Consider the following 57,671-nt stretch of genomic DNA (forward strand, 5'->3'; position numbering starts at 1 on the left):
TTACGCCACCCTACCAACAAGGTTCTGGGGCATTAAGTCAATGCACTGGGTTCTGGACGTTAAAATGAAAGAAGATGAGTACCAAATCTACAAAGATAACGGAGCGGAAAATCTATCTTGCCTACGTCATATCAGGCTTAATGTGCTGCGTTCAATGCCGGATTATGCTGTGTGGTAAAAAACAAACACTCATGTGGTCGCCCTGTGCATTTAATTTTTGAAAGTTAGTGCTAATTGTGTCGGAAAACGGATAGAAAAAAAATAACAACGTACTAACATTGAGTTAATTTATATCGCATTAATATTCAAGGAAATATGTTTTCTGGCTACAAATAAATTTGCACTTTTTCCAAAAGCTATCACTAATCTTCCTTTTTGAAATTTAATAAAGAGAACATTATGAACGATAAAAACAAATTCTCCCGCCGTGACTTTATAAAGTCAGCAGGCTTAACCACTGCTGCAATCGCAACATCAAGCCTCGGTAATTTCGCCTCTGCTACAGATCAGAAAAATGCCACAACTAATACAGTAAAAAAGAAGGCAAAAAGTAATAAATCCACACACCAAGGTCCTTATAATATTTTAATGATTGTAACAGACCAAGAGCGCTATTTAGAAAAATCTGAGTTGCCTAAAGGTTACAGTTTACCTGGGCATGATCGATTAGCTGAGCAGGGCATTACATTTGAAAACCATCAAATAGCGTCTTGCGTGTGTACCTCATCGCGCGCGGTACTCTATACCGGCCAACATATTCAACATAATGGTATGTTTGATAATACTGATTTCCCTTGGTCTGATAGTATGTCGAGAGATATTGATACCTTAGGCGATATCATGCGTAGGCAGGGGTATTACAGTGCTTATAAAGGCAAATGGCATCTAACAGGAGAGTTTGAAACCATCAATAGTTTGAACGACCCTGAGCGACTATTGACTGCTGAAATGGAAGAGTATGGGTTCTCAGATTATAGAGGAATTGGCGATATCATCGGTCACACCGAAGGTGGCTACTTATATGATAATGTGATTTCCTCTACTAGCAGAAGCTGGATGCGCAGCAAAGGGGAGAAGTTACGACAAGAAGGTAAACCATGGTTTCTGGCAGTAAACTTCGTTAACCCTCATGATGTTATGTTTTACAATACGGACCGCCCTGATGAAAAAATACAAGGCGAAAAGTCTTGGTTCAATATCAATAAAGACCCTGACTACGGCTTATATAAACAACAATGGAATGTGAGAATACCTGACTCTCGTAAACAGTCTTTCAACGAAAAAGGACGACCATCAACTCATCTTGAGTTTAAAAACTCCAATGCAGTAATGCTTGGAAAAATACCCAATGAAGATGATCGCTGGGAAAGACTCAATAACTACTATTTCAATTGTATACAAGACGTAGATCGTAATATTGTTAATTTACTTGATGAACTTGAAGCCTTAGGCATTGATGACAATACCATTGTTATCTACACCTCTGATCATGGTGAACTAGGTGGTGCACACGGATTAGTCGGAAAAGGTGCAACGGCTTACGCTGAACAAAACAATGTACCGTTTACGATTATCCACCCAGCGTACGAAGGCAATAAACGTTGTAGAGCAGTGACTTCTCATGTTGATATCGCAACAACTTTAATTAGTTTAGCAGGTGGTGATGCCACTTCAATTACCAACCTGCCAGGTAAAGATATCTCGACAATATTGGATGATCCAGAAAAAGCGGAATTTAATGCACTTCGCGAAGGTGCGTTGTATAACTTTAATATGTTTGGTTTTATCGACAGTGATTATATTAATGATATTGATAACTTCCTTCTTAGTGGAGGAACAATGGCAGGGATGGCTAAACAAGGCTTTAAGCCTAATCTGAAAAAAAGAGGCGCTATCCGTAGTATCTGCGATGGTCGTTATAAATTTAACCGTTATTACTCACCATTAGAGCACCACATTCCTACCACAACCGATGAGCTTTTTGCCCATAACGATGTTGAATTGTATGACTTGCAAGCTGATCCTAAGGAAATAAATAACTTAGCAACTAATCGTGGTGAATACGACAGCATCATTAGCATGATGAACGATAAATTAAATAAGCTGATTGCCGATGAAGTAGGTGAAGATGTCGGTCAGATGATGCCTGAAATCGAAGGGGTTCAATGGACACTTGTGTCATCAATTGAGGCTTTCCGCCCATAGATCATGATGGCATCTATTACCCATATTACTCTCGGTAAAGTAATTTATTACGTCTGCCAAAGGGGCCTATTTTTAGGCTCTTTTAAAGACATTTTGATAACTAAGGATAGTTATCAAATATCATTTCGTCGCCAATTCACTATTAGCTATCTGTTCTTCTGCCATATCAGCAGAGACAGAAGCGATGGTTGAACCTAAACTCGTTGAAAATGCTATTACAATTAATTTTGAAGCACAGTGCTTCATGTTGTTTAACAATGGCATTGGGTTATATGTCGATGGACATGTTGGTATTCGTAACGATCGATCTTATGATTGGCGGCTAGGTTTAGGTGTAAGGTTTAGTTAGTAAACAGTGACGCCATCACTGGTTTCGTTCTGAACAAAACGATAACGAACATTTAGTAAATCGTCAAAGTCACACTAGGAATAATATATGAAATATCTAATCTTGATTCCATCATTATTACTAATGCTTTCTGCTTGTAGTAGTGGTAATGAAACTAATGTAGAAAAACAAGCTTTCGAAGATCTTCGTACTGAAATACGTGTTGCGATCACTGATCCTGAGCGAGAAAAAGAAGTTCTTATGATAATCGATGAATTGTCTGAAGAGTTACAATTGCTTCGTGATAAAAAAGAACAAAGGCAAGTTCAAACTAGAAAACTAAATGCCAATTACGATACAACCCGGGAGGAGTTTGAGGTATTCATTAAGGCGAAACATGCCGATATTCGCCTTTCTCAACAGCGAATTTTAAATAAGCGCGATGCATTAATTGAAGCAACAACGCACGAAGAATGGGATCAAATCATCAACAAACGTAGTACTTCGATTGATAATGCAATTAAAGTTGTTCAACTAAACTAGGAGGCTCAAACATGGCTGTACTTATAACTTATTTATTTCTAACCTTTAGCGGTGGTTCACCTGCATTTCTTGATTTTATTTCCGATAGAATTGATGATGTTAAAGCAGTTGTGGTCAATAATGAACAGCAAAAAGAAGCAGTGAGTATACTTGAACTAATGGGTGAACATTCAAAAGAACATAACAAGCAGACCAATGAGATAAATAAAAAAATCAGTAAACTCATCGAAAGCCGTGATGCTAAACTTTCTGAAATTATAGCAATTGGTGATAGCAACTTTGAAAATATTGAATCTTACAGCAATGAAATGCTTGAACTGAGATTCAAACTTAAGGAACACGTAACGCGTGAAGAATGGGCTCAAATATTTATCGAATAGTTATAGACTCTTTATTAGCAAAGAATGACATTGTTGCTTAAATTATTTGAACCAACTATATGAACACAGATAAAAGTGATCACTAAATCGATCAGGCCTTAGCTCAAAAAGTGTTCGCGATCACGCTCTAGTTGAATGCATGTGCTAAAATGCACAACAAATAGTTACTGGAGAAAATATGCCATTTCATTCTGCTCACCAATATTTTCACGATCTGGATGAACTTTATGAAAAAATAAGTGGTTTAGATATACGTTTAATCCCTTTAAAAAAGGGAGGGATAATACATAGGATTAATCTATTTTCTTCTGAAAACGTTATTATTCAAAACCTTACAATAGGGCAAAGTGCGCACCACGTTGGCGCATCACCTAAAGATAGAGTGACCTTTGGATTGCCTTCCAAAGAAAAAATCAATATTGATCTAAATGGTAATTTGATTAACGACTCGCTCATTATTTTCTCTCAAGGAGGTGAGTTTAGTTCAGTGTCTCCTGAAGGGTACAGCCCAATTACAGTTTCTATTGAGAGAAGTTGGTTGCAACAATTTGCTATTTATCATGAAATCCCCCTTGATATAGATACTATTGATAGCAATATTGTCGTTATCCCAATTCCTTCTCAAATTAAAACGCAATTAAAGCGGGTATTTATGTGTATTGCATCTGAAAAATATGAACTCAAGGCGAGGGAGTATTTAATGCAATATGAGTTACCATTATTGCTATTACAGCTAACATATTTACAAGATAAAATAAACATTAAGAATGCCACAAAAAAAACGAATACCTTAGAGAAAGCCTTCAATTTCATTCAGCTAAACTCAAAATATTCCATCTCTATCAAGGAAATTTGCGAGGCTTCATGTATTCAAGAGCGTTCGCTTGAGCGAGGGTTTAAAGAGTACTTTGGCATTTCACCTAATAATTATTTGCGTCTATATCGTTTACAGCAAGCTAAAATACAAATTAGAAAAAGTCATGGCATGGTCAACGTTTCTGATATCGCTTTAAATTGTGGTTTCGCACACTTAGGACGTTTTTCTAATTATTATGGTGATTTTTTCAATGAATTACCAAGTGAGACAGTATATAAAAGCCGAGTTTCACAACCTACAGGTAAATTATCCTGAGAAAATCAGCAACAATCCCCTATTTCTCTTCGTGTCGGGTGGACGACACTTGTTACACTCGAGATTATTCGTTGTAGAATAAACTCCTTGATAGCAAACTTGGTTAGACGCTGTACTAATTAGAATAAGTAGGTCCAATATCCTACCTCAAAACGTGATGACTAAATACCTTAACTTAAAAAGGGGCAGAACCTTCTGAGCCCCTCTTCTGAACTGGCACATACTGGACAAAGATAAGTTTACTAGGTTCAGCTGAGGAATCCCCCTAAGTTAAATATGTAGCATTAGTCGCTCTGACTCATAGGGGCAGACAAGCCTTCGATTCCCTCAGCAACATTGATTCACTTTCGTTGATGGCTCCACTCGCAATTTTTCTGTGTAGCGTAACTGATTTGCTTAGCTACGTTCTTTAGTTGGATCCCAACCTTATCAAATCCCTTTTGGATAGTTGTTGAGACATAATGTTGACTTTCTCCCACTAAAAAATTTGTCCTATTTTGATTAGTATCGAATACGCAAACGATTTTTAAGCTCTGTGGAAAAGAAGAAAAATTGACAGTATGAGTTACCCAAAGAAAACCATCGTAGCCTTTTAAAGTATCTTCACAGACTTTGGTTAAGACATCTCTAATTTGATTTTCAATCTTCTTATCTGATTTACGCATGAAACCAACTTCCTTTAATGTAGTCGATTAACAAATTTGATAACACGGCTAGAGTTTTTCCATAAAGAAAAGTATGTCAGACGCCAAGCCCAATATGGCTAAGAAAAGCCAGTGTAAAACATAATAAGGCAGTTCTGAGTACGCAGTGCCTACTGTCGAACGTGAGCTAGAAGTTGCTCTACACTGGTAACTGAAGAATGACTTAGTATCGATACAATCTCTATCTCAGTGGGCACATTCACTTATCTACTACGGTTTTTAAAATTGGTTTACCGTACTTATCAATTAGCCCATCTAACTTTAAATTAATAATTTTTGGTTCGCTATTATCAATAGAAACCCACATGATATGATCCATGTGAAACCCTCGATTAGAAGGTGTAAATTCACCTCCCGTTGTCCCTAGTTGTATGTAGTCCCGATTTTTTTTCTCCTCATAGTAATAAGTATGCTCATGCCCGTTCATCACTGTGTATGAGAAATTTTGCAATGCTATCTCTAAAGTCGAGAATCCTGATGATGCATCACTCCACAATGGCTTATGCATTAAAACAAATACCCATTTCACATCTTGGTTATCTTCCAGTGCATCTAGAAAATATTTAAGCTGCTTATCACCCACTTGACCATATTTACGTTCCTTCAGTTGTGCATATTCAGTTTCAGAAAACGCTTCTTGACCCTCTGTTTTATAAATCTCTACGGCATCATTACGTAACGTTTTGATTGTACTAAAACGTTCAGCAGAGAAATCTTCTGAATCAAGCATTAAGAATAAAATATCTTGGTGACGGAAATAGTAGTAACGAGGGCCAATGGTTGTCTCCCACCACTCTCGCATTTTTATGTTGGAAATGTCATGGTTGCCCACTACCGGGTAGAAGGGTATCTCGCTGCGTTTAGTTATATCAGCAAAGATCTTCCACTCCGAGTTCATGGTCATTAATTCTTCCGTCCCTCCCTCAATAAGATCTCCGACCGAAAGAATAAAGTCTGGCTGCATAAGTGTGAGCGCATCTACCGCATCAGAATATACTCCAGCACGCTCACCACCGGTTAAATCACCAATAATGACAAATTGAACAATATCTTCGTTCACTTGGGGAGCGTTAAATTTGATATTTGATTCTGCTAATACATTTCCAATAAACAGACAGCCAAGTAGGTAAATTATTGATTTCAAAGATTAATCACCTTACCTTCATCATCTTGTTGATAACAAGCCCATAGTTTTTCCAGATTCTCTTTATTGAGTTCTATGCCTCTTTCTTTAAGAAACTCTTCGTTGTGTAACTTGGAGTAAGAACGTTCTGCAAGATCACAACTAAAAGTAACAATAGTTTTGCCCTTGCCCATTCTTGCAGCAGTGTATAATGCACCCGCTACATTTAAAGAAGAACTGCTTCCCAAAAGAATTCCGTCATGTTCCGCAACAAGACGGGAGATCGTCACTAAGTCCTGATCGGGCAACGTAATTGCATGATTGATTTTTGCTTGCCTGAAGTTTTCAACCGTTCTCATAATTCCTATCCCTTCTGTGAACGAGCTTCCTGTTGATTGGTAGCAACCGTCCTTTAAGAAAGAATAAATACCCGACCCTTCCGGATCCACTAGCCAAGTTTTAAAGCCAGCCTGTTTTGAAGAGAGGAAGTGCGAGTTTCCGGCAATGGTTCCTCCGGTCCCAACAACTGAAACCAAAGCATCAATATTCCCTTGAGTTTGCTGCCAGATCTCAGGTCCAGTGTGTAAATAATGCGCTCGGTAATTGCTCAAATTTTCAAACTGGTCAGCCCACCAATAACCCTCTTGGGCACCAATCCGCTTGGCTGTGTGATAAAAATGATCCTGATTTGCAAAAGGACAAGGATCGACCAGTACTAGTTCAGCACCGTGCAAAGCGATCATTCGTTCTTTTTCTTGCGCTTGTCCGCGCGGCATCACCACCAGCATTTTGTAACCGAGTGATTTAGCCACCAGCGCTAAGCCAATCCCTGTATTCCCAGCAGTTCCCTCGACAATGGTCATCCCAGGCTTTAATTTCCCAGACTCTATCGCATCAGTAATGAGCTGAAGCGCCGCTCTATCCTTTATAGAACCCCCTGGATTTTGATGTTCGCATTTAAGCAGAATACTACAGCCAGATATCTCTGAAAGACTATTGATTTTGACGAGGTCAGTATGACCAATGAGTTCACTGACATTACTAGCAATGGAGGCGGTTAACGACATAGTGGCTTCACTTATTTGATTGATTCATTGTCGACGAAATGATCGATAATGTAAGCGTAGCGTTTTAACATGCTTATTCAAGGTAAGTAAAAGCTGAAAGTATATTTAACTGTTACAACCGAATGGTCTTGATAGTTAAAGAAAATCTAATCAAAAAGCACCTCAGGCTTCCCTGTTTTTTTAATACATTGAATAGTACTCCAAAGCACACAGCGGCACATTGACAGAACGAATACAGAGATAAGGAATACGAAGTCGTGCCGGGATTTACGTGAGAAAGCGACTATCTGGTAGGAACAGCAAAATGAGGTAAATATGAATTGCACAACATTGTGCAAACACGCCTTTGAATGGATTGTTGTTACAAACCTCTTACTACAGAGTGAACTAAAATAGCCTCTCCTACTGCAGTAAGTTGAATTCAGAAGAAACTAAAGCGTTCTTATCAAAAACAAAAACCTTAACGTCTTTATTTTACTACCCCAAATTAGCGAACATTAGCGAACATTAGCGTTAGTTCATTTTGATTGTGCGTGCTGGTCTACCATGAATGCAATCACGTCATCGTTTAAGCATGATTTACTAATATATTGGCGCTGTTTACCCATATGAAGGATAAAACCTAACTCGCTTTGTTCAAGTTGATCAATTTCACTCCAAGTCATAATGCGAGTGTTTTTACCACTTTTATAACTCACACCGCTGGGATCAACTTGAAGCTCTACTGTGTTACCTGTACTCATGCTGAAGGTTTGTCGCCATAGCCACCATGTTCTCTTAAAATAGATACTGAATGCTTCAATAATACTTAACACGATAAAGAACCATCCCACGTAACCATTGGGTAGTAGTTCAAACTCTAATAGAACGACACCAAAAAGAAGGAACAGAATTCCTTTAAAGTACGCTTTGGGAAATTTAGCAGGACGACTCGTTTGATCATAACATTCTGCAAGAAAAGTCTTGTCGAGGGTGTATTCAGTAGTGAAAATAAAATCTTTAGACATATGTGGCTACTTTAAGGTTTTTTGTTAGTGAGAGTCCTGCGCTGCGATTTCGCAACCCCAGTATTGTATAGCTTCTTGGTGGTTTTCCTTAGCTATTTTGCCACTCTTTTGTTTTATGATACTGGTAGAGTTTGCGCTATGTTATGCATTTTTTGGTGCAAACATTATGATTGCCATACCGACTAGCGCGATAGAGCCACCAATAATATCCCACGTTGTCGGTTTCTCACCATCTACGAGCCAAAGCCATATCAATGCAACTGAAATGTATACACCACCATACGCGGCATAAACACGACCCGTTGCTGTCGGGTGAAGTGTGAGGAGCCATGCAAACGCTGCAAGGCTTATTGCCGCAGGGATTAAGAGCAAAATACTCTTATCTTCTCTAAGCCAAAGGTAAGGTAAATAGCAGCCTACAATTTCGGCTAAAGCAGTTAGAACAAAAAGAGTTACTGTTTTAAATTCCAACATCACAATACCTTATACTGATGAAAACCTAATCCTAGGTTAAGTAGTGAGTAACGTAAAAGCTCAGCTTAAACCATTGAAATAACGCCACAACTTGGATATCAACCAAACTCGATAGGCATCGATAGATCTGTCTTAACTACTTTGCTAAAGGATATTTCTACGACGGGCTTCTTTCTTATAGCTGGATTCACGATAAAGCCAAAGCAGACTATTCGCAAAAAACATTAGGGCTGTGAATAATGCGTAATTTAAAAGCTGGCTTTGAAAAAAGGCAAGAATGCCAAGCTCAGTAAAAGAGGAATACTGGAAAACAGTATTAAAAACTATATAGAATACAACAGCCCCCAAAGTACTCTTATAAAGCCAACGAAGGAAGCCTTGCTCTCGTTTGTTTTGCCATATTTGAAAAACTTTATCGTTCATAATTTACCTTTCCAGCTCATTCATACTTGTGCATTTTCAGTGATAGACATTCAATGCTCTGGTTTTTCTGTCGGGTTGCGCGTTAACTTTCATGCCAGTGTTAACGTCTATCAAGCTCACTGAATACTGTTAGTGATGGAAACGACTACCAAAATACTTAGTACATATTAAACACTAGGTAGCTATCATTCTCGTTAAACAAAAAAGGCAGATAATTCTGCCTTAGTTCACTTTACCACCTGATAGGTTACTGTAAATAACCTAAGGCTTGTGCGCCTGCATTGCGGTAAACAAAGTTGAATTTACGCTTTAGCGTTAAATACCACTTCGTACTCACCGATACCGTCGTACTTAATAGTAGTCGGTTGGTCAAATGCAACTTCTACGATGCCACAGTACGAACCAGTAATAATGGTTTCGCCCGCTTTAAACTCCACGCCACGACGAGTCATGAAGTTAATTAGCCAGTAGATTGGGCTTTGTGCTGATTGGTTCGGGTGCTCACCATCAAACGTTTGCACATTGTCACCTTGAGTAACGGTTACTGCTACTTTAGCTGCGTTAAATGCTTTTTCGCGTTCGATTTCTGGACCGACGAAAAGGCCTTGGTTAACCATGCAGTCTGCAAGTTTCTCGTAAAATTCAGCATCGCTATCTGCAGCAAAGCGAGCTTGCATAAGTTCTAGCGCCATGTGGCAAGAACCGATCGCATCGTTAATTTGCTCTTCGGTATAACCTTCTGGGTTAGCTGGCAAGTTTTTGCCTAGTGTGAAGCCGATTTCAGGTTCAATACGCGCTACACCATTGTCAGCGAATAGCTCACACGTCGCGCCTTTGTTTACGCTATCAGAAAAGATAGGTGCTACGATGTACTTGTCTTCAGATAGAGGGTTTAGACATTTCCAACCACCTACTTGACCGTTCTTAGCTTCAATCATTGCAGCTTGAACTTGCAGTGCATCTTCCAAAGACGTTGGGCGAATATTTTCCGCTAGACGAGGTGCTTTTGTACCCGCAATGCGACGACCTAGTAGCTCTGAGGCAGCGTCATTAAAAAAGTTAGTCATATTGTATTACCTGTTTATTATTTTCATTGATGATATAGGAAATCAAGTGCTCTGAATAGGTTACCCATACCCCGTTGTTATCTCAGAAACAAAAAAGGTGACTTGAAACAAGTCACCTCTCAAACACCACTCTCTAATTGCTGGCTCTTAAAACTAAAAGCCAGAGACTAAGTATTAAACATCGTACGTTGTAGAAGCCGTGTCGCCGCCGGTACCTGTCCAGTTAGTGTGGAAGAATTCGCCACGCTCACGGTCAATACGCTCATAGGTGTGAGCACCGAAGTAGTCACGTTGAGCTTGCAGAAGGTTCGCTGGCAGACGCGCTGTAGTGTAACCATCAAGGAAAGACAATGCCGAAGTCGTACAAGGCATAGGAATACCCACCTCCAAAGACTTAGCTGCAACTTTACGCCATGCACCAAAGCAATTCTCTAGGATAGCTTTGAAGTAAGGATCAGAACCTAAGAATGCAATCTCAGGGTCAGTATCAAATGCATCACGGATATTGCCAAGGAACGCAGAACGGATGATACAACCGCCACGCCACATTAGTGCTACATTGCCGTAGTTTAGATCCCAACCATTTTCATTTGAAGCTTCACGCATCAACATGAAACCTTGTGCGTAAGAAATAATCTTTGAAGCTAGAAGCGCTTGACGAAGTGCATCAATCCACTCTTGCTTATCACCTGCAACAGGCTCAACCGTTTTACCAAATAACTTCTCGGCTGCTACGCGTTGATCTTTCAGTGAAGACAGGCAACGAGAGAACACAGACTCAGAAATTAGCGTTAGCGGAATGCCCAAGTCCAGAGCATTGATACCCGTCCACTTACCAGTACCTTTTTGGCCAGCAGTATCTAGGATCTTATCAACTAATGGTGCACCATCTTCGTCGCGGTATTTTAAAATATCAGCGGTGATTTCAACTAGGTAGCTGTCTAACTCTGTAGTATTCCACTCAGCAAATACCTTCTGCATTTCGTCAGCAGACATACCAAGACCGTCTTGCATAAACTGGTATGCTTCACAGATAAGTTGCATGTCGCCGTACTCAATACCATTGTGTACCATTTTTACGAAGTGACCTGCGCCATCATTGCCGACCCAATCACAGCAAGGCTCACCTTTATCTGTTTTTGCAGAGATGCCTTGAAGGATAGGCTTAACAGCTTCCCAAGCTTCTGGAGAACCACCTGGCATGATAGAAGGACCGAAACGAGCGCCCTCTTCACCACCAGATACACCAGTACCGATAAAGTGAATGCCCTTCTCACGAAGGTAAGCAACACGACGGTTAGTATCAGGATAGTTAGTATTACCACCATCGATGATAATATCACCCTTGTCTAGTAGAGGAATAAGTTGCTCAATAAAGCTATCTACAACATCACCCGCACGAACCATAAGCATTACTTTGCGCGGTGTTTCTAGCTTATCTACCATCTCTTGCAGTGAATATGCACCAACGATGTTGGTGCCCTTTGCTGGGCCTTCAAGAAACTGATCTACCTTTGCGGCAGTACGGTTGTGTGCAACAACTTTAAAACCATGATCGTTCATGTTTAAGATAAGGTTTTGACCCATTACTGCGAGTCCAACTACACCAATATCACCTTTCATACTCTCTCTCCTAATATTCTTATCTTAAGCAATCTTGCTTGCTGCATCTGAATCTAAAAACCACTCTGTTTCACCCACTGCGGAACGAATTTTTGCCGCTGGATATGGCAACGCCTCAGCAGGAGTGTGGTAGATTTCATTTACGATGTCTGTTTTGCCTGCGCCAAGCACCAAGTAACTGATGCGTTTTGCCGCTTGCAGTACTTGAGCTGACTTAGAAATACGCAGCTGACCCGACTCTGGGTGTGCAGCAACGATAGCCAGTTTTTCTTCATTGTAATTCGTTTGGTCTGGGAATAAAGAAGCGGTATGTCCATCTGCTCCCACACCCAATAAAATCCAGTCAAACACCGGAACACCATTTTCAGAAGGAATAACTTCCAACATTTCACTAGCGAATCGAGCCGCTTCTTGTTCTGGTTCATTTTCACCAAGAATACGGTGAATGTTTTGAACAGGAACGCCTACTGGTTTAAACAACAAAGCGTTCGCTTCACCAAAATTGCTCTGCTCATCATCAGGTGCTACACAACGCTCATCTCCCCACCAGAAGTGAAGATTTTGCCATTGAATATCACTAGCATAAGGCTGTGTTGCCAGTAACTTAAATAACATTTTTGGGGTGCTACCGCCTGACAATGAAATATGCACTGCTCTGCCTAGTTCGCTAAACGCTTTTAGCTCCTGTGCAAGTTGCTCTACTACCTGTGCCGGCGTATCAAAAATCTTTGTATTCATCATAACTCGCAATAATCTGTATCGGTTAAGTTCTTGCACGGGAAGCGCCAAGCTTTATCATCACGCTCTAGCAAATCATGGGACTCTTTCGGTCCCCATGTACCACTTGCGTAACCAAACAATGCTTGTGGACGCTCTTTAAAATCCAGAATTGGCTGAACATATTCCCAACATGTTTCTACTGCATCAGAGCGAGCAAACAAGGTTGCGTCGCCATTTAATGCATCAAGCAACAAACGTTCATAAGCCGTTAGCATGTGGGCTTCATTCAGCGTCTTGTAGTGGAAGTTCATCTTCACTTCTTTGGCGTGAAAACCTGCGCCTGGCTCTTTCAAACCAAAACTGATTTGAATACCTTCATCCGGTTGAATCCGAATAATCAGCTTGTTCTCAGGCGCATCTTGACCAAAGACTGGATGAGGCGTGTCTTTAAAGTGTATAACTACTTCTGTTACGCGTGTTGGCAGTCGCTTGCCCGTACGCACATAAAAAGGCACACCATTCCAACGGCTATTGTTGATGTAAGCTTTAAGCCCTATGTAGGTTTCAGTGCGCGAATCATCAGCAACACCATTCTCATCACGATACCCAGGTAAGAATTCGCCTCGTACTTCAGATTCGGTGTATTGACCCAGTACCAGATTGTTGGTCAGGTCATTCTCATCAAGTGGTTTAAGGCTTCTTAGTACCTTAACCACCTCATCACGAATAGCGTCTGCGTTTATGCGAGGAGGTGACTCCATCCCCACCATAGCTAGGACTTGTAGCAGATGATTTTGGAACATATCACGCACAGCGCCAGAGCCATCGTAATATCCACCACGCTCTTCAACACCTAAGAACTCTGCACCGGTAATTTCGACATACTCGATAAAGTTTCGATTCCAAAGGGGCTCAAACATGATATTGGAGAAACGAAAAACCAATAGGTTTTGTACTGTTTCTTTTCCAAGATAGTGGTCAATTCGATACAGTTGCTTTTCTTCAAAGTGAGTATGAATCTTTTTACCCAACTCTTGTGCAGAAGCAAGATCATAACCAAAAGGCTTCTCTACTATCAAACGCTTCCAGCCATCGTCTTCGTTATTCAAACCATGTGCCGCAAGGCTAGCTGGGATAACTGAATATAGGCTCGGTGGCGTCGCCAAGTAGTAAAGAACATTGCGTTGTTCTAACTGGTAGTGAGCGGCAAGTTCATCTTGTCTCGCTACAAGCTTGGCGTAATCAGCAGTGTCTGAGGTATTGATCGCTTGATAATATAGATGGTCCATGAACACATCTAATACTGCTTGCTCGGTTTTCTCGAACTCTTGAAGAGATTTTTTAATCTTTTCTCGGTAAGTCTCATCACTGTATTCAGTACGGCTTACACCAAGAATATAAAATGATTGGGGAAGTTGACCGCTTTGGTACAGTCGATATAACGCTGGGATTAGCTTACGGTAAGTTAAATCTCCAGAAGCACCAAAAATGACTATGCTGCTTTTATCAGGTATTACCATCATGTGTCCTTAAGTACCTTTAAGGTTTGCATACATCCATCACGTCGTCGGGGGAACCGCGTCCGAATGGGTCAAAATGCACTATGAAAAGAATTCTACACCGAATGGGCTGAATTAAAATAACTTGTCACTTTCATAGGGCGACAAATTGTAAAAAATAGGCAAAAAAAATCCCCGATAACGTAACGGAGATTGCCTTCTGCTACAGTCTAGCTTTATATGAGCCTAATACAAACGTTTTTCATTCGTATATCTTCGCGACTGAATCTAATGGTTTAAAATCTAACCAAACATCAGTCCAACACTACAGACTCATTCAGAAAAAGAGCCAAAGTATCACGCACTGACTCTTTTATCGTTGGTTTACTGCAATCTGAACTATGGACGAAGTTTTAGCACTTTATCAATATCTTCTGCGCTATGGCGCTCTGGCACTTGTTCCCACTCTTCGCCAAACGAGCGGTTCACTACTCGCCCTCGTTGAAAGCCTTCACGTTGCTCAAGCTGTTTTGCCCAGCGCACCACGTTACTGTATGACTCTACGTGCAGAAATTCAGCTGCATCATACAACTTACCCAGTACTAGATTTCCGTACCAAGGCCAAATAGCAATATCAGCGATAGAAAACTCATCACCAGCAACAAACGTGTTTTCTGCCAGTTGCTTATCCAACACGTCTAATTGGCGTTTCGCTTCCATAGCAAAGCGATTGATCGGATATTCCTGCTTCTCATCCGCATACGCATAAAAGTGACCAAAACCACCACCTAGAAATGGCGCTGAACCTTGTGCCCAAAACAACCAGTTAAAGGTCTGCGTTCTTTCAGGCCCAGACTTTGATAAAAAGTGACCAAATTTTTCAGCAAGATGAACAAGAATGGAGGCAGACTCAAACACGTTCACAGAGGTCGCGTCCGAATTATCAATCAGTGCAGGGATCTTTGAATTTGGGTTCACTTCCACAAATCCAGAGGAGAACTGATCCAACTCGCCGATGTTAATTAAATAAGCATCATATTCCGCCTCTTTAACACCTGCCGCCAACAATTCTTCCAGCATGATAGTAACTTTCTGACCATTCGGCGTCCCAAGCGAGTACAACTGAAGCGCATGCTCTCCTGCTGGTAATTCTCGTTCAAATCTAGCGCCAGATTCAGGGCTGTTAATGTTCGCCCATTTATTGCCACCTTCGGTATCATTAATCCAGACTTTTGGTGGTACATACTGTTCACTCATAACATCTCCTTGAATTTGGCCTAATTACTTAAATGAACGATCGCTCAATTAAAATTATACTATTCCTTCACCATTAAGAAGGCAAGTGCTTTGAAATCTTAATACCGGTCCTGATTTTCTTTCAATGGTTTCACCACTGAGTCCAATCCTTCGACCTTTAATGCTAAACACAATTGCAATAGCTGACCTAGTTCACCGGACGGCCACTCTGACTTATTTTGAAACCACAATAAGTATTCTTCTGGTAGGTCAATGAGCACCCTACCCGCAAATTTCCCAAACGGCATCTTCATCCGAGCAAGCTTAATTATATTTTCTTTCTCTAACATTTTTAACACCAAATCAAACACTTTGTGACATTTATTCTGACATCTACGATAATAGGAGTCAGTGACTCAAACTAAAGGAAATAGTTTGCACAAAGCCATTTTCATCACATTTCTATTAACAGGACTATCGGCTCCCTCTTTGGCTGACAATACCGAAGAGAAGTGCTTAAGCAAACCAGAAGACGATAAAGTAATTTCTAGAGCTTATCACTATCTAAACACCAAATTTTGTCAGCCTGCGGTTTGGTTCGATGATTTCTTTGCTGATGAACGTGTGACTGAAGATGCAAGAGCTGGAACCTCCATACGCTGGAAAAATGATTTCACTCAGTTTGAAAATGATGGTTTTAAATACGACACAAGAATCGATGCCAAATTTAACCTGCCTAAAGTCACCAACCGCCTAAAACTGATCATCGAATCTGACGGAGAAGATGATTTATTTGACCTTTTTCCTCGCAACGCAGAAGAAATAGAGAACAGTATCGGCCTGAGATACGACATTTATGCCAAGGGATACAGCAGTTTCAATATTAAGGCTACATTTAAACCCAAGATTGAAGCCCGTTACCGCTTCACTTATCCTCTTGGAATTAACACGGTTAGTCGCATTACACAAAAACTCTATCAAGAATCAGAATTGACCGGAGAGTCTACTCAGTTTGATATTGACCAGGCGTTATCCAAAAATTTCTTATTGCGTTGGACCTCGTTTGCCGAATTTAATCGTGACCACGCCGACGACACAAGTATCTGGGAATTTGGAACAGGCTTTGTCTTGTACCAATACATTTCTAGAACTCAAGCCCTCAATTACACTATCAGCACTACAGGTACAGACTATCCTCGCTCATTTATCGACAACACATTAATTGGAATGACTTATCGCCAGAATGTATTCTTTGAATGGTTTTATTACGAGCTGACTCCTGAATACAATTGGTATAGAGAATACGACCAAGGCTTTGAAGAAGAAGCGAGTATTCGTTTAAGACTTGAGATCCGCTTTGAGAATTTTTAGACGTAATTAAGAAAAGCGTTTTCACTCACCATAGAAACCATTACTGTGCATGTTCCGTCTTTATCTAGAGGAGAGAGGCTAATCCCATTGATGGCAAAGTGAAGCTCTGCTGATATTTATTGCCTGTTTGTTTTGTTTCTAGATGGCTATGATGAAGCATTAAAATCGATTGCACTATCTTAATGCCAATACCCAGAGATCCCCCTTTTGTGTTGGGTTCAACACTGTTAGTAAATCTAAATCTAATGTCTGCATTATTTCGACTAAGTACTGCCTGACAACACACAATAGAGTGCTTTGGGCTATGCCTTAATGCATTTTCAAGTAAGTTAGCGACCAGACGCTCCAGCAGACCTTTATCCCCTATCGTTTGCAATTCCGCAGCGACATCTAATTCCAACGTCACTTGTTGGCGCCTAAATTGGCTATGCATGGATTCCGCACTCTCTGCAATCAAAGCCGCTATATCAACGGGGTGATATTCATAACTGAGTAAGGGCGTTTCTTGCTTTGCCAATTGCAACATAGAATGCAATTGATTCGAGAGTTTGTCGCAATTGCGGTAAGCAACGTCAATCAATGGATCTTGTTTATTTTGCAGGGTCCACGTTTCCAGATAGCCCAGAACGCTGGAAAGAGGCGTTTTGAGATCATGACTTAATTGCAGAAGAACCTGCCTATGATGCGATGATTGATATTCCAATTGTAAAAACTGTTGCTGAATATGCTTTGCCATCAAATGATAAGAATCAGCTATGGGTGTGAGCTCTTTCACCTGATGCTTAAAATCTGGCGTTAATTGGAAATCATGTTCCGCCTGATGTTGAAGTTGATTAGTCACTTTCTGAATTGGGCATAACAGACTTTTGTCAACCAAGAGATACACACCAAAGGCGAAGCCAATCACTGAAACAAGCACAAGACCGGCTAAAGCAAGATAAGGAGGGTCAACCTGCGCTGCCGCAATAGCGCTGTGTTGAGTGCTACCAATGACCACATATAGATACCCCATAATGGCATCCCCCTCCTTTAGCGCTGAGACTGAAAATACTTTGCTTTGCTCTGGATTTCGCGGGTCTTCGCCTAGAATGGGAAACGGTTCATCATTGAGAAATTGAGTAATTGGTTTTAGATCAACGGAGCTTAGTAACTGAGTACCTTCTGGAGAAGCATGGGTCGTGATATTCCCTTTATGGTCCAAGAAATATATCTCAAAGTCAGGGCCGAGCAGCATTAAGGTGTGAAAGATGGATTTTAAAGCAACTGGGTTGTAGTCGGAGCCAATCATAAGAGGATTGTCTTCGCGCATATGAGTTGCAAGTTGCTTATGTAAACTCTGTTTAGTTCGTAGTTCTATCGTTTGAGTCTGCCAATTATAAGTGAACACAATCAGGGCTACAGCCACACAAAACCAAACACTAGTAAATACCATCAAGCGTGACTTAAAACTTATCATTAGACTCCACCTAACCTTATCGGTACTGTTAGTTATTGGTATGGCTGAAACTTATACCCCACGCCCCAAACGGTTTGAATAAAGTGATGCTCATCGCTTGGCAACTTGAGCTTAGTGCGAAGGCGGTTGATAGTACTACACACGGTATGATGGTAACCCGAATGCTCAGTGTTCCACACATGACCTAGTAGCTCGTCCTTGCTATAAACTCTACCGGGTCTTGAGGCGAGAAACTTCAGTAAAGTGAACTCCGTGGCTGTCAATACAACGTCCTTATCGTCTAGTGAGACTTGATGTAGCTCTGGCGTTATCTTTAGTAAACCGAAGTTCATGGCAGTATTATTGAACTCCACGTCTACAGAGCTCACTGAAACTTGGCTTACACGACGTAAAATATTGCGCACTCTAGCTTGAAACTCTAGAACACTAAAAGGCTTAGTTATATAGGCATCGACGCCTGCTTCTAAGCCATCAACCTTATCCATCTCGCTGTCTCTAGCTGTGAGCATCAAAACTGGCGTCCAATTTTTCTGTTGTCTCAATTGATGACAGATGTCTAAACCATCTCCGTCTGGGAGTCCCCTATCTAGAACGAGTAAGTCAAAGACTTGCTGCTGATATAGCTTGAGCGCATCACCACAACGAGCAACCCTAGTTACCTTATGGCCCTGAAACTTCAAGTGCATTAGCACTAACTCCGCCAGATCTTCATCATCTTCAACCAACAAAATGTTGGCCATCGGGTTAATCGTTTGTGGTTCCATGAAACCTTCCTTACTCAACTCTACTGCCCCAGTGCACTAGACCGTCGCAAGGAAGGATTTATTTCACTCTACTCGAGTGATAGTGATCTTTGCTCCAGGATTTAAAAAACGATGAGTCGCTAAAAGGGCTGAACTTGCTAAACCATCATCGCTACTAACTACACCAGAATGGAATGTCACAGCATCATCATTACGTGCAGGATTAAACCCTTCACCTCCTCCAGCCGGTCCAGGAATCGTCGATGCTAATTCATCATTGAGTTCAGTGCCTGCATCCCAAACATTCATATTCATCTCAAAACTATCCCCTACCGCTAGGCTTTGTAGGGATAGTCCTGCTTCGCCCACAAAGGCGTCATTGGTGTTGACAAACATCGATGCCACCGACAGGTACCCCGAAACATCAGGATCAATAGTAATCGTCACCTCATCTGACATTCCCGGCATGACCAAGCCATTTCCCGATACCCCCTGTTCGACATTGTCGTTGCTGTCCATCAAGGCGATGAGTTCGGCATTACTTCCCGCCTCTGCTAGTTGCTCCAGAGGCACAGATGCACTTTGCCCTACTTCAAACATTGAGTAGTCGTTGTTATGTGTCAGTACCGCCAACGGTGACATGGGTTGGTTTGCCGTTAAATTGACTACAGATATCGTATAACGGTAGTCTTGAGCTGACGCATCCCCTGCGTTAATTGCAGCAGCATCGTTGTCATCATCTGAACATCCTGCCAGTACGCCAATAGAAAATGCAGCTAATAAGATTCGATTTTTCATTTTAGCCCCCTTACTTCACGACAATAGTGATGGTTGCCACTGGATTTAACCAACGGTGTGAACTGCTATCGAGATCGCTTTTCCCACCAGCCGAGTCTGCATCACCTAAATTGCCGGGATGAACATGAACAACAGAGTTTGTTACCGCAGTTTCAACACCAGTGCCGCCTGAACCGAAAGTAATAAAAGGCGGATTAGGCATACTGCCGGCTATCTCGTCATTAGCTTCAGTACCGGCATCATACCCGTTTAACGTCGCTTTATAAGTGCCTGATGTTGCTGGGATCTTCCAACTATCGAGCCCTACAAACCCGTCATTGGTAGGTAAGAGCATTGCAGATATCGATAAATACTCTAAATTGCCACTATCTAGTGTGAAAGTAGTGCCGACTCCCGGGTTTAAAATACCTGATGCTGGATTTTCAACGACCACTCCACCCGCATTTCCGATGACGGTGGACAAGCCAGAGATATCTCCGCCCTCAGCCATGCTTTCCAACTCCGCAGACGCAGATTGACCTGTCCTAAACATGAATAAGTCAGAGCTGTGTGCTGCCACAATAAGAGGGGTAAAATAAATGCCCTTGGTTGCGTTCGTTACTGTAATTTCAAGCTCAGCTGCATTTGCACAAGCAGAGCTAAATGCAAATATGACAGAAGAAATAGTTAATCCAAGTTGAGTACGTTTTTTCATTTTGAGTCCATCCTGTAATGACCATGCTTTGGTACTAATAAGGATGAACCGCAGATCTTTCAGTAAAGTCTCTGAAATCTCATAAAACTCTCACAAGTTTTTAAACAATTTCAATCAACTTAGATCGTTGACCTATAATCCGGAAGATAAAAACAAAAGGAGGCTAAATGCTTGAGATAAGACCCAACTGCGAATGTTGCAATAAAGATTTGCCGGCAGACTCTACTGAAGCCATGATTTGTAGCTATGAATGTACTTTTTGCCAGACCTGTGTGGAGAGGGTTTTGTTTAATGTCTGTCCCAATTGCGGCGGAGGTTTATGTTCAAGACCTATCCGGCCCAAGGAGGAAAAAAGAGTTAAACTGAGTACTTCCTTCCAACCACCTTCAACAAAAAGAGTGTTAAGCAGGTATTCTGAACAAGAAATGAATGATTTTGCTAATAGATACAAACATATTGCTTCGGAAAAACGCTAGACCGGCTTGTGGACACGCCATCTGTTCAATACTGAGACCTAAACAAGAGCAACAACTAAACCGATCAAAACTAATGAAACTCCAATCCCTCGTAGTAGATACCAGCGTTCATTTAAAATGGCGATCCCCAATGCCAACCCAAACACAATACTGACCTGTCGAAGTGCCACAATATAACTGACGTTATCAACCAATGTCATCGCGTACAAAACGATCCCGTAGGTTAAACCCATCATCACTCCCGCAATAGATGACCCCTTCCAATGGCGCTTTGCGTTAACTATCTCAGAGTGGTTATTGGTCAAAAGAAGCCAACACAACAACACAGTGGATATACCAAAGAACTGCATACCAAGATAAAAGATAGCAATATGCTGCGAGCTTAACCCTGACGTTTCTAGCACTAACCAGTTGAGTGCTTCTTTATCCAAAATAGAGTACAGAGTCGTACCCATCGCGGCAATCACAGCCCAAAGTACGCCAATATTTGCATACGCTGATAATTTTAAATCTCGAAGAGTTGTGAGTGGAACTAATAAACATCCCATCGTCAATATAACAAAGCCTACCCAAGCGTTGACAGATATCGCCTGCCCTATCATTAGCGTTCCGAGTCCCACCATAAGAACAGGTAAGGCGCGTACAATCGGATACATCATGCCAACATCACCATGCTCATAGGCTTTAATGACACTCACCAGATAGATAGCTTGACCTATACAACTGAAGACCAGTAACCCAATGAAATCACAATTAATATTGGTGATACCAATAACATGAATGCACCACACAAGATAAGGCGATAGCAAAATAAAGGGGGTCAATGATGCAACTAGAGCAAATGAATATCCCGAACCTGAACCAGACTTGCCAAGAACGTTCCAACCAGCATGAAGTAGCGCTGAAAAAACAACCAAAACAACCGCAATAATACTCAAAGCGCTTCCTAAATAAACAGATTGTTTATTTTACTCGTGGGCCCATTACTCTAGGTAATTCGGGAAAAGGCGAATTCTAACTCGCCTATATGACTCTTCAATGACGATATGTTTACATTAAGGCTAGAGATATTACTTGCGTGGAAACCAAGTTTAAAAAATAATACGAAAAAGCCCTAAGAGTGACTTAGGGCTTTAAATAAGGATCACTTGAAACACTGTTCTAGAGTGTTAGAACAGCCTACTCCCAGTCAAGGATAACCTTGCCAGACTGACCACTACGCATAACGTCGAAGCCTTCTTGGAAGTCGTCAACTTTGTAGTGGTGCGTGATGATTGGTGAAAGATCTAGGCCTGATTGAATCAGTGAAGCCATCTTATACCAAGTTTCAAACATTTCACGGCCGTAGATACCTTTGATAACCAATCCTTTAAAGATCACTTGGTTCCAATCGATACCCATGTCGGACGGTGGAATACCAAGTAGCGCTAGGCGACCACCGTGGTTCATCGTTTCTAACATAGTACTAAATGCAGCTTGAACACCTGACATTTCAAGACCTACATCAAAGCCTTCCGTCATACCTAGTTCGGCCATCACATCTTTAAGGTCTTCTTTTGCAACGTTAACTGCGCGAGTTACACCCATTTGACGAGCAAGATCCAGACGATATTCATTTACATCAGTAATGACAACGTGACGCGCACCTACATGCTTAGCAACCGCTGCTGCCATGATGCCGATTGGGCCAGCACCGGTGATCAGTACATCTTCGCCTACTAGGTCAAATGACAGCGCAGTGTGTACCGCGTTGCCAAACGGGTCAAAGATTGACGCTAGATCATCAGAGATTCCTTCAGGGATCTTAAATGCGTTAAACGCAGGAATTACAAGATACTCAGAGAAAGAACCTGTACGGTTAACACCCACACCGATAGTGTTACGACATAGGTGCGTGCGTCCGCCACGGCAGTTTCGGCAATGACCACACGTAATATGACCTTCGCCAGAAACGCGATCGCCTACTTCAAAACCTCGCACTTCTTGACCAATTGCAACCACTTCACCCACGTACTCGTGACCTACTACCATAGGAACAGGAATGGTGTTTTGTGACCATTCGTCCCAATTGTAAATATGAACATCAGTACCACAAATTGCGGTTTTCTTTATTTTAATGAGAAGGTCGTTATGCCCCATTTCAGGCATATCAACTTCATTCATCCAAATACCTTCTTCAGGCTTAAGTTTAGAAAGCGCTTTAATCTTCATTATTTGATCAGTCCCATGTCACGACCTACTTCGATAAATGCATCAATAGCATGGTCTAATTGTTCACGAGTATGCGCCGCAGACATTTGCGTACGAATACGAGCTTGGCCTTTCGGTACAACAGGGAAAGAGAAGCCAACAACGTAAATACCTTTTTCTAACGCACGCTCAGCAAATTCAGCTGCAACCTTTGCATCACCCAACATAATTGGAATGATCGCGTGGTCTGCACCACCCATAGTAAAGCCAGCACCTTCCATACGAGCACGGAAGTGTGCAGCGTTATCCCAAAGATGAGTACGAAGGTCGCCACTTTCTTGAAGAAGATCTAGCACACGTAGAGAAGCCGAAACAATTGCTGGCGCTACAGAATTAGAGAATAGGTATGGACGCGAACGCTGACGAAGCCAGTCAATCACTTCTTTCTTACCCGACGTGTAACCGCCTGATGCACCGCCCATAGCCTTACCTAAGGTACCGGTAATAATATCGATACGATCCATCACATTGTGGTAATCGTGTGTACCTGCGCCGGTTTCGCCCATGAAACCAACAGCGTGAGAATCATCCACCATCACTAATGCTTCATACTTGTCAGCAAGGTCACAGATCGCTGGCAGGTTAGCTACCACACCGTCCATAGAGAACACGCCATCGGTAACAATCAGAGTATTACGTGCACCCGCGTCTTTAGCTGCAATAAGTTGCTGCTCTAGCTCTTGCATGTTGTTGTTTGAGTAACGAAAGCGCATTGCTTTACACAGACGAACGCCATCAATAATAGAAGCATGGTTCAATGCATCTGAGATAATCGCATCTTCTTTACCTAGAATGGTTTCAAACAGACCTGTATTAGCGTCAAAACAAGAAGTGTAAAGAATAGTATCTTCCATACCCAAGAAGTTAGATAGCTTGTCTTCTAATTGTTTGTGAATGTCTTGAGTACCACAAATAAAGCGTACAGACGCCATACCAAAACCGTATTTATCCATACCTTGCTGAGCTGCTTTGATAAGCTCAGGGTGGTTTGCTAAACCTAAGTAATTGTTTGCACAGAAGTTAAGAACATCTTCACCAGTAGAGATCGACACTGACGCTTTTTGTTGAGACGTAATTACGCGTTCAGACTTGTACAAACCTTCAGTTTTTACTTCTTCGATTTGTTGTTGGATTTGGTTATAAAACGCAGAAGACATGATTCTTGGATCCTTTCATTAAGGGGGGAATGCCAAGCAAGCTATTTAGCTTACTCAGAACAAAATCTTTTCCTGATTTACAGTGTAAAGAGATTCTAGTGCAAAGATGTTGGGAGTATAATAGTATCTATGGAAAATCATTTGTGAATCCTAGGCACATATAATGAAAACCACTCAACTTGTTGCCCTTCTCCCCGACCTTGCTACCTATACCTTAGTGGTTCAGCAAGGTAACTTTACCAATGCAGCGAATAGCTTAGCCATGACCCCTTCCGCTGTATCCAAGACAATGACTCGTCTTGAAAATGCACTTGCGGTTAAACTTATTGAACGTACGACTCGTAGTTTTCGTATCACAGAAGAAGGTCAAAAGGTCTACAAGCAAGCCATGCAGATGCTCAATGCTGCCGAGCAAGCCGTAGAACTTTCCACCAATAGCCATTCGCAAGCACAAGGGAGTCTTTTGGTCTCTGCCCCAGAGGCTTTTCTCAGTGTTGTACTACAACCCTTAATCATAGATTTTTTAAAAAAATACCCAGATATTCAAATTAAAGCACGAGCGATTGACGGAGCGGTAGATATTCAAAAACAAGGCATTGATGTTGCCTTTAGATTGTCAGAGCAACCGGATGAACACTTAGTGCTTAAAGAGCTGGGTGAGACTCATTTGATCTTGTGCGCATCGAAACCCTATTTAATGAAACATGGTACGCCAATACAGCCTAATCACTTGTTAGATCACAATTGTTTATATTTGGCAGAAACCGAGCATGACAACGTTTGGACCTTTCATAAAGATGATAAATCTCAGTCAGTTACTGTGTCTGGTCGTTATGCAGTGAACCAAGCTAATCTTAGATTTGAAGGCGTGAAAAGCCACCTAGGTATTGGATTATTTCACGATTTTGTCGTCGCGAATGCAGTCGCAACGGGAGAAGTGGTACAAGTGTTAGAAGATTGGACGCTCACCAGTAACCATCATGGCAATGTGTTAATGCAGTACGCGCAAACTAAATACATGCCGGAGCGCCTTCGCTTGTTTATCGATTTTATCAGTCAGGCACTTTCCGATAAGTAACCCGTAGAGTTTTTGACGCGATCAAAAGATAAGAATCTTTTTATACGAATTAAGCGGAAAACGGCTATATTCGAATACGATTCACTGTCCCTCAACTGAAATTACAATAACAACACTCATTGGAGCACACTATGATTCAGTTTCCCGAACACTTTCTATGGGGCGGCGCGATTGCTGCCAACCAAGTAGAAGGGTCGTTTTTAAAAGATGGCAAAGGCCTATCCACTTCGGACATGCTACCTAGTGGTATCCTTAGTCCTCATCAAACAAGAAACGAGCGAGAATCTGGGATCAAAGATCTGGCGATCGACTTTTATAACCGCTACCCAGAAGACATCACTCTATTTAAAGAAATGGGCTTTACTTGCCTACGGTTATCAATCGCTTGGACGCGTATTTACCCAAATGGTGATGATATGGAACCAAATGAGCAAGGACTCGCCTACTACGACCGTCTATTTGATGAACTAGCCAAACACGACATCATACCATTCGTGACATTGTCACACTATGAAATGCCCTATCACCTAGTGGAAAAGTATAACGGCTGGGGCGATCGCCGTGTCATCACATTCTTTGAACGTTATGCTCGTACTGTTTTCACTCGTTTTGGTTCTAAAGTGAAGCTTTGGCTCACCTTTAATGAGATCAACATGTCTCTGCATGCTCCATTTACTGGCGTAGGTCTTCAAGAAGAAGCGTCAAAACAAGAGATTTATCAAGCAATTCACCATCAGCTGGTTGCAAACGCAAAAGCTGTAAATCTATGCCATGAGATTATTGAAGATGCGAAAATAGGCAATATGCTGTTAGGAGCAATCAATTATCCGTTTACCTGCAATCCAGATGATGTGATTGCTGCCATGCAGGAAAATAATCAATGGCTGTTCTTCGGGGATGTGCAAACTCGTGGTAAGTACCCAGGTTACATGCTTCGTTACTTTAGAGAAAACAGTATTGAAATAAAAATGCAGGCAGACGATCTCGATATTATCGCCTCTGCGAGCGTCGACTTTATCTCTTTTAGCTATTATGCCAGTGGTTGTGCCTCTGCTGACCCTATGCAAAAAGAAGTAGGTAATATCGTCGATAGTGTGCCTAACCCCCACCTTAAAAAGAGTGAATGGGGGTGGCTCATCGACCCTAAGGGGTTACGTATCCTTTTAAATTTACTCTACGATAGATATCAAAAGCCGTTATTTATTGTGGAAAATGGCCTTGGCGCGATTGATACTTTAACCTCAAGCGGTGAGGTCATTGATGACTACCGAATCTCTTATCTCAATGATCATTTGGTGCAAGCACATGAAGCGATACTAGATGGCGTAGAGCTTATGGGCTTTACCTCGTGGGGACCTATCGACTTAGTATCCAATTCAACAGCAGAGATGAGCAAGCGCTACGGTTATATTTATGTAGACAGAGACAATAATGGACAAGGGGCGTTAACACGCACTAAAAAGAAAAGCTTCTACTGGTATAAAGATGTCATTGCCAGTCGAGGTGCAACACTTAAATCATAGAGTCACTAAATGAAAATTGCCCTAACGTAGCCATTAATACATTGGGGTAAACTTAAAGTGATTATGTCTGTTGGTTGCTATTTAATTGAAGTTGTTGCGTAACAAAATTTATGAGAAAAATTGAAGCTCTACTACTGATTCTGCTCTTATCCTTGACCACCAGTTGCACTAGTCACGAAGTGCCCTATCATTATCAGAATGCAAAAACGTTGAGCCCTTACAGTCAAACGAGTTTTGAGCAATATGTGGCAGAGACTCAAAGCTGGATGGAAATAGAGCGAAATTTTCTCACCGACAACCGAGAACAAGAAATAGCGTTCAATTCACCTAGAGAATATCAGCCACAAGAGCCCAATGGAGAGGCTGTTCTTCTTGTGCATGGATTAGGAGACTCACCCTACTCATTCATAGATATCGCCACCCATTTACAGAATATAGGCTATCTAGTAAGAACCATGTTACTTCCCGGTCATGGGTCTAAAGTGGGCGACTTGAAATTAGTCTCAGCGGACATCTGGCAAGAAAGCGTTGAGCATCAGATAAAACTATTACAGCAACAATCTGATCAGGTTTGGCTTGGTGGCTATTCAACGGGAGCTAATCTAGTCACTAGTTATGCCCTCACAGACCCCAGCATTAAAGGACTTATTCTGTATTCCCCTGCCTTTAACGCCAGTTCTAAACTATTACCGATGGCTAAGTATGTTCAATATGTAATGGAATGGGCAGACCAAGATCCAGAAAACAATTACCTACGTTATGACTCGCTCCCTATGGCTGCGGCTGCCAGTTACTATGAAACCACTAAAAGAGTGCAAGAGAAGCTAAGCTCTATTAAAAACTACAACAAACCTGTATTTATGCTGATTAGCGAAGGGGATACTGTCGTTGACAAATCCTTTGCAGTGGATCAGTTTGCCAACCGTTTTAGTCATCCTAATTCTCAACTAGTCTGGTTAGGCAGTAATCCGCCACTTAAAGAGCGAACCGTAGCTTACGACATGCAGTTGCCTGCGCTAAGGATCAGTGAAGGATCCCATATGGGTGGTTTATTTTCTCCGGAAAACCCGGAATATGGCGTGAATGGTAAGAATCGTCTTTGCAACAATGGTCAAGAACAAAAGCTCGAAGCCAAATGCCTAGGAGGCGCCGAAGTTTGGTACTCTTCTTATGGATATGTAGAAGCGGGAAAGATACACGCTCGACTTACGTATAACCCCTACTTTGATGAAAGCCTAACCAAGATGGACGAAGTACTTTCTGTGCATTAGCTGCTCGCACCATTTGAGTGCTAGCAGCTCTGACCATTACTCACAAATTCTAAGATTTTAAAGGATCGACGTTTTCTATCCCGTATTTAATTCATAAGGGTAGCAGAAGAGTGCACACATATTGCTACACAGTAAATTACTCCTTACCCTGCTTCGAATGAACTTCAATCATCAATGAACTTACCCCCTGACTTAGAGCTAACACTAATGCATCATACCCTTCATCATCTAAGGGCTGCTTAATATCAAAGTCACCATTCTGGCTCCCAAGTTGCCAGTGCCCTTTTAGCTCTGCATTACCCGTGTATGAACCGTTAAAACGTTCAAAACGAACACTGAGCTTAGTACCACTGCTTGCTTCTGGCATTTGATACTGCTGCAATTGATCAACGAGCATATTTCGTAAATTTCCAGCCCAAACGTGATGACTGGCTACCTCTATCTCGGTTTCTGACAACCGATATACAATTCCTGGGCCTTCTAAATAGCTTGGCATTTGAACACTGACTTCATCAAACCCAAGCTTATGTTCAGGTTTAATATTCGGAAGTAAGTATGTTTTCGTTTCTATCGATTCGCTGCTAGTGCATCCAACAAAGAGAGCAACTATCAAAATCATCCACTTTTTCATTATTTGTCTCCTCGAACTGGAACAGGATCAGCTTTAGCATCTTCCCCAAACACCAAAGCATTCGGTTTTTCATTGACCTTTTCCAATACCGGTTTTAGTTGCTGCATAACTTGCTCAAGCTCAGATACTGCACTTTGTAATTGTTGATACATAGGAGAACTGGCATCAAAACTTTCTAATGTAGTTTGTAATTGTTCTAAGCTTTGGTTGAACTGACTAGGCAGTTGCTTTGTTTGCTCATCAGATAGAAGCAGATCAATATCACTGGCGACTTTGTCCGCTGAATTTAGTGTTGCTTGAGCCGAATCTAAAGTTTTGTTCAAGCTGTTTATCGTGTCTTCTAACGGCAGGTTATTCACCGTATGTAAAAATTCGACAGCTTGCTTTTGGATTTCAGAAAAACCGCCCGATATCACTGGAAACGTCTTATAACCAGCAAACTTGATTGGTTCAACTGCGCCCGGCTTTTCATAAAAATCAATATCTATATATAGCGCACCTGTGAGTAAATTCCCCACTTTGAGCGTTCCTCTCAATCCTTGTTGAATTTGAAATTCTAATCTTGTTTGGAATTCGTCTTTCGTAGTTTTCCGCAGAACCTCTGACACCCGTTCTATTTCAATCCGAATCAATACAGGAATACGATTACTCAATGTTCCATCATCTTCCAATGGAACAGCCAATGGAACCGTTTCGACAGTTCCCATCCTTATGCCTTTGTACTCTACTGGCGCACCCGCTTCTAAACCACGTACAGACTCACTAAATAACAATGCGTAGTGAAGGTATTCCGAATATTTATTTTCTACTACGCTGCTATAGTCCTTAAATAGTTCAAACTGTTGCAAGCTTGTCGTTACTTGAGCACCAGGCTCTATGTTTTTCGGTACATCAAAGCTAACGCCTCCAGTAAGAATCGTTTCCAGTGACCCCACTTTAAGATCAATACCACGGGTATCAAGCTTTACCTCAACCCCAGAGTCTAGCCAAAATTGTGAATGCTCAAACACTAGACTGTCGTAGGGAGCGAAGATAAAAAGTTGGTATTCCGCAATTTGTTTTTCATAGTTGTAAGACGTTTTTTCTACTCGCCCAACGGTAAAACCATGATGCAATACTGGCTCGCCAATACTCAGTTTATTTGCCTCACTATGAGTCAGTACAATGCGAATCCCCTTCGCATCGGGACCGGCAACTGGCGGTAATTCTAAAACTTTAAACTTTCGTTCTTGTTCATCAGAGTGCCCTGGTTTCAATTCAATATACGAACCTGACAGCAAGGTATCTAACCCCGAAATACCATCAGCACCGATATGAGGCTCTACCACCCAAAATAATGTGTCCTTACGCAACATACGAGAGGCTTGTTTATCCATCTGAGCCTTTGCAATGATGTAGTCGTAATTTTCGCTAAGTTCGATCTCTGTAATCATTCCTATCTTGACATTGCGTGCTTTAATCTCTGTTTTCCCCGCCTCGATTCCTTCAGCATCAGGTAGTAATAATGTCACCTCCGGCCCCTGACTATTCACGTATTGAAATAACATCCAAATCCCAAGGGAAAATGCAATGATAGGAATAATCCAAACCGGTGATATTCCTTTCTTTAGGCTAATGTTTGCGTGAGAAGCACTACTTTTTTCCATCTATTATAATTCCGTCATCATTGTTTAACGCCACATCATGCGCGAATCAAATGTCATTGCTGATAACATGGTAAATATCACCACAGCAGCAAAATAAAGCGCTGCTGGACCAGGATAAATAACCATGATCCCGTCGATCTGAACCAAAGCTACCAATATGGCAACAACAAAAATATCAATCATCGACCATCGACCAATGAACTCTGTTACACGGTACAACTTTAAATAGCGATATGACGCTTCAAAGGGCATATGTTGTACTCGCTTTGCATGCCAAAATAAAAACGACAAAGACATCATCTTGGCGATAGGTATGAGAATACTGGCAAATAGAATGATCAAAGCCACGGGATAATCCCCCATCTCCCACAACTCAATCACTCCTCCTAAAATAGTCGAACCTTGACTATTGCTCCCCAGTGCAGAGGTGTACATCATGGGATAAAGGTTCGCAGGTAGATAAAACACCATAGAGGTTAAAAGGAAGGCCCAGACAACTTGAAGATTTTGTTTAGGTTCAAAAGTATGTAAACGAGTTGCACATCGATTGCAGCGGATTTCATTCTCGGTATATTGATGTATCAATCCACACACATGGCATGACAGGTGATTTTTGTCTTGAACGCAATGCCCGCTTATCTGTTCTGCATCTGTGTCGTCGTACGGAAACAGTTGCTGCCATACCCAAAAAAGATCAGCGGTAGCAATAGTCTTTACCATCAAACATGTGAAGATAGCAAACGCCCAAAATGATATGCCCATGGACACATCTGCTAATGCAGATATTTTGACCAAACTGACCAAAACACCGATCAGAAATACATCGACCAACAGCCAAGGTTTGATCCTTGTTAAAAACTTCAACGTCTTGATTTGTAATCCAGTGGTAAACTGTTTTAGTTCCCGATTAGAAATGCAAAAGTAGAGATAAAGCAAACAAATCAGATAAATAGCAGGAAGTACAAGCACAGAAGAAATCAACAAGACACTCAATGTATCATTACCAAAATTGGCTAAGACTTTCGCAGCTTGGTATAAGCTGATCTGCTGAGTAATGCCTTGTATGCTAAAAGACATAAAGGGATAAGCAAGACTAGCTGCAAATGCAATTAAACTGGCAAGCGCATAACACACAGGCCCTTGTACTGGATCCCTATCTGAACTTAACAAATGACTATGACAACGCGGACAACGAGCCACTTCACCTGCTTTAAGGCGCTCAACATCACTTGCTATACCACACTCATGGCAAGATATAATCGACACGACTGTTGGAGACTCCTTTCTCTAAATCGTTTACTACAATACTAAATTGAGTTGTAAACTCATGCCCTATTCGATTAAACATAGTCTAATTCACTGATAATTAGAAACTTTTAATAGATTCATTACCATTCACTAAACATAAGTTAAATATACATTACAGACCCAATCGAATGACTGGCTACTCAATCATTTCAAAACTGAAACTATTAATTTAAGTTATTGATAATATTAATAAGTCATAGTAAAACAATGGAACCGACTTCACTGCTACACTCTGAGAGCCACAACACTTTTAAGGAATAAAAAATGCTAATGACCACAACACCATCCGTTGAAGGCAAGCGAGTCCTCCGTTATCACGGTGTGATTGCAGGCGAAGCTATCTTGGGCGCCAACTTATTCAAAGATATGTTCGCCGGTATTCGCGATATGGTCGGTGGACGTTCGGGTACTTATGAAAAAGAATTAGAACGAGCTCGTACTATTGCAATGCAAGAACTAGAAGAGAAAGCTCACGAGATAGGCGCAAATGCAGTCATTGGCATCGATATTGATTACGAAGTTCTTGGCAAAGACAACGGAATGTTAATGGTCAGTGCAAGTGGCACTGCAGTAACCATTGATTAATTAGTATGCCTAACCAAGATAGAGAGGATGCCAAGCACGAATTAGGGCCTCTGCAGTTTGTCACTCTGATACTGTCAGTATACGTGCTGATAGCGCTGTTCATTGAAAATGCCTTCACCCTTGATACAGATACCACAGAGCTACTGGCAATGATTGATACCATGGTTTGCATGGTATTTTTAGTGGACTTTTTTCAACGTTTCTATCGCGCTCCTGACAAGTTGCAGTACATGAAATGGGGCTGGATTGACCTTTTATCAAGCATTCCATTAGTCGATGCTCTTCGTTATGGGCGCTTTGTCCACTTAGTTCGATTCTTACGTATTCTAAAGGCCGTTCGCTCTACCAAACTCATTTTATACTACCTGTTTCGAAATCGACGTTCTGGCACATTCTCAATTGTGGCGAGTGTTTCTGTATTGGTGGTGATATTCGGGGCTATTGGGATTTTGCAATTCGAAAAAGGATTACCAGACTCTAATATCCACTCTGCCGGAGATGCACTTTGGTGGTCTTTTGTCACGATCACTACCGTTGGATACGGTGATTTTTACCCCGTAACCACACAAGGCAGAATGGTTGCAGCTGTTTTAATGACCGCAGGCGTAGGTCTATTTGGTACCTTCACCGGTTTAGTAGCCAACTGGTTTATGACCGAAACAGAACAAGCTGAAAATACTGAACGAGCGACAGTTAGAGCGGAAATCAAAGACCTTCACATGAAGATTGATGAGCTAAAAGAGCTCATCAAAAACCAAAAATCAAACTAGTTCTTTAGCAATAAGATGCAGTAGGAAGGTTTCACGCTCAATACTTAAGCCTTTCTTCGCACTATTCGCAATAGTATGTTCATTGTGAGCGATAGCCTCATGGATATTAACCCACTTTGCCTGCATACCATTTTTGATTTCATAATCTTCAAAGTTAGGAGTGCCTAACTCTGGGTCAACATGGCAGGTATAGCAGTAGGAATGCATGTGCATCACATCTGCATTCTCTTTATACCAAGGGCGAAATTCTTCGAAGATGCCAAATGGTTTGATATTTCGTATGTTTTGCGCGCCTGTTTCTTCTTCTAGTTCACGTACTAGACCTGCAATAACATCCTCCCCTTCATCAATACCGCCTCCCGGAAGCGAGAAGTCCTGATAACGTTCAGTATATAAAAGCAGTATTTTATCGCCCATAAGTGCAATCGCTCGGGTTGCTCGACGCTGTATGATGCTCTTTTGATCGAGCTCGCTTAAATCAGGGTGGATAGTGGTTTTTAAATGGCGCATGTAAATAACGACTAGATAGAATTTCCCGACATTTTAACATGTAACCAGAGGTTAACTATTGAATTAATTAAGATATCTCGTACACTGAAAAAGATAAGTCAAAACAAATAGTTCTTTGGAGCCAATAATGAAGAAAATCCTTCTTTTATCTGCAATGAGTGGCGCTGTGTTGCTAGCAGGTTGTGCAAGCGAACCAGACGAGTACACCGTAGAGGACTGGGATCCAATTACAAGTAAAGCGTCTATGTACTGCGTACAACAAGACAACGAGATCGTGCGAGCCTCAGAAGATGGTAAACGTGTCACTTACTGCGAGATTTCTGATGAAGAAAAGCATGAGATCTGGGAGTACTACTACATGAACCATGAAGATGAACGTCCCGAGAATCAAAAGAAAAGTGAAGACGAAATGAGAAAAGCCTCAAACTAATTTCTCTAACTTCGATTACAAAAACGCCCTGCTAATTTCCATTAACAGGGCGTTTTTTTATTCTAGGCGCTTATACAATTTCCCAAGAGTGGGTCATTTCAACACCCTTATCTAGCATCAAGCATACAGAGCAGTACTTTTCTAGAGAGTCCTTAGCCACTTTTGCCACTATCTCAGAGTCAAGTTTTTCACCAGACACTTCAAAGTGAATATTAATGCTAGTGAAATACTTAGGGGCTTCGTCACGACGCGTACTGCTGAGCTTTGCTACGCAACCCGTTACTTTTTGCTCTGCACTTTTTAGACCGTCTACCACGTCTACTGAGCTACAGCCTCCTGCAGCAATCAATACCATTTCCATTGGGCTTGGTGCAGTCTTTCCACCGCTGCCATCTAAAACGACTGAATGACCAGATTGAGACTCACCGATAAATTTAAAATTATCTACCCAAGATACAGTTGCTTGCATAATTAAATCCTCTTTTAATTTGGCCTCATTTTACACACTCATAGTGCGAACTCAACAATCGAAATGATGACGATGTCATGACATGTCCTGCAAGTTTAAGTTTCAGGATAGAAAAATTGAATACACCTAACAATTTTGAACAATGCGTCCACGACTATGCCATTGATATCATTGACTTATAAACTCCCCCCGATACACTGAATCAGGCAAGAGAAAGTATTGTTTTTGAAGTTGTGTAGTACATTTGGTGACTCGTCGTCGTTGTATTCACCATCGATCAATGCAATCTATTTTCAAGCACTTAGTATGGTCACATTTGACCAAGTTTAGTTATATCGCAAAGGAAAATTGGCAATGTCAAACTCAGTTACTGGTACCGTAAAATGGTTTAACGAAACTAAAGGTTTCGGTTTTATTCAACAAGAAAACGGTCCAGACGTATTCGCTCACTTCTCTGCTATTCAAGGCGATGGTTTCCGCACTCTTGCTGAAGGCCAAAAAGTAGAATTTGTTGTTACTACAGGCCAAAAGGGCCCGCAAGCAGAGCAAATTCGCGCAGTATAATTGCGCCAAGTAAGCCAGTGTTTCACTGGCTTACTTTTCCCCTCTCAACCCTATATAATCGAACGCCTAAATCCTATTTTCTGGAATCTCCACTTTGGCGCTCAAACCCACTATTTATAAGTTCCGTGTAAACCTAGCGGATACCAATCGCAATCAATTTGATGATATTAATCTCACTGTAGCCAAGCACCCTTCTGAAAATGAAGTTAGAATGTTGGTTCGGATCTTTGCGTTTTGCCTTAATAACACCGCAAATCTAACCTTCACCAAAGGGTTATCTGAGCAAGAAGAGCCCGATATTTGGGAGTTGTCTGATATTGGCGACATTGTCACCTGGATAGAGGTGGGTGAACCTTCTACTGACAGAGTTAAAAAAGCAGCCCGAAAATCAAAACAGACTCATTTTTATACCTTTAACGAAAATAAATCAGATGTTTGGTTTAACAAAAACCAATCCGTTCTTCGTGAATATGACGCCAGCATTACTCAATTTGATTTTGCCCCAATCGAAGAACTCGTTTCAGGGCTTGCAAGAACCAACGACTTAAGCCTTATGATTTCAGGCAACAGCATGTTTGCAACACTAGGTGATGTAAATACTGAAATCACTATTACAGAACTACAAGTCAAATAATAGTCACTCTCTTAAATAAGGTCAGCGATTGCTGGCCTTTTTACTATCAACGACATTGACATTGATGATGTTTTGAAGAGCAATAACACTTATGTATTCGATAAACAATTGCTTTGACTACATATTTATCATCATTTAATTATAAACCTAGATAGTTATTCAACTTACTATTGGAGTTCTGCTTAGTATGAGTAAATGCATTTATAAATGATAGTGTCATAATTAAGCTATTACTGTTACTGCGAATCCTAAACAGCTTTTTGATAGTATTAGCAAAGAAAATTGCTATAGAAAATTTCAATTCCTCATCAGGATCAGATATCAATAAGTGCATTATCGTACAAACAATCAAGCTTAATAACACCGCCGTAGATTGATTTATAAAATGAGAAAAATCATAACTTGGAATATTACTGGAATCTATAAATATTGACCAAAATAGTAAATAATACATACCAATTAATTTAAACCTATTACTGTTCATGTAAACCAAGGAATAAACGTATATTAGTAGCAAATTAACCGTGAAATACACAATAGGATTATCAATACTAGGCATTATGCTAAAATTAAAAAATAGTGCAAATAAAATACAGCCTAACTTAGTGATAAATTGATATTTTAGTGCTTTAAAGTTAGGGATTGGCACAAACATTAGCATACTTAAAGAGATAGCTGTGTTCATCATTGCTTGATAGCCAAAGTCCCATTGTGTGCTGACAGAGTACTCATTTATACACATCAAAGCGATAAAAACTCTAAGTGCATTGACGAATGCTAAAGCGACGGCTGGAACGTTAAGAAAGGCAAAATAACAACGTATTGCAAGTAAAATATTATTCGGTGATTTTTTGTGTGTTAATGTATCTGTGAAATCTCTTGCGACATCTGTAAAGCTTTTAACATCAGCACTAGTAGATTCTTCTAAATTATTAATAAACTCAACCACATCAGTGCTATCTTGGCTCTTAAATGTTTGAATAGACAAATCCCTAAACTCGCTTATTTTTCCATCATCTATATCAGATTTAACCGCAAACTGATTCAATGATATTAATTTGTATAGCAACAAGTAATAGTAATGTGGATTAATAATTAATTCTTTTATGTCATAGTAAGTTGGATCTGATTTTATGGTATTGACTGATTTTTTATAACCTCTTATAGAAGACATAAATTTTACAGCATTATTATATATATCATTAGTCATAAAACTTGATAGTAATATAGTTAATTCATCATCAAGCTTTGCTTTGGTTTTAACATAATTGCTAGTTGATTTTTCAGAAGGTATTACTGCTTGAACTAATATAGAGCAAATAACACTAATTAGAATCGCACCACCTCGATTAATTACTGAGTCAATAATAGTGTCCAAACTTAGACTATTGATAATTGGAAAACAAATAGAAGCTACAGTAAGATTGAATATTGGCCAAGAGTAACGAAAAGAACCTCGTGATAACGAAATTCCTATTGAGCCTACGATTATCACACCTATAACTACATAGACGAAATGATACGAATCCCCAGAGAAAGGCGCACAGATAAAGATTACTGCAACGAACCCCATTAAAGTACCAACGACACGCCCAAGTGCCTTAATAAAGAATTCACCTCTAGATGGTATTAGCGATATGGCTGCAGCCGACATAGCGGCGGTTGACGCTGGCAGGTCGAATTGCAGAGCCGCTATCCATGTGAGCATGATCGATAGCGCTATTCTTAAGGCTGATAAGTAGTGTAAGTTCATTTTAGTCAATGGTGTTAATTGTAATGCTTGCAGTTGTGCCATGTATTAATTTGACGTTCTGAGGGAGTTCATCGAATTCAACTCGCACCGGCACGCGCTGTGCTAGTCTAATCCAAGGTATCGTTTGAGAGACTTGGGGGATTAAACCAGTATCATCCGCACTATTATCGGTAATAGCACTTCCTATACTCTGTACCGTGCCACTTATACTCATCCCTGATGAAAACAAAACAACTGTAGCCTTACTTCCCACATGGATATCCGGTAACTTTGTCTCTTCGAAGTAACCAAGCACGTAAAACGAGTCCTTTTCGACTAATGCAACAATGCTATCTCCACTTTTCAAGTGGTTTCCAACTCGTTGAGTAAGATTGGTAATATAACCGTCAGTTGGCGCATAAATTTTAGTTCGCTCTAGATCCAAACGAGACTTACCTAAATCAGCCTTACTTTGCTGAAGAGCGGCCCTTTGCTTTTCAACATTCAAGTTTTCTTCTCTTACTTGCTCTTTCGAAATTAAGCCAGATGACAGCTTGTTATCTCTTGTTGCAATATTTGAAGCGATATCAAGTTCAGATTTCTGTTGTGCTACTTTGGCTTTTGCTGACAACACAGCTTGTAGGTAGTCTCTTTCGTCTATAGTGACAAGCAGATCACCCTTCTTTACAAATTGATTATCTTTTACATGAATAGCTACGATCTTACCGTCAACATCAGTAGATAATTTGGTGATTTCTGCCTTTAGTTTTCCATCTCGAGTCCAAGGTTGATAGTTATACTTATCCCAGGCGAATTTGGTAAGGACTATAGCAAGAGACAAAATGATAATGCTAACTAGGTATTTCTTCATGTTTTTATCTATCACTTTATTGAATGATGGTTAATGAGGAGACAATGATCAGTAGAATCGAAAAGTCGTATAAGTAAGGGTTATGACCAACTAACTGGTATATTTTTTTCAAGTACAACGGGCGTATGATCACCCATAGAAACAATCCAAATACGATTGGTGTAATAATAGGTGCAAAATAAACACTGTGTAAAAAAACAAAATCACTCATATGATGAACTTTACCCCTGGTTGACCAAAACTGTGATTATAACGGTCGTATCAATTTATTATACTCCTTATGCAGGAAATGACTTTTCCAAAAATTGGAGTCGATTTAAACCATCTAAAGCAGAGTTTAGCTCTCAATGTATAAGAACGAGGATTAATGTCGCTCACTAAGTAACGACACTCATAGTCATCAAAACAAAGTGTTATCAGAACTGAATATAGCGTTGAAACTTAACAGAATTCCTCTAATCTTATCGTATGAAAATGAAATCTACCGTCGTGTACTTATGAACAAAAATGTCGATATTATCGCTTTGATTGCTTTTAAAAAAACGATAGAACATCGTTCATTAAGTAGTGCAGCAAAAGAAATGAAAGTGAGCAATTCCACAATTACTCGGAAAATTAGCGAACTAGAGTCGTACTACGGAGTATCGTTAATCACACGAACAACCCGCTCGTTATCAGCAACTGAAGAAGGCGAAATACTATATAAGTACTGTAAACAAACTTTGGATGTCCTCTCCAATGCAGAAGCTGAAATTACTAATTTTCAAGATGAATATCAAGGTGAGATATCCATAGTTACCAACATTGGATTACACGGTTTGGTTAGCCATCGATTGGTTTCTGACTACTGTCAAAACCATCCCAATGTCAAAGTGAACTTTACAACGTATTCGGGTGATATGGATTTGTGGAGACAAAATATTGATGTTTGGATTAAGGCTGGACCTGTTAATGACGACAAACTCATTACCCGCTCTTTTGAAGCGCATCCTATCATTGTGGTAGCTACTCAGAAGTACCTTAATACTAAGAGTGACATCGTCAATATCAACAGCATTGGAAGCGATCATACTCAGGTCTTCCTGAGCTTGCACCATATGGGGATTGAGTCACCAATTAGTTCAGTTCCCTATCAGTTAAAAACTGACCAAGTGATTATCGCCAAGAATGCCCTCTTATGTGATATGGGACTATGTGCCATACCTAAAGCAGCAGTAATGAAAGAACTGGCTACAGGTGAAGTTATAGACGTTTTTCCACATGATTTTAAAAAAGACACAACCATAACCGTAGCGTATAAAGAACGGAAACATAGGCCTGCTAGGTTAGAAAGTTTTCTCGAAGTATTGTTCACTCATTTATCAAATGTAAAGACAACGAATTATGTCGATTAAAGTGGGGACAGGAAGACTTTCAAGCATGTGACGTTCGTTACCCTAGCATTGAAAATCTTTATCTTTAAGTTTTATCAAAAAAATAACTCAATTCATCGACTCAATTAAATTGTTAGTCTATCGTTGTTATTAGAGAGTTCCTGGAACACTCGATTGAACATTATTTAATTAAATACACTTTGATTATTTCAATAAATGGATTTGTGAGGTAATAATGAAAAAACTGTTAGTATTAAGTGCTATATTTTCTAGTTCATTAGTTTTCGCTGGTGATGATGTCTGCATGGAGATTGGCAAAGCGCAAGCAATAAATGATCATGACAGGGTTATTGAACTCGCCGCAACGATAAACGATGCCGATGTGGAACAGTGTAAAATGGTGGCAAAAAAAGCTCGTGAAGATGCCACAGATAGCTTTGAAACAATGAATGACGAATAAATTATAATTATTAATTCTAATTAATGAGCTGCTTTTATAAGCAGCTTTTTGCCTTTTACTATAAAATAAATAGTAAAAGGTATAAACATCAACCAAACAAACACGCTGTCATATATAAATACTCAGTATTATTAGCTTAACCACACTATCCTTAAACTATTTCTCTTCATAGCCGATAGTTACCCCATGCAGCTTAATAAATATTAATGGCGCATTTATAATACAAAAACACTATTACAGCAATTTAATTACAGCCTTTAATATCCCTTTAATTCAGCATCTAGATAACTGCTACATAGCTTGATTTTTTTGACAATACGAAGGATGCACTCCAGTAGATGAAGGGGAAATAGACATTTATAAATTATGAAAACATCCCCGCTATTTCTTACTATCATTAAAGCACTAAGGGCTAGACACCGTATAAAATCATTTCCTTTCATTCATTTGGGTTAGACCAGCACTCACTAAGCTCGAGACCAATATCGCTAAATAAAAGACGCCTGCTATTGCCTCAAAATAAGCAATAAAGCGCGTTAATGGCTCCGTCGGTGCAATACCCCCATAACCTACAGAGGTCATGGTAATAAAGCTGAAATAAATCATTCTTGATAGATTATCTAACCAAGGCCCGTGTTCGATGCCATTGAAGCCCCCTTGTAGGATTTCCAGCAGCAACAACTGAACGAACGCAAACCAAAGCCCCATCATTAAATAGATGCATATCGAGCCTACAATCTGGTTCTTATCAATCTTTGGTGCCGTCAAAATCAGCTGTGTCGCATGTTTAAGGTACTGTCCAATAAAAACAACTAGCGCAACTAAAGACACAATCGCCAAGTCTGCTGCTTCAAAAATTGATGCCATTGATGAGATAAAAACTAGGACGATTAAAAAACCGAACCAACTGCGCACTCCCTTTCGCTGCCTATCTATGCCTAAGGTAGAAGCAGACATGCAAAGTAAAAGACCTACCAGTACTAGGTCCTGCCCTCTATCGAAAAACTGCTCCAAAACGGCACAGCCGAAAAGGAGCAGAACCAAGGCAACGAATAAGAACAAAAAATTATCGCGCTCTGTTATTTTTTCCATTATTCGCCCGCCTTCTCCACTGCACCTTCTTCTATTTGCTCAATATCTACCTCAGATTGAGCTAACCAAGCTACAAACAATCTATGAGTAACTGCGAGTACAACCGCACCTACAAACAGTCCGACTATACCTGACATCGCCATACCACCGATTGCGCCCAAAAGAATAACGAGCATAGGGATATCAGTACCGCGTCCCATTAGCATAGGTTTAAGCACTGCATCACTGGCACTAACCAGCACACACCAAACGGTAAATACACCGGCCACTAACGTTGAATCAGTGGTCCAAGCGAAGATTAATGCTGGGATTAGCGCCAAAATTGGAGGGAGTTGAATAATGGCAACGACCAACACAGCTAACATCCAAAGACCTGCAAAAGGAATGTTCGCAAAATAAAGACCGATACCCGCCATTATCGACTGAGTTACGGCTACGCCAATAACACCTTGAACAACACTCCGCACAGTCGCCACAGAGAGCTTGGTAAACTGAGCGCCATACTCTCCAGCTAAACGTACTGAAATTTGCTGAAAAGACTTCTCACAGGCTTGTGCGTTACTCATAAAAATGCCAGCTATAAGAAGTGAAATAACAAACTGCAATACACTACCGCCTACACTACCAATCGCAGAAGCTACAGTGCCTAGAACACTCTTAACCTGTTCTGAATACTGGAGCAGTGCGTTGGTTAAGTTGGAGGAAAATCCGAGCAAGGCTGTGTAAAGCTTCTCGCCAACCAATGGCCACGACTTAATGCTTTCCGAAGGCGACTTAAGCTCTAGTGTCCCTCCTTGAATTTGCTGATAAACATCACCAGCAGTGCTAAATAAACTGTCACCAATTAGATAAGCAGGTACAACCAACACAACCACACCCGTAAGAGATAATAGCCAGCTTGACTTACCTTGAGACAAGCCCGTTTTACTCTGTATTCCCTTAACCACGGGGAACAAAGCGGTTGCAATAATGGCCCCCCAGATAACCAATAAAGCAAACGGCTTTAGAATTTGAAAACACCAGAAGAGCAGTACACCGATGATAATTATCTTGATAAAAGCATCTATTGCTTGTTTGGAAAAATCTTGCGAATACTTCATGAAAAATCCTTTTAATACAATCTACTATAGGTAGTTTAGATGATCTTACACGTTACACCGACATAACCCGTTATCTTTTTTGCATCAAACAGGTGAAACACCATCAATATATAACAAATAATTACTGAGTGAATGACAAGCCAGAAATATTAAAAATAACAATCTACGCATCCCAAAGACAAAACTAGACAAAAGCTCAAAGAATATTGCGCACTGCGGTAAGAGAGCGAGTGAACGTTGATAGCCATTTTTTACTAGGGGACTATGGCCCTTTGGTAGTGACGCAATTTCAAAATGCCAGCATACTTATGGTTTTTAACTTCGAACTCAAAGAACTGTATAAGACCTAATCATTTCTAGACCTTTTAAGGCGACTGACATTACCTGTCAGCCTTTCTTTATCTATGTCGTTGATAATCCCATAACACCGCTATCGGACTTCCAGTAAAGCAAAAATATAAATAACTATACCAATAGAGATAAATTAACCTAAATTTACAACAACAACACCTAAGAAAGCACAATATATACATTAAAAACAACAAGTTAAGTGTTTGTGCGTTAATGGTCACGATACGTTTATTTTGTAGTATTAAAACACCAATCTGAAGCGTAGCCTTTGCTATCGAACGTAACTGATACACAGAGGTGTTAATTGTGACTATTGATACAATCGTAGTTCTTGCTTATTTTTTGTTCTTAATAGCAATAGGGTGGATGTTCCGAAAATTCACGACTTCAACAAGTGATTACTTCCGCGGTGGCGGCAAGATGCTTTGGTGGATGGTGGGGGCGACAGCATTCATGACTCAGTTCTCCGCATGGACATTTACAGGTGCCGCAGGTCGGGCATTTGAAGATGGCTTTGTGGTGGTCATACTCTTCTTGGCCAATGCTTTTGGCTATTTCTGCAACTACCTTTACTTTGCCCCGAAGTTCAGACAGTTGCGTGTTGTTACTGCCATTGATGCCGTCCGTATCCGATTTGGCAAGACTTCCGAGCAGTTTTTCACCTGGGCAGGCTTGCCTGATAGCATGATTTCATCAGGAATTTGGCTAAATGGTCTGGCGATCTTTGTTGCTGCTGTGTTCAATATTCCAATGGAAGCAACCATTGTCGTAACCGGTATCGTACTGATGCTTATGGCAGTGACTGGTGGTTCTTGGGCTGTTGTCGCCTCAGACTTTATGCAAATGCTGGTCATTATGGCGGTAACAATTACCTGTGCGATTGCAGCTTACTTCTACGGTGGTGGGATCGGTAATATTGTCTCAAACTTTGAAGGTGAATTCTTTGTCGGCAATAACCTCAACTACATGAGTATTTTCTTACTTTGGGTTGTCTTTATCTTCATCAAGCAATTTGGAGTCATGAATAACAGCATAAACGCCTATCGATACTTATGTGCTAAAGATAGCCACAACGCCCGTAAGGCTGCTGGCTTGGCGTGTTCTTTGATGCTAATCGGTCCAGTAATTTGGTTCCTACCTCCTTGGTATGTCGCTGCATTTATGCCTGATTTTGCATCAAGTTACGACGTAGGAAGCGATGCTGCCTATCTAGCCTTTGTACAAAAGCTAATGCCTGCTGGAATGGTTGGTTTGCTTATGTCGGCAATGTTCGCGGCGACCATGTCTTCAATGGATTCTGGTTTAAACCGTAATGCAGGCATCTTCGTGATTAACTTCTACAATCCAATCCTTAGACCAAAGGCATCTGAAAAAGAGTTGATGTTGGTTAGTAAATTAACCACGGTACTAATGAGCTTTATCATTATTGGAATTGGCCTCTTTATTAATTCCCTTCGTGATCTAAGCCTATTCGACATCGTGCTTAATGTGGGCGCCCTGATTGGTTTCCCAATGCTTATCCCGATTTTGTTGGGAATGATGATTCGCAACACACCAGATTGGTCTGCATGGGCAACATTAATCGTTGGTGGCATAGTTTCGTTTATTTTTGGTATTTCACTAGAAGCACATCATATTGAGAATATGCTTAATATGGAGCAAGCATTGACGGTACGTGAATGGGCAGATTTGAAGGTGACATTGAGCCTGGCGGCACACGTCGTCTTTACCGGTGGTTTCTTCCTCACTATCGCTTACGCTTATCGAGGTAAGAAATGCCGCAGCGCGGAACGGGAAGAGCAAGTCGCTCAACTGTTCGAAAACTGGAACACTCCGGTGGTCGCAGAATCTGAAGAGCAACAAAACCTTGATACTAAACAACGCAGCATGCTTGGTAATTTAATCTGTGTCGCTGGTTTTGGTATCCTTGCAATGGCGTTGATTCCCAACGAACCTATAGGCCGTATGTTGTTCTTACTGTGTGGTTCACTAGTACTGATTGTCGGTGTGCTGTTGGTAACCGCTGCTAACAAAGGAAATCAAAAGTTAGTTTCTCAATCTTAATATTCTTCGTCTAAGACGCTCACAACCCTAGTCGCAAGGCTAGGGTTTTTCTTTAGTTGTCAGTGAAATATTTACTAACAATTCGCAGGGGAATGACCAACACACCAGACCACTATTCTTGTACACTCGCGAAGAAGTTTTTATTTATCTAACCAATCATGGGGCTTTGAGTGTTAAAGCGCTGCATTACATTTATTGTTGTCGCCTTTGTGACTGTGTGCCTGCACACCGTTATTGCTCACGCATATCCAGATCAAGATAAACTCACTACAGTTAGTCAAATACACTCCATCGAAGAAATACAAAGCCAGTCGCAAGTCTATAGTCATGAACAAAACAATGACAGTGGCACGACCTTTTTCAACGATGAGTATAGTGCCAATTACTGTACTACTCCTCGACGCGGCATATGCCATATCGATGGGGCTGAACGAGATTTCACTGCGTCATACCACCTTTTGGTCGCATTTGGTGCGCCACCTTTACTCCTGCTAGCAACCCTAGTATTTTCTCTTATTCCTGCCAACCTGCACTGGAGTGGGCAAGTTTCCTCATCCAAGTCTCGTATTTCGGGCTGGAAGGACGGGAATACTCTCTACTCGCAGAGATTACCTCTGTCTGCTTGAGTTTGATAACTCAGAGTTTTTCTGAGCGACGTTTCGCGTCTTCATTCTGATAAAGTCCCAAAACGATACAACTGTACTCTGATACGTCAGTACGTCAGTACGTCAGTACGTCAGTACGTCAGTACGTCAGTACGTCAGTACGTCAGTACGTCAGTACGTCAGTACGTCAGTACGTCAGTACGTCAGTATAAATTTGGGGTTGTTGGTCAGACATATCAAACTAGATAACAGGGTTTCTAATGAATCCACTACCCCACTCTATTTTACATTGTCACCTTAATCACGGTGGCAAAAGACTATCGATTTGTGTTGCTCCATTATTTAAACAAGGAGTGGCAATATGAGTAATTTCATAAAGCAAGAGTATGTCTTATTTATCGCCGCGCTTACGGTTGTATTTTTCAAAAGCGGTGGCGACTCAGTTTTGGCTACCGAACTATCTTCCTACGAAGGGATGAGCCTAACGGTAATTCTGTTTGTCGTAGCAATGGCAGCAATTTTTGCTGTTGTTCGCCACTCAGACGCACTCGCAATTAAATTAGGTGATCCTTACGGTACCTTAATCCTTACACTATCGGTCATTTCACTTGAAGTCGTGATGATTTCTTCGGTCATGTTAACAGGGGACGCAAACCCATTATTGGCCAGAGACACCATGTTTGCTGTTGTTATGGCGGTTCTAAATGGCCTAGTTGGAATCACGTTATTAATTGGAGGCATGAAGCACCACACTCAAGACTACAATCTAGATGGACTTAAATCATACCTTGTGGTGATCACTCCATTAGCAATATTGTGTTTAGTACTACCCAACTTCACCGCAGTCGATCACTCAGGGTCAATGTCATTAGCTTTGACTATTACCTTAGTGTTTGCGTCTGTTGTGGTGTACTCCGTATTTCTATACATTCAAACAAAAAGCCACACGCATTTCTTTATTGATGACCGTCATCATGATGAGCATGAATTTCATGGACCTATGCGTAGCAACCTCTACCACTCAATCATGCTAGTTGCGCACTTAGGTGTAGTGATCTTGATGGCGAAAAGCATCGCGATCCCTATCGATGGGGCAATTGCCAAATTAGGTGCACCGCAAGCCCTTGGGGGTCTAATTGTTGCCATATTAATACTGGCTCCTGAAGCCGTCGGTGCCGGAAAAGCAGCCTTAAATAACCAATTACAGCGCGCGATGAATCTGTATTTTGGTTCTGTACTGGCCACCATCGCACTCACCGTTCCTGCTGTTTTGCTGATCTCACAGGTCCTTTCAGAACCGATAGTGCTAGGCCTTGGCTCGGCAGAAGCAGTGTTACTGGTGACTACTTTAGTAATGACTGGCATTAGCTTCAGTAGCGGAAAGACTAACGCTCTCACGGGTACTGTTCATCTAATTTTATTCATCGCCTACATCATCTTAATGTTTGAGTAACGTCACAACCAAAATACCAAAGCTGTGCGCTCTGTAAGCTAAAAGAGCAAATTTGAAAGACATCTGTTGATTATTCAAGCCGAGGCTGACCTTTGAACTTTAGTCATGCGGCTACATCTTATATAGGATTTTAAAATGTTAATTCTTTTTATGTATCTCACCTTAGTGTTATTGATTAGTTTTATTTATTGCCAACACAAGATTCGTACGGCAAAAGCAATCTATTACATTTATCTCTTCAATCGCTACACAAAAAATGACGCCAAGCCAGAAGCTCAAGAGATCAATACATTGGTTAATCATGACTGGCGCTTGGATAGTCGTCAGTTATTAAAGTGTACCCACCTTCTCCAATCCGGTTCTAGCACTAGTCCTCGTTCAGCGCTAAGGCAGGCTAGACAACTTGGATTCGTCGACGATTAAGCATCGTAACTTAGAAAAATGATGACATTCCCACATTTTAAATTTGCACTCTGAGGTACGCTAAAGTGGAAAACTTAACCGTTGAATCGTTAATCATTCATAAGAGCACACGTCGTAAAGGCTCCAGGCCCGATCGCACTTATGTCGCCCGAATAGATCTAGAACTTGGAAAATTAAGAAGATATCGTGGACCAAAATTGAAGAAGGGAGAAATCCCATTGCAAACCTGGCTAGATTCATATAAATCCAAAACTAAGTTATAGGGCTATTTTCCCCTACAACTTAGTGTTGCAAAGTACGCTATAAAACACACCGTATAGGCGTCAGTTGGTTGTTATCGACCAACTGACCCTTGTGAAAAAGCGGTAATCTTCGTTAAATTACATCGTAAATCAAAATACCTATACTAAAGCGATTCACTCGATGATCGTAATCGATGAGACTCTCTCCATAACCATAGTAATACTGGGCATATAATTTAACAGTATCGAAGATTGGTACTGCGGCGTTAAGTTCTACTGCACCCTTGCTATCACTTCCCAAGTTATTTCGGAGCATCATGCTATAGAAGTTACCACCATCTTTATAGGCAAAGACTACCTCTCCGTAACCCAAAAAGTCATCTATATCCGGATTATCATCGTCTTCATCATCTTCTGGTAATCGGTACCAAGGCTTCAAAGAAATAAGAAAGTTATCTCTTACAAAGTCTAAGTTTGCATAAACTCGGTTCCAACTTCTCGAATAAGGTTCTGAACGCCCATTAGATTGGTGAATCAATGAATAATCGACCTGCACTAGATCGAAGCCCAATAGAGAGACGTTAGGATAGGTGCTAACAATAAACTCTGGGCTGTAATTGGTATCACGAAAAGGAGCTGACTCTTGTTGGTTGTACAGTTGCCACCATGAGGTTTGTGTATAACCAAACCATAGATCCCAATCACTGTAGAAGTCATTCCACAGTTTTAGTTTGCCACTAATTTGGAACTTAACTTCAATGTCATCAATGTTCGAACCCGGTCTCACTGCGTCCCAATAATCTTTGTTCGGCTTATCATTATATGAAAGGGGCAAGATGTAATTCGGTTGATGTGGTGTAAGTCGAAATATCTCTTGGTGGTTAATATAATCTGTAACTTCATGCAAACTCATTTTATCGAGAGTAAAGTCGTCCTTGTTTTCAGGTGAAGTAGCTGTCTGGTCGGTAGCGCTGTCATAACAAGCCAAACGCTCATTATCATCCTCTAGTTTCCAACAATTGCTTTCAGCCAAGCTCGCGAAAGGAAACAATGCGAGAAATAACCATTTGGTCTTCATTTAACATCCTTATCTGAATCAGTCAGATCCATTGAATTGTAAGAGTATGAGTTGAGAAAGTTTTGAAAAGTCTTATCTACATGCAACTGCTGATATCCCTCATCAATCAGTAAGTCGACATCTTCGTTGGCAAGATTAAAGTCAGTACGAATTTGGTTTAAAAGAAATTGCGTGTCGCTATCCATTGTTTTGCTGAAGCTAACCTCGACAAAATAAGGCGACACAACATCACCATTGCTTAGTGCTTCTGATGCCCAATCGTCCATTTCTTTAACGATTAAGTCTTTGGTTGAATCATTGTAGCGATGCAATTGAATATCAGTGATGGAATCTACCGTTTGCTTCAGCGACGGTGGATCTACACTCTCTGCGATTCCAAGTTCTGGGTTTGTGGCAGCATCAACAGATATGACGACAAGCGGCTTGAGTACCCCACGGTCATTACGAAGTTCTAGCTTCTTTGAATCATTGAGTCTCATGTGTGCAATCAGTTCATAGATGGCGATTAAGCCAAGGTTGTCGGTGATGCCACCATCGACTAAATGGATGTATTTAGTATGTTCCTTGTCTTTGTATTGCTCTATTGCAGCAACTGCATTTCTCTTGCGGTAATTTGAACGGTCATAAACAGACTCCAACTCAGTAAGGCACTCGTCATGATTTCTCAGCACGACCGGCGTGAATAAAAGAGGCACAGCTGATGATGCTGCTACGGCACTCGATACAGAGAATGAGTTTAAGTCAGAACACAGCATATCGAAGTAGTCTTGTGTGAATGAAAAGCGTGTACCTGTAGAGATATCGGTCGCGTTAATTACAATATAAGGAGCATTATCTCGAGGTAAATCTGCATACGTTGTTTCACCAAAAATGTGGCTTTTATAGTAGTCGGTAGCTTCACGGGTACGGGTTTTAGAAGAGAACCAACGAACGGGAGACAAAAATATAGAGGCTAAATCATCTGTCACTTCATGATAAAGAAAGGCTTCTTTATAATCTTCAAAGGTACGCTCTCCATATAAACCGTAATAGGCCGCGGTGAAACTGCCCCCTGAAACAGAGCTGATTACATCAACTTCATCCAGTAAATTAACGTATTTGCCATCAATAGTGATAGTGGTATCTCTTAATCCTTCTAGTACCCCATATGACAATGCAGCCGCTCGCGTTCCACCACCAGAAAAAGAAAGTATTACGGTCACTTCGTCTTGAGTATTGTCAAAGCTACTCGCCGAATAAGGTGTTTGATTGGTGTATATCTTCTGAGGCTGATTGTTCGTTTCATTCTTAGCACTACAACCTAAGAGTGACAACGATGCCATCATTGATATTGTGAGTGTGTAAGCGTTCATAGCGGCCTCTTGAGTCTTTATTCTTCAACGACTGGGGTCATAGCTTTAACGCTATGCCCCCACAAGTTAAACGCTTTGAACTACATCATTTTTAGGAAATAAGGGATGATGATTGCGTTCGCCAAATCAATAAAGAATGCACATACCAGTGGAACAATAATGAAGGCCTGTGCTGAATAGCCGTATTTAGCGGAAATTGAAGACATATTTGCCATTGCAGTAGGTGTTGAGCCCAAAGAGATGCCACCAAAACCTGCACATACTACCGCAGCATCGTATGTCTTACCCATTGCTCTGAATACGATGATTGACGCAGTAAATACCGCTAATACAAACTGCATAGTCAGAATAATCAAGATAGGTCCAGCCAACTCAACCAGTGTCCAAAGTTGCATACTCATCAGAGACATAGCAAGGAATGACCCCAAAGAAATATCCGCAATCAAGCTGATAGACTGAGTGCGCGTTGGCCACTTTGTACCGCTGATACGAGGGTAACTTTCCGGAATAAGGTTGGTAATTAATATGCCTGCAAACAAGCAAGATACAAACAATGGAAGCTGCAAGCCTGTTTGACTAATCAACTCATCAAGTAGCACACCCACAATAATACAAATATGGATGGCTAATACAGAATCTAAAAACGCAAATGAAGTAAGAGATTCAGATTCAGACTTTTCTTCATTTTGAGAATTATTATCGCTTTCATCCGCTTTTAGGTTGTAACGCTTAATAAGGAATTTTGCGATTGGGCCACCCATCATACTGGCTAGGATTAAGCCAAACGTTGCACTCGCGATACCAATTTCCATCGCGTTTTCAATACCGAGCATTTCTTCAATACGTGGAGCCCAAGCAATCGCAGTACCATGCCCACCGATAAGCGACACACTACCAGCCAATAAGCCAACCACAGGCTCCAAGCCTAATGCACTTGCTGTAGTTACACCCACGATGTTTTGCATGATCATAAACGTAATGGTCACACCTAGAAGAATAAGCAGTGGCTTGCCACCCTTAAGAAGGTCTTTGATATGAGCATTAATACCAATAGTGGTAAAAAAGTACACTAACAACACATCACGAGCCATTAGGTCAAATTGCACCTCGATTGAAGTAACTTGATAGATTATTGCGATAATGATTGAGACTAATATCCCACCAGATACTGGCTCAGGAATACTAAACTCACGTAAAAAAGGAACGATTTGGTTCATGCGTTTACCAAAGAACAATACGATGATACCCATTGTTACTGTAAAAAATGAACCTAGATTTAAGATATTTCCGTCAAATTCCATAATGTTCTTTCGCCTTGAAGTAGTACTTAAAGTTTACTTACTCACCGCAGATTGACGCCTCGAAAAATTACCAGTTCAACGGGTAATATTTCCCTGTAAAAATGAGAGCACTAGCAGAGATAGTCAGCATTTCCACTCGGTATCAGCCTGATTTTTACATGAAAGTGATACATAACCTTTTTAATAACATCGCGATACACCAAAACAGTAATAGAACCATGAAGAAGCTATAATGACTGGATACAACATTGCTATTAACATAGCTTAGTGACATTTGTGGCTTTATGTAATTTATTCATCCCGTATATGAAAAATAGTTGTATGCTTCATTATTTTTCTTCTCTATACGCCAATTCTCTCTTCAAATTACTAAGATTTATCCAATTGCCAACTTAGAATTATTCAATCGCCAATAAAACAGATATATTTTGCGGTATTGCACCAATGAATGAGACAAGTGAAGAGCTACTGTGGTAAAGGGGCTATTCACTGTAGACAACGGTAAGAGAGCTTCGTTTCCCTTTGCCTTTTAAGTAAGTTGATAGTTGAAATATATACGCGTTAAATACAAAAAATTCCGATAGGTTCGCAGAACCTATCGGAATTTTGGTAGTACTATTTTTTCAATTCAATTACAGCGAGTACACATAGTAGATCTGTGATTTCATTCGAAGAATAATGCCTCGAATTACATCTAAAAATGAAAGAAAATGATGTGGTTTTTCTCCCGATACCCACGCTAAGCCCACCGCGCCAACTGGAATGTCGTATCCCTCTGGTTCATTCAGCTTTAGGCGTACAAAGTGGAATTTATTTTTCACATTTTTCCCCGTTGTTTCTGAAACAGAAGCCTCTCGTCCCATGCTACTCGCTTGAGCTTCACCGGTAGCTTCCACAATACCTTGCACCTCAGCGGAGAACACTTTGCCCGGATAAACAGGAGAAGCAAACTCAGCCCTTTGACCTGGTTTCACATTACGAATCGCCTGATGATTAACTCGCATCAACACATATTTTTCATCCGTGTACATCTGCATACGGGAAAGAATGCCCACATACTGCCCTTCTCGAAGAATAAAGTTAGTCACAAAACCATCGGTTGGGGCGTGTACTCTAGTCTCTTTTAAGTTCCACTCGGCTTCAGCTAATTTCTCCTTGGCTCTTTGTAAATTTGCACCAGCACTTATTAAATTAAGCTTAGATTTCTCGACATTCACTTTGGCACGAGATACCTCAACTTCACTGCGTGATATTTGGCTTTGGATAGACGCTATCTTATTTTTAGCCAATACAACAATGGTGCCTTGCTCATCTAAGAGACTCTCAGTTACCGAATACTTTGCTTTGGCGTTCTGCCTTTCGTAACGGCTCAATGTTGTTCTTTCTAACTTGTATTGTTTCCTAGCAGAAGCCAGCTCAACCTTCACGATATCTAGATTAATCAAGCTAGTGTTATAGTCAGTTTCAGAAAGATGTATGTCTTCGTTCGCTAAGCTGTAGGCCGCTTCAGCTGCTTTCAATTCAGTCTCCGATTTATTGCGAGCAATTTCGTAAATTTCAGAATCCAATTCAAAAATAAGGTCACCCTTCTTCACTCTAGAATTGGGCTCAATATGAATCGTCTTCACTTTACCTTTAATTCCAGTATTACCCGGTCTTAATTGTATGTGTGGCGCTTGAACAACCGACCCGCCAGACAAGTCCATTGGCGTATAATTGATTAAACCAATCCACACAAAGCCCAACCACAAACCACCGCCTATATACGCAAATGCCTTAAAAGGTTTTGCCCATGGCACACCAAGGAGGCGAAGTATGTAGATGAATAACGCCCAAATCGCTAAACCTTCTAACATGACGATTCTCCTTTATCTGTTGATAAATCGTTGGCTTTGTCCAAAGACCCATGACGCCAAATATCGCGCACACGAACGATGGCTGTCTCTAAATCCAAGAAGGCTGCAATAATCGCAAGCACCCAAACCCAATGCCAAATAAAGCCAATCCAGGTAAGCACCGTGATTAGGCCTATCTGATGATGCCCACTGCTATGAGCTTTATGGATGGGTAATTCATGTAGCTTCCAAAAAGCCACACACACCGCAACTAAAGTGCCAACAAGAACGACAGCGGCAACGACATGCAAGGCTGTATCTGCATTACTTCCGACAAACGGGAGGCTGACTAAACTCATAATGACCCCTTAAATTTCCAAGACATATTCTGCTTATGGAGGCCTAAGATAAAAGCGCTAAACACCGGCTAAGTAGGATGTCCATAAAGGTATATCTAAACTATAAGATGGTGTGAGTTACTTAAGTACTCGAAGAATTACTAGCGGAATTTACGGAATTTACGAGGGAGTGCCCATGTATTTACGGGCAGTATTATGAGTGAAAACTGGGAAGGTTTTTTAACAATGATGAAGTGTGTATTTAACCGCTAAAAACCCGTCATCCCGGAATGCATTAACTGGCTTTAATACTTCCTAAAGTCCAAACGTTTATTAGAATAACGAAGAGACACAATGCGTAATGTGCCCCTTCGTGAATCTCTGTTACTGCGTTTGAGTTTGGGTAGCTTCCTGACCTTGCTCGCTTTCTGGCTCAGGGTCTATCTCCCAGTTACCACCTAGTGCTTTATGAAGACTCACTAACACCTGAGAAGTTTGTAGGTTTGCTGATACTTGGGCATCTCTAACCAACTTTTGTTGGCGTTGAGCATCCAGTACCGAGATGTAATCTACCAATCCTGCTCTGTACAAAGAGTCAGCCTTAGCTACTGCATTGTCGGCTTCAACCAAAGTATCTGCGACATAGGACTCAGCCTCTTGGCTACTACCGTAAGTATAAAGTAAAGTTTCGACCTCACTGATTGCGGTATTCACTGTTTGCTCATAGCCGAGTGCAGCTGCGTTAAAACGCGACTCTTGCAAATCAATTTGAGCGTCAGTACGTCCACCATCAAACACTGTCCAACTTGCACCAACACTGGCTACCCAAGCCGCAGAGTCACTGCTGAACAAGTCACTAAAATCACCCGCAAGCAGGCCAGGAGAACCTGTTAGATAAAATCGAGGGTACTTGTTCGCCACAGCAGCACCAACATCGGCATTAATCGCAACCATCTCTTTCTCAGCGATACGAATATCAGGGCGACTTTGCAGTACATCAGATGCCAAGCCAATAGGTACTGTACCTTTAAAGTCAGGAACCATACCTTGTTTTGCCAATAGCTCGTCCATTTCAGCCGAGTTTTTGCCTAGAAGAATCGCTAAACGCTGTTTATGCACATTTTTAGCAATATCAAGCTGAGGCAATATTGCCTTGGTTGCAGAAAGAGCGGCTTTTGCCTGGGCTAAATCAAGATCAGACCCATAGCCATTTCTTACCAAACTCTCTACCAGTTTTAACGTCTCTCTTTGAGACTCTTGAGTCTCTATTGCAATTTGTTTACGCTCTTGCGCGCCTCGGAACTGGAAGTAGTTATGGATTACGTCAGAGGTAATCAATGTCACCATACCCTCACGCATGATTTCCACTTGCTCCGCACGTGCCTGGGCTGATTGCGCTTGATACTCTAATCGATTGAATACATCGACTTCCCAAGAAATATTCGCACTCAAAGTAGTAAAGTCATAGCTACTATCCAGCACGCTATCTTGCCCAATAGCTTGGTTGATTTGGCCAAGACCGCCAGGGGTAACTAACGGGCCAACCAAAGGATCATTCTCACTAAATCCGTACGACGTGGCGCCCATGTTGACAGTAATTGTTGGTACTTTAAACGACTCTACAGCACGTTGGTACGCCTGAGCCGATTTCACTCGCTGCGCAGCAATTTGTAGCGATATATTTTCATTCTGCGCAATGTTTACCAACTCATCTAAAGTCTCATCTTCAAACTGAGCCCACCAGCCAGCCTTCACTTTTTCATCACTTGCCGCAGTACCCTCTACATCTTCCACTAAGAAAGCACTACCAACAGTATCTTGAGGTGCTTCGTACTCTGGGCCTACAGCACATCCAGCAAGAAGCATACTTAATAGAATCGGGGTTAATTTTCTTGATTTCATGCTGTTATTCCTCGACAACTTTTGCTGATTCAATTGACTGCTCTTGCTTTTCTTCATTCTGATAGAAGACTTTATATAGCGCTGGCATAACAAATAGTGACAGTAGAGTCGCTGCAGCTAATCCACCAATAACCGTTGCTGCCATTTGGTCGAACAACAAATCTGTCATCAGTGGCACCATACCCAACATTGTTGTCAAAGCACCCATGCTGATAGCCATAGTACGGTTCATCGTTGCCGATTTGATTGCGTCTGACAATGTAGCGCCCTCTTTACGTTCTAGCTCAATCTGGTCCATCAACACGATGCCGTTTTTGATGATCATACCTGACAAACAGATTGCGCCGATTAGAGCCATAAAGCCGAATGCTTTGTCAGCAATCAATAACATCGCAACTACACCTGTTGCAGCTAGTGGCACGGTTCCGAAGATAATAATCGGTTGTTTAAAGCCGTTGAACATTCCCACCATAATGATGACCATCACAACCATCGCTAGAGGTAAGTTCGACAATGTATCAACAATTGATTTGTTCTCATCGTAGTATTCACCACCCCACTCAAGTGTGTAACCTGGCGGTAGTTCAATCGCTTCAATTTCATCAAGGCTGTACTGTCTAGCTAAAGCAACGGTCGTTCCTACTACACCTGCTTGAGTGGTAATCGTTGGCAAACGGTTACGACGCCAAATCATTGAATCTTCAGTAGTAAACTCAAAGCCATCCACTAACTGACCTAGTGGGACGTTATGTACACCCAGTAATGATTGAACTGGAATCGCATTTAGGTCCCCTATCGTTGCTCCCATACCACGAACTCGAATCGGAATAATCTCGTCTTCATGCTTCATCAAACCAACAGGGAAGCCTTCTGAAGTTCGTTTCAATGCGATGGCGATGTCAGTACGGTTAATACCGGCACGGCGCATTTTCTCTTCATTGATTACAGGCTTAAGAACCTTGCTTTCTTGTCTCCAGTTATTGCGTATATACGTTGCATAAGGGTTTTGATTTAGAATTTCCTCTGCTTGATGCGACAGATCTTTCAATATCACTGGGTCTGGACCACTAAAGCGAGCTTCGATACTAAACTTATCTTTTGTTGCTAGCTTCAAAGTACGGAAACGAGGTTCAGCATTCGCAAAGTTCTCTTTTAGCCAAGCATCTCCGCGCTCTTGCAATATCGCGATTGATTGGAAGTCTTTAGTGTTAATCAAGAACTGGCCATAACTTGCATCATACGGTTCTGGTTCTACTGTTACCGAGAAACGAGGTGCACTAGCGCCAACAAAGCTCGATAGGTTTTCTACTTCAGGTTGCTCTAATAACCACTCTTCGATGCGTTTCATATCCGCATTGGTTTGCTCGATTTGAGAACCATTCGGTAGCCAATAATCTAAGAACACAATTGCGCGATCCGATGCTGGCATGAAAATGACGGTAATCTTAGGGATTAACAGTACCGTTAGCACTAATGCAGGTACGATTGCCGATAGACCTTTCCATGGGTTATCTACCATCCAACTTACTGCTGAACGATATACCGCTACGAACTTCGATTCTTTTGCGTTTGGATCTTGTGGTACAGGTTTAATCCAAATCCAACAGAACAAGACAGTCACCGTTACTGCAACCAACCATGACAACAATAGAGAAGACATCATTATCTGTGGCAAACTTAACGCAAATTCAGAAGCGTCCGAGTTTGCAGTTAATACTGGCAAGGTACCCATCATTGCAATGACAGTCGCACCTAACAGTGGCATTGACGTTTCTTTTACAGAGTCAATAGCAGCTTTAGTTCGATCAATACCTTTATTGACCTTAACAACAAATAAATCAGTAATCACAATGGCGTTATCTACGAGCATACCGAGTGCTAATATGAAGCTACCTAGCGATACACGTTGCAAATCGACGCCTGCGATATTCATGTATACAAGCGTACATAAGATGGTAATCAGAAGACTCGAACCAACGATAATTGCACTCTTCACACCCATGAACAGCCAAAGAATAACAACAACAATCAACACACTTTCTAAAAGGTTGGTAACGAAATTATTTATTGATTTTTTTACTTCTTCCGGTTGGAAGGCAATATCATGAATCTCTACACCAACAGGCAACTCTGCCTGGTAGTCATTCAACACTTTTCTTAAGCTATCACCTAAGTTAACAACGTTGATACCACCGACAGGACTC

The 57,671-nt window shown here is 41.1% G+C and carries 55 protein-coding genes and 1 pseudogene (1 of these 56 running past the window's edge); 21 read left to right on the forward strand and 35 right to left on the reverse strand.

Annotated features, from left to right (window positions below; all coding sequences use genetic code 11):
- Positions 1–22: 22 nt before the first annotated feature.
- The 5 genes and pseudogenes from OCU48_RS16420 to OCU48_RS16440 form a co-directional block, all read left to right on the forward strand.
- A pseudogene (locus OCU48_RS16420) lies at positions 23–160 on the forward strand (ISAs1 family transposase); the annotation flags it as partial.
- A gap of 239 nt (positions 161–399) precedes the next feature.
- Positions 400–2,205: a sulfatase-like hydrolase/transferase gene (locus tag OCU48_RS16425; protein ID WP_141345177.1), complete on the forward strand. Its 1,806-nt coding sequence runs from the start codon at positions 400–402 to the stop codon at positions 2,203–2,205.
- A gap of 436 nt (positions 2,206–2,641) precedes the next feature.
- Positions 2,642–3,076 (forward strand): hypothetical protein, encoded by a 435-nt coding sequence (locus tag OCU48_RS16430; RefSeq protein ID WP_141345176.1) that lies wholly within the window; start codon positions 2,642–2,644, stop codon positions 3,074–3,076.
- Between the two features lie 11 nt (positions 3,077–3,087).
- Positions 3,088–3,456, forward strand: a complete 369-nt coding sequence (locus OCU48_RS16435; RefSeq protein WP_141345175.1) for a hypothetical protein — start codon at positions 3,088–3,090, stop codon at positions 3,454–3,456.
- A 178-nt stretch (positions 3,457–3,634) separates the two neighbouring features.
- A complete protein-coding gene (locus OCU48_RS16440; protein WP_141345174.1) occupies positions 3,635–4,588 on the forward strand; it encodes a helix-turn-helix transcriptional regulator in 954 nt (317 codons plus the stop codon).
- A gap of 341 nt (positions 4,589–4,929) precedes the next feature.
- Here the strand turns inward: OCU48_RS16440 and OCU48_RS16445 are convergent, their stop codons facing one another.
- From OCU48_RS16445 to OCU48_RS16500, 12 genes are all read right to left on the reverse strand, one after another.
- Entirely contained in the window at positions 4,930–5,253 is a 324-nt protein-coding gene (locus OCU48_RS16445; RefSeq protein WP_141345173.1) for a Fis family transcriptional regulator, read from the reverse strand.
- Between the two features lie 238 nt (positions 5,254–5,491).
- The gene (locus OCU48_RS16450) at positions 5,492–6,436 is read right to left on the reverse strand and encodes a metallophosphoesterase family protein (protein ID WP_141345172.1); all 945 of its coding nucleotides are present in this window, start codon (positions 6,434–6,436) and stop codon (positions 5,492–5,494) included.
- Positions 6,433–7,482, reverse strand: a complete 1,050-nt coding sequence (locus OCU48_RS16455) for a cysteine synthase A (RefSeq protein ID WP_141345171.1) — start codon at positions 7,480–7,482, stop codon at positions 6,433–6,435. The genes OCU48_RS16450 and OCU48_RS16455 overlap by 4 nt, the downstream gene beginning before the upstream one ends.
- A gap of 518 nt (positions 7,483–8,000) precedes the next feature.
- The gene (locus tag OCU48_RS16460; protein ID WP_141345170.1) at positions 8,001–8,489 is read right to left on the reverse strand and encodes a YcxB family protein; all 489 of its coding nucleotides are present in this window, start codon (positions 8,487–8,489) and stop codon (positions 8,001–8,003) included.
- 141 nt (positions 8,490–8,630) lie between these two features.
- A complete protein-coding gene (locus OCU48_RS16465; RefSeq protein ID WP_141345169.1) occupies positions 8,631–8,963 on the reverse strand; it encodes a YnfA family protein in 333 nt (110 codons plus the stop codon).
- Between the two features lie 144 nt (positions 8,964–9,107).
- The gene (locus OCU48_RS16470; RefSeq protein WP_141345168.1) at positions 9,108–9,386 is read right to left on the reverse strand and encodes a hypothetical protein; all 279 of its coding nucleotides are present in this window, start codon (positions 9,384–9,386) and stop codon (positions 9,108–9,110) included.
- A 302-nt stretch (positions 9,387–9,688) separates the two neighbouring features.
- Positions 9,689–10,453, reverse strand: a complete 765-nt coding sequence (locus tag OCU48_RS16475) for a hydratase (protein ID WP_141345167.1) — start codon at positions 10,451–10,453, stop codon at positions 9,689–9,691.
- A gap of 174 nt (positions 10,454–10,627) precedes the next feature.
- Positions 10,628–12,076, reverse strand: a complete 1,449-nt coding sequence (gene gnd / locus OCU48_RS16480) for a decarboxylating NADP(+)-dependent phosphogluconate dehydrogenase (RefSeq protein WP_141345166.1) — start codon at positions 12,074–12,076, stop codon at positions 10,628–10,630.
- Positions 12,077–12,100: 24 nt separating this feature from the next.
- Positions 12,101–12,817, reverse strand: coding sequence for a 6-phosphogluconolactonase (gene pgl, locus OCU48_RS16485; RefSeq protein WP_141345165.1), 717 nt, complete (start codon positions 12,815–12,817; stop codon positions 12,101–12,103).
- On the reverse strand, positions 12,814–14,316 hold the full coding sequence (zwf, locus tag OCU48_RS16490) for a glucose-6-phosphate dehydrogenase (protein ID WP_167496174.1): 1,503 nt from the start codon (positions 14,314–14,316) through the stop codon (positions 12,814–12,816). Before zwf ends, pgl begins: the two co-directional genes overlap by 4 nt.
- A 378-nt stretch (positions 14,317–14,694) precedes the next feature.
- Positions 14,695–15,552 (reverse strand): glutathione-dependent disulfide-bond oxidoreductase, encoded by an 858-nt coding sequence (gene yghU, locus OCU48_RS16495; protein WP_141345163.1) that lies wholly within the window; start codon positions 15,550–15,552, stop codon positions 14,695–14,697.
- A gap of 98 nt (positions 15,553–15,650) precedes the next feature.
- Complete coding sequence (locus tag OCU48_RS16500) at positions 15,651–15,881, reverse strand: DUF3820 family protein (RefSeq protein WP_141345162.1); 231 nt, start codon at positions 15,879–15,881, stop codon at positions 15,651–15,653.
- An 85-nt stretch (positions 15,882–15,966) separates the two neighbouring features.
- Between OCU48_RS16500 and OCU48_RS16505 the strand changes: the two genes are divergently transcribed.
- The gene (locus OCU48_RS16505) at positions 15,967–16,902 is read left to right on the forward strand and encodes a hypothetical protein (RefSeq protein ID WP_141345161.1); all 936 of its coding nucleotides are present in this window, start codon (positions 15,967–15,969) and stop codon (positions 16,900–16,902) included.
- Positions 16,903–16,966: 64 nt separating this feature from the next.
- On the opposite strand, the gene OCU48_RS16510 is transcribed toward OCU48_RS16505, so the two are convergent.
- The 4 genes from OCU48_RS16510 to OCU48_RS16525 form a co-directional block, all read right to left on the reverse strand.
- On the reverse strand, positions 16,967–18,355 hold the full coding sequence (locus tag OCU48_RS16510; protein ID WP_167496173.1) for a sensor histidine kinase: 1,389 nt from the start codon (positions 18,353–18,355) through the stop codon (positions 16,967–16,969).
- Between the two features lie 35 nt (positions 18,356–18,390).
- On the reverse strand, positions 18,391–19,122 hold the full coding sequence (locus OCU48_RS16515; protein ID WP_141345159.1) for a response regulator transcription factor: 732 nt from the start codon (positions 19,120–19,122) through the stop codon (positions 18,391–18,393).
- Between the two features lie 63 nt (positions 19,123–19,185).
- A complete protein-coding gene (locus tag OCU48_RS16520) occupies positions 19,186–19,899 on the reverse strand; it encodes a spondin domain-containing protein (RefSeq protein WP_141345158.1) in 714 nt (237 codons plus the stop codon).
- 10 nt (positions 19,900–19,909) lie between these two features.
- Positions 19,910–20,593 carry a spondin domain-containing protein gene (locus OCU48_RS16525; protein ID WP_141345157.1) on the reverse strand — a complete coding sequence of 228 codons (684 nt, stop codon included), beginning with the start codon at positions 20,591–20,593 and terminating at the stop codon, positions 19,910–19,912.
- A 167-nt stretch (positions 20,594–20,760) separates the two neighbouring features.
- Here OCU48_RS16525 and OCU48_RS16530 point away from each other — a divergent pair, with 167 nt between their 5' ends.
- Positions 20,761–21,069: a DUF1272 domain-containing protein gene (locus tag OCU48_RS16530; protein WP_141345156.1), complete on the forward strand. Its 309-nt coding sequence runs from the start codon at positions 20,761–20,763 to the stop codon at positions 21,067–21,069.
- Positions 21,070–21,107: 38 nt separating this feature from the next.
- Here OCU48_RS16530 and OCU48_RS16535 read toward each other — a convergent pair whose 3' ends face one another.
- The 3 genes from OCU48_RS16535 to OCU48_RS16545 form a co-directional block, all read right to left on the reverse strand.
- Positions 21,108–22,007, reverse strand: a complete 900-nt coding sequence (locus tag OCU48_RS16535) for an EamA family transporter (protein ID WP_141345155.1) — start codon at positions 22,005–22,007, stop codon at positions 21,108–21,110.
- Between the two features lie 241 nt (positions 22,008–22,248).
- The gene (gene tdh, locus OCU48_RS16540) at positions 22,249–23,280 is read right to left on the reverse strand and encodes an L-threonine 3-dehydrogenase (RefSeq protein WP_141345154.1); all 1,032 of its coding nucleotides are present in this window, start codon (positions 23,278–23,280) and stop codon (positions 22,249–22,251) included.
- Positions 23,280–24,476 (reverse strand): glycine C-acetyltransferase, encoded by a 1,197-nt coding sequence (locus OCU48_RS16545; RefSeq protein WP_141345153.1) that lies wholly within the window; start codon positions 24,474–24,476, stop codon positions 23,280–23,282. The genes tdh and OCU48_RS16545 overlap by 1 nt, the downstream gene beginning before the upstream one ends.
- 163 nt (positions 24,477–24,639) lie before the next feature.
- On the opposite strand from OCU48_RS16545, the gene OCU48_RS16550 reads away from it, so the two are divergent.
- The 3 genes from OCU48_RS16550 to OCU48_RS16560 all read left to right on the forward strand — a co-directional run bounded on the left by OCU48_RS16550 (position 24,640) and on the right by OCU48_RS16560 (position 28,348).
- Positions 24,640–25,554: a LysR family transcriptional regulator gene (locus OCU48_RS16550; RefSeq protein ID WP_141345152.1), complete on the forward strand. Its 915-nt coding sequence runs from the start codon at positions 24,640–24,642 to the stop codon at positions 25,552–25,554.
- A 131-nt stretch (positions 25,555–25,685) separates the two neighbouring features.
- On the forward strand, positions 25,686–27,077 hold the full coding sequence (locus tag OCU48_RS16555; RefSeq protein WP_141345151.1) for a glycoside hydrolase family 1 protein: 1,392 nt from the start codon (positions 25,686–25,688) through the stop codon (positions 27,075–27,077).
- Positions 27,078–27,187: 110 nt separating this feature from the next.
- Positions 27,188–28,348 (forward strand): alpha/beta hydrolase, encoded by a 1,161-nt coding sequence (locus OCU48_RS16560; protein WP_141345150.1) that lies wholly within the window; start codon positions 27,188–27,190, stop codon positions 28,346–28,348.
- Positions 28,349–28,484: 136 nt separating this feature from the next.
- Here the strand turns inward: OCU48_RS16560 and OCU48_RS16565 are convergent, their stop codons facing one another.
- From OCU48_RS16565 to OCU48_RS16575, 3 genes are read right to left on the reverse strand one after another with little or no spacing between them, the layout of a single operon-like run.
- Complete coding sequence (locus tag OCU48_RS16565; RefSeq protein WP_141345149.1) at positions 28,485–28,979, reverse strand: PqiC family protein; 495 nt, start codon at positions 28,977–28,979, stop codon at positions 28,485–28,487.
- Positions 28,979–30,625: an intermembrane transport protein PqiB gene (gene pqiB / locus OCU48_RS16570; RefSeq protein WP_141345148.1), complete on the reverse strand. Its 1,647-nt coding sequence runs from the start codon at positions 30,623–30,625 to the stop codon at positions 28,979–28,981. The genes OCU48_RS16565 and pqiB overlap by 1 nt, the downstream gene beginning before the upstream one ends.
- A 24-nt stretch (positions 30,626–30,649) precedes the next feature.
- Positions 30,650–31,891, reverse strand: a complete 1,242-nt coding sequence (locus tag OCU48_RS16575; RefSeq protein ID WP_141345147.1) for a paraquat-inducible protein A — start codon at positions 31,889–31,891, stop codon at positions 30,650–30,652.
- 306 nt (positions 31,892–32,197) lie between these two features.
- Here OCU48_RS16575 and OCU48_RS16580 point away from each other — a divergent pair, with 306 nt between their 5' ends.
- A complete protein-coding gene (locus OCU48_RS16580; RefSeq protein ID WP_141345146.1) occupies positions 32,198–32,518 on the forward strand; it encodes a heavy metal-binding domain-containing protein in 321 nt (106 codons plus the stop codon).
- A 5-nt stretch (positions 32,519–32,523) separates the two neighbouring features.
- Complete coding sequence (locus OCU48_RS16585; RefSeq protein WP_141345145.1) at positions 32,524–33,288, forward strand: ion transporter; 765 nt, start codon at positions 32,524–32,526, stop codon at positions 33,286–33,288.
- Here OCU48_RS16585 and OCU48_RS16590 read toward each other — a convergent pair.
- Positions 33,280–33,798 (reverse strand): NUDIX hydrolase, encoded by a 519-nt coding sequence (locus OCU48_RS16590; protein WP_141345144.1) that lies wholly within the window; start codon positions 33,796–33,798, stop codon positions 33,280–33,282. The genes OCU48_RS16585 and OCU48_RS16590 overlap by 9 nt on opposite strands.
- 127 nt (positions 33,799–33,925) lie before the next feature.
- Here OCU48_RS16590 and OCU48_RS16595 point away from each other — a divergent pair, with 127 nt between their 5' ends.
- Positions 33,926–34,228, forward strand: a complete 303-nt coding sequence (locus OCU48_RS16595) for a putative hemolysin (protein WP_141345143.1) — start codon at positions 33,926–33,928, stop codon at positions 34,226–34,228.
- Between the two features lie 70 nt (positions 34,229–34,298).
- Here the strand turns inward: OCU48_RS16595 and OCU48_RS16600 are convergent, their stop codons facing one another.
- Entirely contained in the window at positions 34,299–34,697 is a 399-nt protein-coding gene (locus OCU48_RS16600; RefSeq protein WP_141345142.1) for an OsmC family protein, read from the reverse strand.
- A gap of 354 nt (positions 34,698–35,051) precedes the next feature.
- Between OCU48_RS16600 and OCU48_RS16605 the strand changes: the two genes are divergently transcribed.
- Positions 35,052–35,261, forward strand: a complete 210-nt coding sequence (locus OCU48_RS16605) for a cold-shock protein (protein ID WP_141345141.1) — start codon at positions 35,052–35,054, stop codon at positions 35,259–35,261.
- Positions 35,262–35,355: 94 nt separating this feature from the next.
- On the forward strand, positions 35,356–35,895 hold the full coding sequence (locus OCU48_RS16610; protein WP_141345140.1) for a YaeQ family protein: 540 nt from the start codon (positions 35,356–35,358) through the stop codon (positions 35,893–35,895).
- Positions 35,896–36,034: 139 nt separating this feature from the next.
- Here the strand turns inward: OCU48_RS16610 and OCU48_RS16615 are convergent, their stop codons facing one another.
- Positions 36,035–37,690 (reverse strand): FUSC family protein, encoded by a 1,656-nt coding sequence (locus OCU48_RS16615; RefSeq protein WP_141345139.1) that lies wholly within the window; start codon positions 37,688–37,690, stop codon positions 36,035–36,037.
- Positions 37,650–38,498 carry an efflux RND transporter periplasmic adaptor subunit gene (locus OCU48_RS16620; RefSeq protein WP_141345138.1) on the reverse strand — a complete coding sequence of 283 codons (849 nt, stop codon included), beginning with the start codon at positions 38,496–38,498 and terminating at the stop codon, positions 37,650–37,652. The genes OCU48_RS16615 and OCU48_RS16620 overlap by 41 nt, the downstream gene beginning before the upstream one ends.
- Positions 38,499–38,995: 497 nt before the next feature.
- On the opposite strand from OCU48_RS16620, the gene OCU48_RS16625 reads away from it, so the two are divergent.
- Both OCU48_RS16625 and OCU48_RS16630 read left to right on the forward strand, forming a co-directional pair.
- Complete coding sequence (locus OCU48_RS16625) at positions 38,996–39,892, forward strand: LysR family transcriptional regulator (RefSeq protein WP_141345137.1); 897 nt, start codon at positions 38,996–38,998, stop codon at positions 39,890–39,892.
- A gap of 214 nt (positions 39,893–40,106) precedes the next feature.
- Positions 40,107–40,331, forward strand: a complete 225-nt coding sequence (locus OCU48_RS16630; protein WP_141345136.1) for a hypothetical protein — start codon at positions 40,107–40,109, stop codon at positions 40,329–40,331.
- Positions 40,332–40,760: 429 nt separating this feature from the next.
- On the opposite strand, the gene OCU48_RS16635 is transcribed toward OCU48_RS16630, so the two are convergent.
- Together OCU48_RS16635 and OCU48_RS16640 are read right to left on the reverse strand one after the other, a co-directional pair.
- Positions 40,761–41,423 carry a potassium channel family protein gene (locus tag OCU48_RS16635; RefSeq protein WP_141345135.1) on the reverse strand — a complete coding sequence of 221 codons (663 nt, stop codon included), beginning with the start codon at positions 41,421–41,423 and terminating at the stop codon, positions 40,761–40,763.
- On the reverse strand, positions 41,423–42,523 hold the full coding sequence (locus tag OCU48_RS16640) for an AI-2E family transporter (RefSeq protein WP_141345134.1): 1,101 nt from the start codon (positions 42,521–42,523) through the stop codon (positions 41,423–41,425). The genes OCU48_RS16635 and OCU48_RS16640 overlap by 1 nt, the downstream gene beginning before the upstream one ends.
- Positions 42,524–43,180: 657 nt before the next feature.
- Between OCU48_RS16640 and OCU48_RS16645 the strand changes: the two genes are divergently transcribed.
- The 4 genes from OCU48_RS16645 (at position 43,181) to OCU48_RS16660 (ending at position 47,419) form a co-directional block, all read left to right on the forward strand.
- Positions 43,181–44,938, forward strand: coding sequence for a sodium:solute symporter family transporter (locus OCU48_RS16645; RefSeq protein ID WP_141345133.1), 1,758 nt, complete (start codon positions 43,181–43,183; stop codon positions 44,936–44,938).
- Positions 44,939–45,108: 170 nt separating this feature from the next.
- Entirely contained in the window at positions 45,109–45,564 is a 456-nt protein-coding gene (locus OCU48_RS16650) for a hypothetical protein (protein WP_141345132.1), read from the forward strand.
- A gap of 340 nt (positions 45,565–45,904) precedes the next feature.
- Positions 45,905–46,996 (forward strand): calcium:cation antiporter, encoded by a 1,092-nt coding sequence (locus tag OCU48_RS16655; RefSeq protein WP_141345131.1) that lies wholly within the window; start codon positions 45,905–45,907, stop codon positions 46,994–46,996.
- A 135-nt stretch (positions 46,997–47,131) separates the two neighbouring features.
- Positions 47,132–47,419: a hypothetical protein gene (locus tag OCU48_RS16660; RefSeq protein WP_141345130.1), complete on the forward strand. Its 288-nt coding sequence runs from the start codon at positions 47,132–47,134 to the stop codon at positions 47,417–47,419.
- 375 nt (positions 47,420–47,794) lie between these two features.
- Here the strand turns inward: OCU48_RS16660 and OCU48_RS16665 are convergent, their stop codons facing one another.
- From OCU48_RS16665 to OCU48_RS16695, 7 genes are all read right to left on the reverse strand, one after another.
- Entirely contained in the window at positions 47,795–48,739 is a 945-nt protein-coding gene (locus OCU48_RS16665) for a phospholipase A (RefSeq protein ID WP_141345129.1), read from the reverse strand.
- Positions 48,736–50,091: a patatin-like phospholipase family protein gene (locus OCU48_RS16670; RefSeq protein ID WP_244312274.1), complete on the reverse strand. Its 1,356-nt coding sequence runs from the start codon at positions 50,089–50,091 to the stop codon at positions 48,736–48,738. Before OCU48_RS16670 ends, OCU48_RS16665 begins: the two co-directional genes overlap by 4 nt.
- A gap of 80 nt (positions 50,092–50,171) precedes the next feature.
- Complete coding sequence (gene gltS / locus OCU48_RS16675) at positions 50,172–51,392, reverse strand: sodium/glutamate symporter (RefSeq protein ID WP_141345128.1); 1,221 nt, start codon at positions 51,390–51,392, stop codon at positions 50,172–50,174.
- Between the two features lie 632 nt (positions 51,393–52,024).
- Positions 52,025–53,248, reverse strand: a complete 1,224-nt coding sequence (locus tag OCU48_RS16680; RefSeq protein ID WP_141345127.1) for an HlyD family secretion protein — start codon at positions 53,246–53,248, stop codon at positions 52,025–52,027.
- Complete coding sequence (locus OCU48_RS16685) at positions 53,242–53,586, reverse strand: MFS transporter (RefSeq protein WP_141345126.1); 345 nt, start codon at positions 53,584–53,586, stop codon at positions 53,242–53,244. The genes OCU48_RS16680 and OCU48_RS16685 overlap by 7 nt, the downstream gene beginning before the upstream one ends.
- Before the next feature lie 363 nt (positions 53,587–53,949).
- Positions 53,950–55,467, reverse strand: coding sequence for an efflux transporter outer membrane subunit (locus tag OCU48_RS16690; protein WP_141345125.1), 1,518 nt, complete (start codon positions 55,465–55,467; stop codon positions 53,950–53,952).
- Positions 55,468–55,471: 4 nt separating this feature from the next.
- Positions 55,472–57,671 carry the 3' portion of an efflux RND transporter permease subunit gene (locus OCU48_RS16695; protein ID WP_141345124.1) on the reverse strand. Its footprint extends 869 nt past the window's final position, so 2,200 of the gene's 3,069 nt are visible here — the last part of the coding sequence; its start codon lies beyond the right edge, outside the window; it ends in the stop codon at positions 55,472–55,474.

Source organism: Vibrio inusitatus (genome assembly GCA_024346935.1).
Classification (GTDB): domain Bacteria; phylum Pseudomonadota; class Gammaproteobacteria; order Enterobacterales; family Vibrionaceae; genus Vibrio; species Vibrio inusitatus.

What these genes read in the sequence shown, in the direction of transcription:
- OCU48_RS16425 (WP_141345177.1), top strand. Translation starts at nt 400, where the DNA reads ATGAACGATAAAAACAAATTCTCCCGCCGTGACTTTATAAAGTCAGCA.
- OCU48_RS16430 (WP_141345176.1), top strand. Translation starts at nt 2,642, where the DNA reads ATGAAATATCTAATCTTGATTCCATCATTATTACTAATGCTTTCTGCT.
- OCU48_RS16435 (WP_141345175.1), top strand. Translation starts at nt 3,088, where the DNA reads ATGGCTGTACTTATAACTTATTTATTTCTAACCTTTAGCGGTGGTTCA.
- OCU48_RS16440 (WP_141345174.1), top strand. Translation starts at nt 3,635, where the DNA reads ATGCCATTTCATTCTGCTCACCAATATTTTCACGATCTGGATGAACTT.
- OCU48_RS16445 (WP_141345173.1), bottom strand. Translation starts at nt 5,253, where the DNA reads ATGCGTAAATCAGATAAGAAGATTGAAAATCAAATTAGAGATGTCTTA.
- OCU48_RS16455 (WP_141345171.1), bottom strand. Translation starts at nt 7,482, where the DNA reads ATGTCGTTAACCGCCTCCATTGCTAGTAATGTCAGTGAACTCATTGGT.
- OCU48_RS16460 (WP_141345170.1), bottom strand. Translation starts at nt 8,489, where the DNA reads ATGTCTAAAGATTTTATTTTCACTACTGAATACACCCTCGACAAGACT.
- OCU48_RS16465 (WP_141345169.1), bottom strand. Translation starts at nt 8,963, where the DNA reads ATGTTGGAATTTAAAACAGTAACTCTTTTTGTTCTAACTGCTTTAGCC.
- OCU48_RS16470 (WP_141345168.1), bottom strand. Translation starts at nt 9,386, where the DNA reads ATGAACGATAAAGTTTTTCAAATATGGCAAAACAAACGAGAGCAAGGC.
- OCU48_RS16475 (WP_141345167.1), bottom strand. Translation starts at nt 10,453, where the DNA reads ATGACTAACTTTTTTAATGACGCTGCCTCAGAGCTACTAGGTCGTCGC.
- gnd (WP_141345166.1), bottom strand. Translation starts at nt 12,076, where the DNA reads ATGAAAGGTGATATTGGTGTAGTTGGACTCGCAGTAATGGGTCAAAAC.
- pgl (WP_141345165.1), bottom strand. Translation starts at nt 12,817, where the DNA reads ATGATGAATACAAAGATTTTTGATACGCCGGCACAGGTAGTAGAGCAA.
- zwf (WP_167496174.1), bottom strand. Translation starts at nt 14,316, where the DNA reads ATGGTAATACCTGATAAAAGCAGCATAGTCATTTTTGGTGCTTCTGGA.
- yghU (WP_141345163.1), bottom strand. Translation starts at nt 15,552, where the DNA reads ATGAGTGAACAGTATGTACCACCAAAAGTCTGGATTAATGATACCGAA.
- OCU48_RS16500 (WP_141345162.1), bottom strand. Translation starts at nt 15,881, where the DNA reads ATGTTAGAGAAAGAAAATATAATTAAGCTTGCTCGGATGAAGATGCCG.
- OCU48_RS16515 (WP_141345159.1), bottom strand. Translation starts at nt 19,122, where the DNA reads ATGGAACCACAAACGATTAACCCGATGGCCAACATTTTGTTGGTTGAA.
- OCU48_RS16520 (WP_141345158.1), bottom strand. Translation starts at nt 19,899, where the DNA reads ATGAAAAATCGAATCTTATTAGCTGCATTTTCTATTGGCGTACTGGCA.
- OCU48_RS16525 (WP_141345157.1), bottom strand. Translation starts at nt 20,593, where the DNA reads ATGAAAAAACGTACTCAACTTGGATTAACTATTTCTTCTGTCATATTT.
- OCU48_RS16530 (WP_141345156.1), top strand. Translation starts at nt 20,761, where the DNA reads ATGCTTGAGATAAGACCCAACTGCGAATGTTGCAATAAAGATTTGCCG.
- tdh (WP_141345154.1), bottom strand. Translation starts at nt 23,280, where the DNA reads ATGAAGATTAAAGCGCTTTCTAAACTTAAGCCTGAAGAAGGTATTTGG.
- OCU48_RS16545 (WP_141345153.1), bottom strand. Translation starts at nt 24,476, where the DNA reads ATGTCTTCTGCGTTTTATAACCAAATCCAACAACAAATCGAAGAAGTA.
- OCU48_RS16550 (WP_141345152.1), top strand. Translation starts at nt 24,640, where the DNA reads ATGAAAACCACTCAACTTGTTGCCCTTCTCCCCGACCTTGCTACCTAT.
- OCU48_RS16555 (WP_141345151.1), top strand. Translation starts at nt 25,686, where the DNA reads ATGATTCAGTTTCCCGAACACTTTCTATGGGGCGGCGCGATTGCTGCC.
- OCU48_RS16560 (WP_141345150.1), top strand. Translation starts at nt 27,188, where the DNA reads ATGAGAAAAATTGAAGCTCTACTACTGATTCTGCTCTTATCCTTGACC.
- OCU48_RS16565 (WP_141345149.1), bottom strand. Translation starts at nt 28,979, where the DNA reads ATGAAAAAGTGGATGATTTTGATAGTTGCTCTCTTTGTTGGATGCACT.
- pqiB (WP_141345148.1), bottom strand. Translation starts at nt 30,625, where the DNA reads ATGGAAAAAAGTAGTGCTTCTCACGCAAACATTAGCCTAAAGAAAGGA.
- OCU48_RS16580 (WP_141345146.1), top strand. Translation starts at nt 32,198, where the DNA reads ATGCTAATGACCACAACACCATCCGTTGAAGGCAAGCGAGTCCTCCGT.
- OCU48_RS16585 (WP_141345145.1), top strand. Translation starts at nt 32,524, where the DNA reads ATGCCTAACCAAGATAGAGAGGATGCCAAGCACGAATTAGGGCCTCTG.
- OCU48_RS16590 (WP_141345144.1), bottom strand. Translation starts at nt 33,798, where the DNA reads ATGCGCCATTTAAAAACCACTATCCACCCTGATTTAAGCGAGCTCGAT.
- OCU48_RS16595 (WP_141345143.1), top strand. Translation starts at nt 33,926, where the DNA reads ATGAAGAAAATCCTTCTTTTATCTGCAATGAGTGGCGCTGTGTTGCTA.
- OCU48_RS16600 (WP_141345142.1), bottom strand. Translation starts at nt 34,697, where the DNA reads ATGCAAGCAACTGTATCTTGGGTAGATAATTTTAAATTTATCGGTGAG.
- OCU48_RS16605 (WP_141345141.1), top strand. Translation starts at nt 35,052, where the DNA reads ATGTCAAACTCAGTTACTGGTACCGTAAAATGGTTTAACGAAACTAAA.
- OCU48_RS16615 (WP_141345139.1), bottom strand. Translation starts at nt 37,690, where the DNA reads ATGGCACAACTGCAAGCATTACAATTAACACCATTGACTAAAATGAAC.
- OCU48_RS16620 (WP_141345138.1), bottom strand. Translation starts at nt 38,498, where the DNA reads ATGAAGAAATACCTAGTTAGCATTATCATTTTGTCTCTTGCTATAGTC.
- OCU48_RS16625 (WP_141345137.1), top strand. Translation starts at nt 38,996, where the DNA reads ATGAACAAAAATGTCGATATTATCGCTTTGATTGCTTTTAAAAAAACG.
- OCU48_RS16630 (WP_141345136.1), top strand. Translation starts at nt 40,107, where the DNA reads ATGAAAAAACTGTTAGTATTAAGTGCTATATTTTCTAGTTCATTAGTT.
- OCU48_RS16635 (WP_141345135.1), bottom strand. Translation starts at nt 41,423, where the DNA reads ATGGAAAAAATAACAGAGCGCGATAATTTTTTGTTCTTATTCGTTGCC.
- OCU48_RS16640 (WP_141345134.1), bottom strand. Translation starts at nt 42,523, where the DNA reads ATGAAGTATTCGCAAGATTTTTCCAAACAAGCAATAGATGCTTTTATC.
- OCU48_RS16655 (WP_141345131.1), top strand. Translation starts at nt 45,905, where the DNA reads ATGAGTAATTTCATAAAGCAAGAGTATGTCTTATTTATCGCCGCGCTT.
- OCU48_RS16660 (WP_141345130.1), top strand. Translation starts at nt 47,132, where the DNA reads ATGTTAATTCTTTTTATGTATCTCACCTTAGTGTTATTGATTAGTTTT.
- OCU48_RS16665 (WP_141345129.1), bottom strand. Translation starts at nt 48,739, where the DNA reads ATGAAGACCAAATGGTTATTTCTCGCATTGTTTCCTTTCGCGAGCTTG.
- OCU48_RS16670 (WP_244312274.1), bottom strand. Translation starts at nt 50,091, where the DNA reads ATGAACGCTTACACACTCACAATATCAATGATGGCATCGTTGTCACTC.
- gltS (WP_141345128.1), bottom strand. Translation starts at nt 51,392, where the DNA reads ATGGAATTTGACGGAAATATCTTAAATCTAGGTTCATTTTTTACAGTA.
- OCU48_RS16680 (WP_141345127.1), bottom strand. Translation starts at nt 53,248, where the DNA reads ATGTTAGAAGGTTTAGCGATTTGGGCGTTATTCATCTACATACTTCGC.
- OCU48_RS16685 (WP_141345126.1), bottom strand. Translation starts at nt 53,586, where the DNA reads ATGAGTTTAGTCAGCCTCCCGTTTGTCGGAAGTAATGCAGATACAGCC.
- OCU48_RS16690 (WP_141345125.1), bottom strand. Translation starts at nt 55,467, where the DNA reads ATGAAATCAAGAAAATTAACCCCGATTCTATTAAGTATGCTTCTTGCT.